The 55,180-nt window shown below is 64.1% G+C and carries 54 protein-coding genes and 1 tRNA gene (2 of these 55 cut by a window edge); 30 read left to right on the forward strand and 25 right to left on the reverse strand.

Translation table 11 applies throughout. From position 1 onward, the window contains the following. Positions 1-511, forward strand: partial view of a 4-hydroxy-tetrahydrodipicolinate synthase gene (dapA, locus tag CEW83_RS00845; RefSeq protein ID WP_108947654.1) — the 3' portion only. 368 nt of this gene lie to the left of the window's left edge; 511 of the gene's 879 nt are visible here — the last part of the coding sequence; its start codon lies off the left edge, out of view; it ends in the stop codon at positions 509-511. A gap of 25 nt (positions 512-536) precedes the next feature. Beyond that, positions 537-1,679, forward strand: coding sequence for an outer membrane protein assembly factor BamC (bamC, locus tag CEW83_RS00850; protein ID WP_108947655.1), 1,143 nt, complete (start codon positions 537-539; stop codon positions 1,677-1,679). 126 nt (positions 1,680-1,805) lie between these two features. On the opposite strand, the gene CEW83_RS00855 is transcribed toward bamC, so the two are convergent. The 3 genes from CEW83_RS00855 to CEW83_RS00865 form a co-directional block, all read right to left on the reverse strand. Continuing rightward, positions 1,806-2,153, reverse strand: coding sequence for a hypothetical protein (locus CEW83_RS00855; RefSeq protein WP_108947656.1), 348 nt, complete (start codon positions 2,151-2,153; stop codon positions 1,806-1,808). A 148-nt stretch (positions 2,154-2,301) separates the two neighbouring features. Next, a complete protein-coding gene (locus CEW83_RS00860) occupies positions 2,302-2,790 on the reverse strand; it encodes a hypothetical protein (RefSeq protein WP_108947657.1) in 489 nt (162 codons plus the stop codon). Then, a complete protein-coding gene (locus CEW83_RS00865; protein WP_108951109.1) occupies positions 2,783-3,922 on the reverse strand; it encodes a cupin domain-containing protein in 1,140 nt (379 codons plus the stop codon). Before CEW83_RS00865 ends, CEW83_RS00860 begins: the two co-directional genes overlap by 8 nt. A gap of 138 nt (positions 3,923-4,060) precedes the next feature. Here CEW83_RS00865 and rlmD point away from each other — a divergent pair, with 138 nt between their 5' ends. Both rlmD and CEW83_RS00875 read left to right on the forward strand, forming a co-directional pair. Beyond that, on the forward strand, positions 4,061-5,362 hold the full coding sequence (gene rlmD, locus CEW83_RS00870; protein WP_108947658.1) for a 23S rRNA (uracil(1939)-C(5))-methyltransferase RlmD: 1,302 nt from the start codon (positions 4,061-4,063) through the stop codon (positions 5,360-5,362). A gap of 44 nt (positions 5,363-5,406) precedes the next feature. Beyond that, a tRNA-Ser gene (locus tag CEW83_RS00875) sits at positions 5,407-5,494 on the forward strand. A 101-nt stretch (positions 5,495-5,595) separates the two neighbouring features. On the opposite strand, the gene CEW83_RS00880 is transcribed toward CEW83_RS00875, so the two are convergent. After that, positions 5,596-6,612, reverse strand: a complete 1,017-nt coding sequence (locus CEW83_RS00880) for a class I SAM-dependent rRNA methyltransferase (RefSeq protein ID WP_108947659.1) — start codon at positions 6,610-6,612, stop codon at positions 5,596-5,598. Between the two features lie 215 nt (positions 6,613-6,827). On the opposite strand from CEW83_RS00880, the gene CEW83_RS00885 reads away from it, so the two are divergent. From CEW83_RS00885 to CEW83_RS00895, 3 genes are read left to right on the forward strand one after another with little or no spacing between them, the layout of a single operon-like run. Next, positions 6,828-8,135, forward strand: coding sequence for an aspartate aminotransferase family protein (locus CEW83_RS00885; protein ID WP_108951110.1), 1,308 nt, complete (start codon positions 6,828-6,830; stop codon positions 8,133-8,135). A gap of 27 nt (positions 8,136-8,162) precedes the next feature. Further along, a complete protein-coding gene (locus CEW83_RS00890) occupies positions 8,163-9,656 on the forward strand; it encodes a CoA-acylating methylmalonate-semialdehyde dehydrogenase (protein ID WP_108947660.1) in 1,494 nt (497 codons plus the stop codon). A 14-nt stretch (positions 9,657-9,670) separates the two neighbouring features. Further along, positions 9,671-10,954: a Zn-dependent hydrolase gene (locus CEW83_RS00895; RefSeq protein ID WP_108947661.1), complete on the forward strand. Its 1,284-nt coding sequence runs from the start codon at positions 9,671-9,673 to the stop codon at positions 10,952-10,954. 96 nt (positions 10,955-11,050) lie between these two features. Here CEW83_RS00895 and CEW83_RS00900 read toward each other — a convergent pair whose 3' ends face one another. The 6 genes from CEW83_RS00900 to CEW83_RS00925 form a co-directional block, all read right to left on the reverse strand. Then, a complete protein-coding gene (locus tag CEW83_RS00900; RefSeq protein ID WP_199915184.1) occupies positions 11,051-12,238 on the reverse strand; it encodes an amidase in 1,188 nt (395 codons plus the stop codon). Between the two features lie 48 nt (positions 12,239-12,286). Next, positions 12,287-13,339, reverse strand: a complete 1,053-nt coding sequence (locus CEW83_RS00905; RefSeq protein WP_108951112.1) for an ABC transporter ATP-binding protein — start codon at positions 13,337-13,339, stop codon at positions 12,287-12,289. A gap of 11 nt (positions 13,340-13,350) precedes the next feature. Continuing rightward, positions 13,351-14,427 carry an ABC transporter ATP-binding protein gene (locus tag CEW83_RS00910; RefSeq protein WP_108947662.1) on the reverse strand — a complete coding sequence of 359 codons (1,077 nt, stop codon included), beginning with the start codon at positions 14,425-14,427 and terminating at the stop codon, positions 13,351-13,353. 15 nt (positions 14,428-14,442) lie between these two features. Next, complete coding sequence (locus tag CEW83_RS00915; RefSeq protein ID WP_267896491.1) at positions 14,443-15,348, reverse strand: ABC transporter permease; 906 nt, start codon at positions 15,346-15,348, stop codon at positions 14,443-14,445. Further along, a complete protein-coding gene (locus CEW83_RS00920) occupies positions 15,345-16,298 on the reverse strand; it encodes an ABC transporter permease (RefSeq protein WP_108947663.1) in 954 nt (317 codons plus the stop codon). The genes CEW83_RS00915 and CEW83_RS00920 overlap by 4 nt, the downstream gene beginning before the upstream one ends. A 97-nt stretch (positions 16,299-16,395) precedes the next feature. After that, positions 16,396-18,063, reverse strand: a complete 1,668-nt coding sequence (locus tag CEW83_RS00925; protein WP_108947664.1) for an ABC transporter substrate-binding protein — start codon at positions 18,061-18,063, stop codon at positions 16,396-16,398. Positions 18,064-18,420: 357 nt separating this feature from the next. Between CEW83_RS00925 and CEW83_RS00930 the strand changes: the two genes are divergently transcribed. From CEW83_RS00930 to motD, 10 genes are all read left to right on the forward strand, one after another. After that, a complete protein-coding gene (locus CEW83_RS00930; protein ID WP_108947665.1) occupies positions 18,421-19,353 on the forward strand; it encodes a LysR family transcriptional regulator in 933 nt (310 codons plus the stop codon). Positions 19,354-19,435: 82 nt separating this feature from the next. After that, positions 19,436-20,056, forward strand: coding sequence for a pseudouridine synthase (locus CEW83_RS00935; protein WP_108951114.1), 621 nt, complete (start codon positions 19,436-19,438; stop codon positions 20,054-20,056). Positions 20,057-20,141: 85 nt separating this feature from the next. Beyond that, on the forward strand, positions 20,142-20,552 hold the full coding sequence (locus tag CEW83_RS00940; protein ID WP_234419107.1) for a DUF192 domain-containing protein: 411 nt from the start codon (positions 20,142-20,144) through the stop codon (positions 20,550-20,552). 173 nt (positions 20,553-20,725) lie between these two features. Then, positions 20,726-21,868 (forward strand): flagellar biosynthesis protein FlhB, encoded by a 1,143-nt coding sequence (gene flhB, locus CEW83_RS00945; protein ID WP_108947667.1) that lies wholly within the window; start codon positions 20,726-20,728, stop codon positions 21,866-21,868. Positions 21,869-21,879: 11 nt separating this feature from the next. Beyond that, positions 21,880-23,985, forward strand: coding sequence for a flagellar biosynthesis protein FlhA (flhA, locus tag CEW83_RS00950; RefSeq protein ID WP_108947668.1), 2,106 nt, complete (start codon positions 21,880-21,882; stop codon positions 23,983-23,985). A gap of 185 nt (positions 23,986-24,170) precedes the next feature. Then, positions 24,171-25,625: a flagellar biosynthesis protein FlhF gene (gene flhF / locus CEW83_RS00955; protein WP_108947669.1), complete on the forward strand. Its 1,455-nt coding sequence runs from the start codon at positions 24,171-24,173 to the stop codon at positions 25,623-25,625. Position 25,626: 1 nt separating this feature from the next. Continuing rightward, on the forward strand, positions 25,627-26,427 hold the full coding sequence (locus CEW83_RS00960; protein WP_108947670.1) for a MinD/ParA family ATP-binding protein: 801 nt from the start codon (positions 25,627-25,629) through the stop codon (positions 26,425-26,427). A gap of 125 nt (positions 26,428-26,552) precedes the next feature. Next, positions 26,553-27,329: an RNA polymerase sigma factor FliA gene (locus CEW83_RS00965; RefSeq protein ID WP_108947671.1), complete on the forward strand. Its 777-nt coding sequence runs from the start codon at positions 26,553-26,555 to the stop codon at positions 27,327-27,329. 20 nt (positions 27,330-27,349) lie between these two features. Then, complete coding sequence (locus CEW83_RS00970; protein ID WP_108947672.1) at positions 27,350-28,090, forward strand: flagellar motor protein; 741 nt, start codon at positions 27,350-27,352, stop codon at positions 28,088-28,090. Between the two features lie 21 nt (positions 28,091-28,111). Next, positions 28,112-28,975, forward strand: a complete 864-nt coding sequence (gene motD / locus CEW83_RS00975; RefSeq protein ID WP_108947673.1) for a flagellar motor protein MotD — start codon at positions 28,112-28,114, stop codon at positions 28,973-28,975. Between the two features lie 10 nt (positions 28,976-28,985). On the opposite strand, the gene parC is transcribed toward motD, so the two are convergent. Together parC and CEW83_RS20935 are read right to left on the reverse strand one after the other, a co-directional pair. Next, the gene (gene parC, locus CEW83_RS00980) at positions 28,986-31,313 is read right to left on the reverse strand and encodes a DNA topoisomerase IV subunit A (protein ID WP_108947674.1); all 2,328 of its coding nucleotides are present in this window, start codon (positions 31,311-31,313) and stop codon (positions 28,986-28,988) included. Between the two features lie 147 nt (positions 31,314-31,460). Continuing rightward, entirely contained in the window at positions 31,461-31,724 is a 264-nt protein-coding gene (locus tag CEW83_RS20935; protein ID WP_159099351.1) for a hypothetical protein, read from the reverse strand. Between the two features lie 75 nt (positions 31,725-31,799). Between CEW83_RS20935 and CEW83_RS00990 the strand changes: the two genes are divergently transcribed. After that, entirely contained in the window at positions 31,800-32,183 is a 384-nt protein-coding gene (locus CEW83_RS00990) for a NifB/NifX family molybdenum-iron cluster-binding protein (RefSeq protein WP_108947676.1), read from the forward strand. A gap of 83 nt (positions 32,184-32,266) precedes the next feature. Here the strand turns inward: CEW83_RS00990 and CEW83_RS00995 are convergent, their stop codons facing one another. The 5 genes from CEW83_RS00995 to flgA form a co-directional block, all read right to left on the reverse strand. After that, entirely contained in the window at positions 32,267-34,003 is a 1,737-nt protein-coding gene (locus CEW83_RS00995) for a sensor domain-containing diguanylate cyclase (RefSeq protein ID WP_108947677.1), read from the reverse strand. A 169-nt stretch (positions 34,004-34,172) separates the two neighbouring features. Further along, a complete protein-coding gene (locus CEW83_RS01000; RefSeq protein ID WP_108947678.1) occupies positions 34,173-36,146 on the reverse strand; it encodes a DNA topoisomerase IV subunit B in 1,974 nt (657 codons plus the stop codon). Positions 36,147-36,303: 157 nt separating this feature from the next. Further along, the gene (locus CEW83_RS01005) at positions 36,304-36,783 is read right to left on the reverse strand and encodes a flagella synthesis protein FlgN (RefSeq protein WP_108947679.1); all 480 of its coding nucleotides are present in this window, start codon (positions 36,781-36,783) and stop codon (positions 36,304-36,306) included. A 24-nt stretch (positions 36,784-36,807) separates the two neighbouring features. Further along, a complete protein-coding gene (gene flgM / locus CEW83_RS01010; protein ID WP_108947680.1) occupies positions 36,808-37,107 on the reverse strand; it encodes a flagellar biosynthesis anti-sigma factor FlgM in 300 nt (99 codons plus the stop codon). 124 nt (positions 37,108-37,231) lie between these two features. Then, entirely contained in the window at positions 37,232-37,951 is a 720-nt protein-coding gene (gene flgA / locus CEW83_RS01015; protein ID WP_108947681.1) for a flagellar basal body P-ring formation chaperone FlgA, read from the reverse strand. A 235-nt stretch (positions 37,952-38,186) separates the two neighbouring features. Here flgA and flgB point away from each other — a divergent pair, with 235 nt between their 5' ends. From flgB to CEW83_RS01075, 12 genes are all read left to right on the forward strand, one after another. Further along, on the forward strand, positions 38,187-38,591 hold the full coding sequence (gene flgB / locus CEW83_RS01020) for a flagellar basal body rod protein FlgB (RefSeq protein WP_108947682.1): 405 nt from the start codon (positions 38,187-38,189) through the stop codon (positions 38,589-38,591). Between the two features lie 23 nt (positions 38,592-38,614). Next, positions 38,615-39,019, forward strand: coding sequence for a flagellar basal body rod protein FlgC (flgC, locus tag CEW83_RS01025; protein WP_108947683.1), 405 nt, complete (start codon positions 38,615-38,617; stop codon positions 39,017-39,019). Positions 39,020-39,061: 42 nt separating this feature from the next. Continuing rightward, on the forward strand, positions 39,062-39,736 hold the full coding sequence (locus CEW83_RS01030; protein ID WP_108947684.1) for a flagellar hook assembly protein FlgD: 675 nt from the start codon (positions 39,062-39,064) through the stop codon (positions 39,734-39,736). 15 nt (positions 39,737-39,751) lie between these two features. Next, positions 39,752-41,086, forward strand: coding sequence for a flagellar hook protein FlgE (flgE, locus tag CEW83_RS01035; protein WP_108947685.1), 1,335 nt, complete (start codon positions 39,752-39,754; stop codon positions 41,084-41,086). A gap of 28 nt (positions 41,087-41,114) precedes the next feature. Beyond that, on the forward strand, positions 41,115-41,849 hold the full coding sequence (flgF, locus tag CEW83_RS01040) for a flagellar basal-body rod protein FlgF (RefSeq protein ID WP_108947686.1): 735 nt from the start codon (positions 41,115-41,117) through the stop codon (positions 41,847-41,849). A gap of 159 nt (positions 41,850-42,008) precedes the next feature. Next, positions 42,009-42,791: a flagellar basal-body rod protein FlgG gene (flgG, locus tag CEW83_RS01045; protein ID WP_108947687.1), complete on the forward strand. Its 783-nt coding sequence runs from the start codon at positions 42,009-42,011 to the stop codon at positions 42,789-42,791. A 10-nt stretch (positions 42,792-42,801) separates the two neighbouring features. Next, complete coding sequence (locus tag CEW83_RS01050) at positions 42,802-43,479, forward strand: flagellar basal body L-ring protein FlgH (protein WP_108947688.1); 678 nt, start codon at positions 42,802-42,804, stop codon at positions 43,477-43,479. 46 nt (positions 43,480-43,525) lie between these two features. After that, entirely contained in the window at positions 43,526-44,608 is a 1,083-nt protein-coding gene (locus CEW83_RS01055; RefSeq protein WP_108947689.1) for a flagellar basal body P-ring protein FlgI, read from the forward strand. Positions 44,609-44,621: 13 nt separating this feature from the next. Further along, positions 44,622-45,647 carry a flagellar assembly peptidoglycan hydrolase FlgJ gene (gene flgJ / locus CEW83_RS01060; RefSeq protein ID WP_108947690.1) on the forward strand — a complete coding sequence of 342 codons (1,026 nt, stop codon included), beginning with the start codon at positions 44,622-44,624 and terminating at the stop codon, positions 45,645-45,647. Positions 45,648-45,734: 87 nt separating this feature from the next. Next, a complete protein-coding gene (gene flgK / locus CEW83_RS01065) occupies positions 45,735-47,723 on the forward strand; it encodes a flagellar hook-associated protein FlgK (RefSeq protein WP_108947691.1) in 1,989 nt (662 codons plus the stop codon). A gap of 10 nt (positions 47,724-47,733) precedes the next feature. Continuing rightward, a complete protein-coding gene (gene flgL / locus CEW83_RS01070) occupies positions 47,734-48,969 on the forward strand; it encodes a flagellar hook-associated protein FlgL (protein WP_108947692.1) in 1,236 nt (411 codons plus the stop codon). Positions 48,970-48,976: 7 nt separating this feature from the next. After that, on the forward strand, positions 48,977-49,429 hold the full coding sequence (locus CEW83_RS01075; RefSeq protein WP_108947693.1) for a hypothetical protein: 453 nt from the start codon (positions 48,977-48,979) through the stop codon (positions 49,427-49,429). A 97-nt stretch (positions 49,430-49,526) separates the two neighbouring features. Here CEW83_RS01075 and fliR read toward each other — a convergent pair whose 3' ends face one another. From fliR to CEW83_RS01115, 8 genes are all read right to left on the reverse strand, one after another. Next, on the reverse strand, positions 49,527-50,318 hold the full coding sequence (gene fliR, locus CEW83_RS01080; RefSeq protein WP_108951115.1) for a flagellar biosynthetic protein FliR: 792 nt from the start codon (positions 50,316-50,318) through the stop codon (positions 49,527-49,529). A 13-nt stretch (positions 50,319-50,331) separates the two neighbouring features. After that, positions 50,332-50,601 carry a flagellar biosynthesis protein FliQ gene (gene fliQ, locus CEW83_RS01085; protein ID WP_108947694.1) on the reverse strand — a complete coding sequence of 90 codons (270 nt, stop codon included), beginning with the start codon at positions 50,599-50,601 and terminating at the stop codon, positions 50,332-50,334. A gap of 24 nt (positions 50,602-50,625) precedes the next feature. Further along, complete coding sequence (gene fliP, locus CEW83_RS01090; protein WP_108947695.1) at positions 50,626-51,375, reverse strand: flagellar type III secretion system pore protein FliP; 750 nt, start codon at positions 51,373-51,375, stop codon at positions 50,626-50,628. Next, on the reverse strand, positions 51,365-51,802 hold the full coding sequence (gene fliO / locus CEW83_RS01095) for a flagellar biosynthetic protein FliO (RefSeq protein WP_332871097.1): 438 nt from the start codon (positions 51,800-51,802) through the stop codon (positions 51,365-51,367). Before fliO ends, fliP begins: the two co-directional genes overlap by 11 nt. 49 nt (positions 51,803-51,851) lie before the next feature. Then, entirely contained in the window at positions 51,852-52,274 is a 423-nt protein-coding gene (fliN, locus tag CEW83_RS01100; RefSeq protein WP_420094110.1) for a flagellar motor switch protein FliN, read from the reverse strand. Between the two features lie 43 nt (positions 52,275-52,317). After that, the gene (gene fliM, locus CEW83_RS01105) at positions 52,318-53,328 is read right to left on the reverse strand and encodes a flagellar motor switch protein FliM (protein WP_108947698.1); all 1,011 of its coding nucleotides are present in this window, start codon (positions 53,326-53,328) and stop codon (positions 52,318-52,320) included. A 10-nt stretch (positions 53,329-53,338) separates the two neighbouring features. After that, entirely contained in the window at positions 53,339-53,902 is a 564-nt protein-coding gene (locus CEW83_RS01110) for a flagellar basal body-associated FliL family protein (RefSeq protein WP_108947699.1), read from the reverse strand. 93 nt (positions 53,903-53,995) lie between these two features. Continuing rightward, positions 53,996-55,180, reverse strand: partial view of a flagellar hook-length control protein FliK gene (locus tag CEW83_RS01115; protein WP_108947700.1) — the 3' portion only. Its footprint extends 45 nt past the window's final position; the window shows 1,185 of its 1,230 coding nt (coding positions 46-1,230); its start codon lies off the right edge, out of view; its stop codon occupies positions 53,996-53,998.

Raw genomic sequence — 55,180 nt, forward strand, 5'->3', positions numbered from 1 at the left:
CGAGGCGGTCGAGCTGCCGCTGATCCTGTACAACGTGCCCGGCCGCACCGTCGCCGACCTGGCCAATGACACCACGATCCGGCTGGCCGAAATCCCGAACATCATCGGTGTCAAGGATGCGACCGGCAGCATCGATCGCAACTGCGACCTGATCGCGCGTGCGCCTGAAGGCTTTGCCCTTTACAGCGGCGACGACATGACTGTTGCCGCCTTCATGCTGCTGGGTGGCCATGGAACCATCTCGGTGACGGCAAACGTCGCCCCCCGTGCGATGCACGAGATGTGTGCGGCGGCACTTGCCGGCGATGCACTCAAGACGCGCGAAATCAACGCGCGCCTGCTCGGACTGCATCGCCACCTGTTCTGCGAAGCCAACCCGATTCCGGTCAAGTGGGCGGTTGCCCGCATGGGTCTGATGGGCGACGGCATCCGCTTGCCGCTGACGCAGTTGAGCGACACCTGTCACGAACGTGTGCGGCAGGCCATGCGCCAGGCCGGCATCAATTTCTGATCTGCAATCTTCCACCAGGAACCTCATGAATCGCTCCTTGCGCACTAATGCTTCCCTGCTTGCGCTTTCGTTGCTGCTCGCAGGCTGCTCCAGTTCCCTGCTCGAATCCAAACGTATCGATTACAAGAGCGCCAAGAACAACCAGATCGCTCCGCTTGAGATTCCGCCCGATCTGACCGCGCCCACGCGCGACGACCGTTTCGCCGTGCCGGACGTGGCACCGCGTGGCGTGGCAACCTTCTCGGCCTACAACGCTGACCGCGCCGGACAGTCGGGCGTCCGCGCCTCCAATGACGTCATGCCCGTGCCCGATCGCATGCGTATCGAGCGTGCAGGCAGCCAGCGCTGGCTGGTCCTGCCCGGCAATGCAGCCGACCTGTGGCCGCAGATCAGGAACTTCTGGCTAGAACTCGGGTTCATCCTGAATGTCGACAGCCCCGAAATCGGTGTGCTGGAGACGGACTGGGCGGAAGACCGCGCCAAGATCCCGCAGGATTTCCTGCGTTCCACGCTGGGTAAGGTCATCGATGGCCTGTACTCCACCCCCGAACGCGACAAGTTCCGTACGCGCCTGGAAGAGGGCAAGGAGCCGGGCACGGTCGAGATCTACATCAGCCACCGCGGCATGATGGAAATCTATCCGACCGAGGCAAAGGATTCGACCATCTGGCAACCGCGTCCGGCCGATCCCGAACTCGAAGCCGAGATGCTGCGCCGGCTGATGATCAGTCTGGGTGCAGACGAGGCCCGTGCGCAGGCAGCACTTGCCGTGGCGCCGGTGGCAGAGCGCGCCAAGATGGCAACCGTCGATGGTCAGATGAACCTGCAGGTGCAGGAGCCGTTCGATCGTGCCTGGCGTCGCGTGGGTCTGGCACTCGACCGCATCGGTTTCACGGTTGAAGACCGTGATCGTGCGCAGGGGCTTTATTTCGTGCGCTATGTCGATCCCGATGCGGACAGCCGTAGCGGAAAGGATGAGGGTTTCTTCTCCAAGCTGGCGTTCTGGCGCAGCAGCGACAAGCCTGCCGTCGGTGGCAGCGAGTACAAGCTCAGGGTGCAGGGGCAGGCCGAAGGGTCCACCGTCACCGTGCTGACCAAGGAAGGCGCGGTGGACAAGTCGGCCACGGCCAAGCGCATGCTTGGATTGCTGCAGCAGGAATTGCGTTAAGCCGATTGATGCCGGCCCGTCCGTCCCTCGCGGCGGCGGCCGGCATCCAGTTTGATGAATGCCCGATCGTCGGGCAAAAAAAAGCCGGTCTGCAAAGACCGGCTTTTTTGCATCCGTGCTGAAGAATTACTTCGGCATGGCGTCCTTCACGGCGTCGGAAGTGGCAGCAGCGCCTTCCTTGGCAGCTTCCACAGCGTTGGCAGCGCCTTCCTTGGCAGCTTCCACAGCGTCGGCAGCGCCTTCCTTGGCAGCTTCAACGGCAGCAGCAGCGCTTTCCTTGGCGGCGTCAACGGCGTCAGCAGCGTCTTCCTTGGCTTCTTCAGCTGCGGCGGCAGCTTCTTCCTTCGCTTCTTCAACAGCAGCGGGCTGCTCGGTCGGTGCGACCTGCTCAACCGGAGCCGGTGCCGGCTCTTCCTTGCTGCAGGCGGAAAGGGCGAAGGCCATCATGGCGGCGACGAGGAGAGAAAGCTTCATTCTGTTTTCCTTTTTTGACTTGGGTGAAGACAGCAGTTGCCCGGCGTTTCGACGATGAATATCGGATACCGGAAGCACATCAATGCTAGCACGTTACGATTGCGAGCATCCACCCGAATGGTGCATTGCGAAATGCATTGAAATCGGCCTAGAGCCCAAGCTGCACGCCATTCGGACCCGTTTCGCCGCTTGCCCAAAGTGTTTCAAATTGTGCGATATGCACTGAAGTGGACTGTGGATCGTCGGTGCAGTGTTTCCCGCGCGCACGTTCGTGGTGAAAGCGGGTGACGAGATGCTTTCCATCCGCAATCGCAAAAGGGGCGTCGGGTACCGCCCGCACGTCGCTCGCCACCCTCACCATCATGCGCTGGCTGAATCGTGACAGCAGGCCGAGCAGGCGGGGGCAGCGCTGTTCGAGATAGGCCGCATCCTTGAGCAGGATGCGAATGGCCAGCGGCTGGGCCGAACGTTGCAGGAAGGCGGTGAGCGCTTCGATGCCGGCGCTGCTCTCGAAGCCGGTCTCGCCGAGATCGGGGTCCGAGAGCAGCAGGGTGGACTGCGCCCGGCCGACCAATTCGAGCAGCGCGCCCCGGAAGTCAGACCAGGTGTCGAAGTTGTAAGTGACGGGTTCAGTCATGATCGGACGAGGGATGGGCGAATCCGTCCTCGTGCCACTGATGCAGCAGATCGAGGAAGCTGGCCGAAAGCGTCTGGCCCCGCTCCAGCTTGCGGCGGTGGGCGAGATCCGCGAGTGCAGGGTGGTCGGCCGGGTCGAACTCGACCGGCTCGCCGTTGAGGTAGAAGCCGGTTTCGGACCAAAGCAGCAGGGTGCGGGCATCGAGGGCATACCCGTGCTTGTTGACTGCGGTCTCGAAACGCTTGCGGCTCAGGGGTTTTTCCGGTGGATCGAAAAAGATGTGCGCTTTCGGTTCGGTGAGGTACTCGCCGATGAACTCGGTGACGTCTTTTCGCGACCAGCGGATTGCGGAAAGCATGTTCTCGATCTGGTCGATCATCTTCGGTCCGATCTCGGCCGAATTCTCCTGCAGCGTCAGGTCGGGGTCGGCATACAGTCCGTCGAGGCAGATGCGCTCCTGCATCCAGCCGAGGAATTCGGCGCCCAGTTCCTGCGCCGTGGGCGAACGAAAGCCGATCGAATAGGTGGTGCATTCGCCGATTGCGGTGCCGTTGTGGGCCCAGTGAGGCGGCAGGTAGAGCATGTCGCCGGGCTCAAGCACCCAGTCGTGCGCAGGCTGAAAGTTTTTCAGGATACGCAGCGGCGCATCCTCCACCAGGCTGCGATCCTCCTGATCGGCGATCTGCCAGCGCCGCTTGCCGATGCCCTGCAGCAGGAACACGTCGTAATTGTCGAAGTGCGGACCGACACCGCCGCCATCGACTGCGTAGCTCACCATCAGGTCATCGAGGCGTGCTTGCGGAATGAAGTCGAACTGGTGCAGCAGTGCGTCGCCCGCGGGCGACCACAGGTTCAGGCCCTGGACCAGAACCGTCCACGGCTGGCGCTTGCCGCGCAGACGGCCGCGCGTTTGCGGTCCGCGTTCAAGCACCCACTCGCTGCCTGGCGTGTCGGGCAGGTAACGCACATAGCGGGATTCGACATCGGCGTCACAGGCGAGGTCGAACAGTTCGTCGCGCGATACGACGCCGGTGAAGCCGGGCACGGCCTGGCGCACGAGGAGGGGTTTCTTTTGCCAGTATTCCTCGAGAAACTGGCGGGGCGACATGCCCCCGAGCAGGGTTTTCATCATGGGCTGCATTATAGGCTTCGGGTATCTTCGGCGCAGCCACCCTCAGCAGTGCCGAATGCAGGTGCACGTCCGGCAATGCTCGCCGGCAGATCGTGCGCATGCGTTAAAATCGCGGGCTTTTCTCCATCGGGAAGCATCATGCCGATTGCAGTCATCGAGTCACTCGACCATGAAGGCCGTGGCGTCACCCATGTCGATGGGAAGGCGGTCTTCGTCGAGGGGGCATTGCCGGGCGAAACCGTCGAGTACGCGGTTCACCGCAGCAAACCCACCTACGAGCAGGCCGAGGCGGTGCGCATCATCAAACAGAGCGCGCAACGTGTAACGCCGCGATGCTCGCTGTACGGTGTCTGCGGCGGCTGTTCGATGCAGCATCTCGACCCGGTGGCGCAGGCGGCGGTCAAGCAGCGCGTCATGGAGAATGCCTTCAGGCATATCGGAAAGATCAAGCCCGAGACCATCCACGCCGCCATTCACGGCCCGTCCTGGGCCTACCGCTACCGGGCACGGATCAGCGTGAAGATGCTGCCGGGCAAGGGCGGTCTGCGCATCGGCTTTCACGAGCGGCGCTCGAGCCATATTGCCGACATGCGCGCTTGCGATGTCCTGCCGAAGCAGATTTCGGCGCTGTTGCCGCGTCTGCGCGAACTCATCGCCGGGCTGTTGAGGCCGGAGCGCGTGGCGCAGATCGAACTGGCGGTCAGCGACACCGGCACCGCGTTCGTCTTTCGCAACCTGTCGCCCATGTCGGCCGCCGACGAGTCCCGTCTGCGGGCGTTTGCCGACGAGGCAGAGGTGCAGGTGTGGTTGCAGCCGGGTGAGCCTGACACCGCGTATCGTTTCCACCCCAAGGATGCACCCAGCCTCGCCTACACCCTGCCCGAGTTCGATGTGAGCATGGACTTCAGGCCGACGGATTTCACCCAGGTGAATGTGCATATCAATCGCCTGCTGATCCGGCGCGCCATGCAGTTGCTCGATCCGCAACCGGGCGAGCGGATTGCCGATCTGTTCTGTGGCCTGGGCAACTTCAGCCTGCCGATCGCGCGCTCGGGCGCAATCGTGGTCGGGGTCGAGGGCAGTGAGTCGCTGGTGCAACGTGCGCTGGAAAACGCCCGCAGCAACGGGCTGGCCGAGCGCACCGAGTTTCATGCCGCCAACCTTTTTGACACCACCGAAGACAGCCTCGCCGCGCTGGGTCGCCTGGACAAGCTGCTGATCGACCCGCCGCGCGAAGGCGCGATTGCCGTGGTCCGGGCGCTCGGCCCGCAGCAACGCCCCGCCCGCATCGTGTACGTGTCCTGCAATCCGGCAACCCTGGCGCGGGATGCAGCCGTGCTCGTGCACGAAAAGGGCTACGCCCTGCGCGAAGCCGGCATTGCCAACATGTTTCCGCAGACCTCGCATGTGGAGTCGGTTGCGCTCTTCGAACGCTGCTGAAGCGGCTCCATTTTTCGCGTCGAGTGATATACTGCGCGCCTTCCGGAAGCTTGGCAGAGTGGTCGATTGCACCGGTCTTGAAAACCGGCATACCGAAAGGTATCCAGGGTTCGAATCCCTGAGCTTCCGCCAGACCAAAGAAAAAGCCCCTTGCTCAAGGGGCTTTTTCATTTTCTGCGCGCGGTGTTGCTTCATTCTGTTCCACCACCGGAACGACAGCCGCCGCGCCTCGCTTACACCCGCAGCAGCGCCATCTTCAGTGGCGGGTTGCCGTCCGGGCTGGGGAAGTCGCTTTCGGGTTCGATCCATTCCATTTCGCGGATCGGGCGGCCGGCCTTTGTTGCGCTGCGCTGGAGCTGGTCCAGCCATTCGTCGCGCTTCACCTGCGCCACGTTGTTGCAGCAGATCAGCGTGCCGCCTTCGGCCGTCGACAGCAGGGCGGGCTTGAACAGGGCGGGGTAGTCCTTGACCAGATCAACCACGCCGAAGGGGCTGCGGGCGTAGCGCGGGGGGTCGAGAAAGACGAGGTCGAACTGGTGCGCCTCGAGTTCGGGGAAGGGAGGCATGCGCTTGCCGCGCACCATCTTCGGCTGACCGATGCCGGAGTACTGGCGCAGCGCGGCGAAGGCATCGCTCTTGATGAAGCGCACGCGGATCGGCAGATCGTTGAGGCGGGCGTTCTCCTTGCCCACTGCGAGGCTCGATTCGGAGAAGTCCACGTTGATCACGTGGCGCGCACCCGCGTGGGCAGCAGCGACGCCGACGCCGCAGGTGTAGGCAAAGACGTTGAGCAGCGACTTGCCGGCCGCTTCCTGCATCACGCGCCGGCGTCCGGCGCGCATGTCCAGAAAGAGCCACGGGTCCTGACCGGCGTGGCGGGCCTGGAAGCGGTACTTGACGCCGAGCTCGCGAAACTCGCGCGGCTGCTGTGCGATCTCGATCTGCTCGGGCGTGAGTTCATTCACGATGCGCGAATTCGCCGGGCTGCGGTCGTTCAGGATCAGCGGCAGGCCGGGGTACGCTTCGGCGTAGAAGGCTTCGAGTTCGGCGCGCTCTTCTGCACTGAGCGAGCGGTGAAAGGTCTGCGCGAGCAGGGCGTCGCCGTAGCGGTCTACCGTGAGCCCGGAGAGGCCTTCGACGCTGCCGTGAAAGAGCCGGTAGGCATCGGTCTGTTCGGCGGTGAGCTGGGCGATGAGGGGCGTGCGGGCGGTGAGCGCGCGGTCGAGGCTGGAAGTCAGGGCAGAGGACATGAGTGGCGGGTGTGCGGCGCGCGGGATGCGGGCGGCCGGATGTGATTAGAGTCGCTGGCCCGAGAGTATGCATCACTCTGCCGTTCTTCCGTGCCTGAATCGGGCTTGGCGTGGTTCATAAGTTTCGACTGAGTGAAACTTCAGTGACGCAGACAGTCGTTTTCTGCACGTTTGTTCATGACTAGGATGAAGACATGTCATCAACGGTGCCCACCATGAATCACGATCAAGCTTTCTGGCTGCCCTACACGGCCAACCGCGCCTTCTGGAAATCCCCCCGCGTCATCAAGGCGGCACGCGGTCACTACTACACGGCCGATGATGGCCAGCAGTTGCTGGATGCCTTCTCCGGCCTGTGGACTTCGGGTCTGGGTCACTGCCATCCGGCAATCGTCTCGGCGGTGCAGGAGCAGGTGGCCACGCTCGACTACAGCATGGGCTTTCAGGTAACGAACGACCGCGCGATTGCACTGGCGCGTGAAGTGGCGGATCTGGCGCCTGCCGGGCTCGACCGGGTGTTCTTCACCAACTCCGGCTCGGAGTCGGCCGATACCGCACTCAAGATCGCGCTGGCCTATCACCGTGCGCGTGGCGAGGGCCAGCGTACGCGGCTGATCGGGCGCGAGCGGGGTTATCACGGCGTGAACTTCGGTGGCATGTCGGTGGGCGGCATTCCTGGCAACCGCAAGGTGTTCAGCGCTGTCATGCTGCCGGGCGTGGACCACATCCGGCACACCTACAGTCATGCGGACATGGCCTTCAGCCGCGGTCAGCCGACCTGGGGCTGCGATCTGGCAGAGGATCTCGAGCGCGTGGTTGCCCTGCATGATGCGTCGAACATTGCGGCGCTGATCGTGGAGCCGGTGTCGGGCTCGACCGGAATCCTGGTGCCGCCGATCGGCTACCTGCAGCGCCTGCGCGAGATCTGCGACAAGCACGGCATCCTGCTGATCTTCGACGAAGTGATCACCGCTTTCGGCCGCGTCGGCGCACCCTTTGCCGCGGCACGGTTCGGCGTGACGCCCGACATCATCACCACCGCCAAGGGGCTGACCAACGGCGTGGTGCCGATGGGTGCGGTCATCGTGCGCGAGGAGATCTATCAGGCGCTGATGCAGGGCCCAGACAACGCGGTCGAGCTCTTCCATGGCTACACGTATTCGGGCCATCCGCTGGCTGCAGCGGCGGGTCTGGCGGCGATGAAGGTCTATCGTGAAGAAGACAGCTTTGCCCGCGCGCTTGCGCTCGAGCCGGTGTTCGAAGAGGCCATCCACGCGCTGAAGGGCGAACCGCATGTGATCGATATCCGAAACTTCGGCCTCATGGGCGGCATCGAACTGGCACCGCGCCCGGGTGCGCCCGGTGCGCGCGGTTACGAGGTCTTCCTCAAGTGCTTCGAAGCGGGCGTGGTGATCCGCAATGGTGGCGACATCCTGCAGTTCTCGCCCTTCCTCGACTCGACGCCGGACGAACTCACCCGTATCTTCGAAACCGTACGCGATGCGCTGCGCGCGGTCGCATGAACCCAGAATAATTCAGAGAGACAGCAGATGAACACGATTGGTCACTACATCAATGGTCAGACGCTCGCCGACAGCGGACGTCTGCAACCGGTCTTCAATCCCGCGCTGGGCGAACCCGTGCGTCAGGTGGCGATGGCCAGCCGCGCCACGGTGGAGCAGGCGATTGCCTCGGCCGAGGCGGCTTTCCCTGCCTGGCGCAAGACGCCGCCGCTCAAGCGCGCCCGCATTCTCTTCGCCTACAAGGCGCTGCTCGACAAGCACGCCGACCGCATCGTCGCGGCCATCGTGGAAGAGCACGGCAAGGTGTGGGAGGACGCGCATGGCGAACTGCAGCGCGGCATCGAGGTGGTGGAATACGCCTGCGGTGCGCCGGAGTTCCTCAAGGGCGAGCACAGCCGCGACGTCGGCCCCGAGATCGATTCGTGGTCGGAGTTTCCGCCGCTGGGCGTGGTGGCCGGCATCACGCCGTTCAACTTCCCGTCCATGGTGCCGATGTGGATGTTCCCGATGGCGATTGCCTGCGGCAACTGCTTCATCCTCAAGCCCTCGGAGAAAGACCCGTCGGCGGCGATGATCCTGGCCGAACTGCTGACCGAAGCCGGTCTGCCGCCGGGCGTGTTCAACGTCGTCAATGGTGACAAGGAAGCGGTCGACACCCTGCTGACCGATGCACGGGTGAAGGCGGTGAGCTTTGTCGGCTCGACCCCGATCGCCGAATACATCTATGCCACCGGCACCGCACACGGCAAGCGTGTGCAGGCGCTGGGCGGCGCCAAGAACCATGCGGTGCTGATGCCCGACGCCGACCTCGAAAACGCGGTCAACGCCATCATGGGCGCGGCCTACGGCTCCTGCGGCGAACGCTGCATGGCGATCTCGGTGGTGGTTGCAGTAGGCGATCAGGTCGCCGACGAGCTGGTAAAGCGCCTCAAACCCAAGGTCGAGGCGCTGGCCATCGGCAACGGCCAGACGCGCGGGCTGGACATGGGCCCGCTGATCACCGGCGTGCATCGCGACAAGGTGAAGAGCTACATCGACCTCGGCGCGGAAGAGGGCGCCGAACTCGTGGTCGACGGCCGCACGCTCAAGGTGCCAGGCTGCGAGAACGGCTTCTTCCTCGGCGGCACGCTGTTCGATCACGTCAAGCCCGGGATGCGCGTCTACAAGGAAGAGATCTTTGGCCCGGTGCTGGCCATCGTGCGTGTCGCGAGCCTGGACGAGGCGATTGCGCTGATCGACGCTCACGAATTCGGCAACGGTACCTGCGTGTTCACCCGCGACGGCGCGGTTGCGCGTCACTTCACCGACAGCGTTCAGGTCGGCATGGTCGGGGTGAACGTGCCGCTGCCGGTGCCGGTTGCGTGCCAGAGCTTCGGCGGCTGGAAGCGTTCGCTGTTCGGCGATCTGTACGCCTACGGCCCGGATGCGGTGCGTTTCTACACGCGGCGCAAGACCCTCACCCAGCGCTGGCCCAGCGCCAGTATCGAGAAGGCGCAGTTCGCCTTTCCCAGCAACGGCTGATCGGAGCCTATTGAATGAATGATCGTCTTCCCGCTGCCGGCGCTTCGGCGTCCGGCCTCGCCATCGACGGCTCGCGCCTGTGGCAGTCACTGATGGATCTGGCGCAGCTTGGCGCCACCGCAAAGGGCGGCGTATGCCGTCTGGCGCTCACCGAACTCGACGGCAAGGCGCGCGACCTCTTCGCCGCCTGGTGTCGTGCCGAAGGCTGCAGCATCCGCATCGACCAGATCGGCAACATCTTTGCCCGCCGCGCGGGCACCCGCGACGACCTGCCGGCGATCGCCACCGGCAGCCATATCGACACCCAGCCCACCGGCGGCAAGTTCGACGGCAATTACGGGGTGATGGCCGGGCTCGAGGTGATTCGCACGCTCAACCAGCACAACATCCGCACCGAGGCGCCGATCGAGGTCTGCGTGTGGACCAATGAGGAAGGCTCGCGCTTCGTGCCGGTGATGATGGGCTCGGGTGTGTATGTCGATGCCTTCACGCTCGACCATGCGCTGAGCCGCGCCGATCACGACGGCATTACCGTGGCGAGGGCGCTGGCTGACATCGGTTATGCCGGTGATGCGCCGGCGTCGGTCAGTGCCGGCGCACCGCGCTTCGGTGCCTACTTCGAGGCGCATATCGAGCAGGGCCCGGTGCTTGAGGATGCCGACACCACGATCGGCGTCGTGACTGGCGCACTCGGCCAGCGCTGGTACGACGTCACCGTCACCGGCATGGAGTCGCACGCCGGCCCCACGCCGATGCGCTTGCGCAAGGATGCGCTGTTTGCCGCGACCCACCTCATGCAGAAGGTGGTGGAGATCGCGCTCGCGCATCAGCCTGACGGGCGCGGCACGGTCGGTTGCGTGCATGTGTACCCGAACTCGCGCAACGTGATTCCGGGCAAGGTCAGCTTCACCGTGGATTTCCGTCACGGCAACGACGACGGCCTGCTGGCGATGGATGCGGCATTGCGCGCAGCCGCCGAGCTGCTGCAGAAGGACTTTCCGGTCAGCGTTGCAGTGGAGCAGGTGGTGTACTTCGAGCCGGTGGCCTTTGCCCCCGAGCTGGTCGATGCTATCCGCGGCGGCGCCGAGCGGGCGGGTTGCAGCCATCTCGACATCGTCAGCGGTGCGGGTCACGACGCGGTCTATGTCGCCGGTACGGCGCCCACGGCAATGATCTTCGTACCGTGCAAGGACGGCATCTCGCACAACGAGATCGAGGACGCGGACCCCGAGCACCTGGCTGCAGGTGCCAATGTGCTGCTTCATGCGATGCTGGCGCGGGCGGGCACGGTGAGCTGAGTTCCGTCTCCAGTCGAGCGGTGCAAAGCACGACAGGGCGCCCGGCGAGTGATTCGCCGGGCGCCCTGTTTTCTGTCGTTTGCAGCGGTCTGAGGATCAGCCCTCGGCGGCAATCCTCTGCGCCATCGCGATCAGGCTGCGGTCGCTGCCGGCGGGGCCGAGCAGGGACAGGCCGAGCGGGGCGCCGTTGCGCTTGACCAGCGGCATCGACAGTTGCGGGAAACCGCTCAGTCCGGCCAGGCACAGGAGCTTGATCGCATTGTTGCGATAGTCCTCGAGCCCGGCCTCGTCGGTGGTGAGCAGGGGGGCGATGTCGGGCATGGTCGGCAGCACCATGACGCCATCGCTGCCGAGGATCTCAGCCAGTGCGGCGCGGACCTCGTCGCGGATCGCCACGCTTTCTTCGACCTGGGCATCGGTCACCAGCTTGGACCACGCAAAGCGGTCGCGCACGCCGGGGCCGAGGGCGAGGCCGTGGCGTTCGATCATGTCGCCGTCGGTCTGCCACGCCTCACGTCCCTGGATGTAGCGGAAGGCCCAGTAGTTGCGATCGAAACCCTTGGGCGCCATGCGCATGAACACGGCTTTGCCGAACAGCGCCTCGACGCGGTCGAGTGCCGGCTGCAGTGCATCGGACACGGCGCCGTCGAGCAGGCTCCAGCCGTCTTCCGGATAGAGCAGGCGGGGTTGTGCGGGCAGTGGTGAAGCGTCGGTGCCGAGCAGCACATCCGCCACCCGGCCAAAGGTCTCCGCATCGCGGGTGAAGAAGCCGCAGCTGTCGAAGCCCGGCGCGAGGTCCAGGCAGTTTTCCAGGCTGATGCGGCCGTGGGTCGGGCGCAGACCGAAGAGTCCGCAGTGGCTGGCCGGGCAGCGGACGGAGCCGCCGGTGTCGGTGCCGAGGGCGAAATCCACCAGTCCGTTGGAGACCGCCGCCGCCGAACCCGAGGACGAGCCACCGGGGATGCGGTCGGGTGCGCCGCCATTGACCGGTGCGCCGAAGTGGGCGTTGATGCCGTTCATCGAGAACGCGAGTTCGTCGGTATAGGTCTTGCCGACGAAGCGGGCACCGCTGTCGAGCAGGCGCTGCACGGTGGGCGCGGTGCGGGTCTTGATGCCCGACAGCGCCAGTACGTGCGGGTTGCCGCCGCCGGTCGGATAGCCTGCAACGTCGAAGAGATCCTTTACCGCAAAGCTGAGGCCGTCGAGCGGGCCGCCCGGCGTATGGGGCAGCGCGACTGCGGGGTAGGGAACGAAGGCGTGGGCGGGGTCGTGTTCGATCAGCATGAGGGGTCCGTTGTGGCTGTGGCGTGAGGGCTGTGCGGGCTTGCCCGCTCAGGCGATTTCGGTGACGGGAGGGGGTACGTGCGCTGCGGCTCGTGTCATGACCTGGGCCGTGGCGTCGGTGCGCAGGCAGCGCGCACGGTGGCTGCCCCCAAGCTCGACGGCGTCGGGCTGGGTCTGCAGGCAGGCGGGCTGGACGAAGGTACAGCGCTCGGCAAAGGCGCAGCCGGCGGGCAGGTTTGCGAGGTCGGGCGGTGCGCCGGGAATGCTCGCCAGGCGAGCGCCCTTTTCCATCGCGCCGTCGGCACGGGCCTTCATCAGGGCCAGGGTGTAGGGGTGGCGGGGGTTGCGAATCACTTCGCGGGTGGGGCCTTCCTCGACGATGCGGCCGGCGTACATGACCGCGAAACGGTCGGCAACCTCCACCGCGGCACCCATGTCATGGGTGACGAAGATGATCCCCAGACCCAGTTCGCGCTGCAGTTCGCGCAACAGCAGCAGGATCTGGATCTGCACCGTGGCATCGAGCGCGGTGGTGGGCTCGTCGGCGAGCAGCACCTGGGGCCGGCAGGCCAGCGCGAGCGCAATCATTGCACGCTGGCGCATGCCGCCCGACATCTCGTGCGGGTAGGCGTCGAGGCGGCGCTCGGGGCTGGGAATGCGCACGCGCTCGAACAGCTCCAGCGCACGCTTGCGTGCGTCTGCCGGGCTGATGCGTTCGTGACGGCGGATGGACTCCACGATCTGCTGGCCGACGGTGTAGACCGGGTCGAGGGCGAGCAGCGGCTCCTGAAAGATCATCGACGCGATGCGACCGCGATAGTCGGCGAGCGCGCGGCTGCCCATGGCGAGCACGTCGGCGCCGGCAACGTCGACCTTGCCTTCGATGCGGGTGCGGCGCTCGGGGTGCAGGCGCAGCAGCGAGCGCAGGGTGACGCTCTTCCCCGAGCCGGATTCGCCGATCAGGGCCACGGTTTCACCGCGGGCAACGCTGAGGTCGACGCCATTGACGGCTTTGACCGGTTTCTTGCCGCCGGTGAAGGTGACGCGCAGGTCGCGCACCGACACGATCGGCGTGCGATCGGTTTGAGTGTCTGTGTTCATGTCGGCTCCGCTCATGATGCGTGGATGACTGCGCCGGCTTGCGAGTGGCCGCTGTCGGGTTCATGGATCAGGCAGGCGGTTTCGCGCTGGTCGCGGTCCTCGAGGGTGGGCACACGCTGCGAACACACGGACTCGGCGAGCGGGCACCGGGTGTGAAAGCGGCAGCCCGGCGGCGGGTCGATGGGGTTGGGCGGATCGCCCGCAAGTGCGGCCTCTTCGGTGCGGCGGTCGGGGTCCATCGACGGCATGGACGAAAGCAGCGCCCGGGTGTAGGGGTGATGCGGCTGCTGAAACAGCGCTTCGGCGGGGCCGGTTTCGGCCACCTTGCCCAGATACATCACCATGACCCGGTCGGAGATGTAGCGCACCACGTGAAGGTCGTGGCTGATGAAGAGGTAGGTCAGGCCGAACTCTTCCTTCAGGTCCATCAGCAGGTTCAGCACCTGTGCTTCGACCGATTTGTCGAGCGCCGACACCGCTTCGTCGAGGATCACCAGGCGCGGCTCGCAGGCCAGCGCACGGGCGATATTGACGCGCTGGCGCTGGCCGCCGGACAGTTCGTGCGGATAGCGCCCGGCAAAGCGCCGCGGCTCGAGGCCGACGCGTGCGAGGAGGTCGCGGGCGCGGGTGATGGCGACCTGTTTCGGTACGCCATGCACCTGGGGGCCAAAGGCGATCGAGTCCTGAATGGTGAGGCGGGGGTTCAGGGACGAGTAGCTGTCCTGGAACACCATCTGCACCTGACGGCGGTATTCGCGCAGGGGCAGGGCCGCGGAGCCGACGGTTTCGCCGTTGAAGACGATCTCGCCCGCAGAAGGTTCGATCAGGTGCATCAGCAGGCGTGCGGTGGTCGACTTGCCGCAACCGGACTCGCCCACCACGCCAAGCGTCTCACCCTTCATGATCTTGAAGTCGACACCATCGACCGCGCGCACGACCTTGCCGCCGCCGATCAGGGTTTCCACAAAACTCTTCTTGAGGTCGAAGTGCTTGACCAGTTTGCTGACGGTCAGCAGGGGCTGCGCGGGGCCGCCGCGGTCGCTGCCCGCTGGTGCGCCGATATGTTCGATGCTGATTCCGGTACTCATGACGGACTCCCTGGATTAGCTCTTGACGTCCATCGCCGAGCGCAGGCTGTCGGACAGCAGGTTGAAGGAGATCGAGGTGATGAAGATCATCACGCCGGGCAGGGCCGCCACCCAGGGCTGGGTGTAGATTGCGGTGCGCAGGGTGTTGAGCATCAGGCCCCATTCGGGTTCGGGCGGGCGTACGCCGAGGCCAAGGAAGGACAGGCCGGAGGCGAGAATCATCGATACCGCGATCAGGCTGGTTGCAAAGACGAAGATCGGCCCCAGCACGTTGCCCAGCACATGGACCCGCACGATGGTGAAGGGGCTGGCACCTGATGCGCGTGCCGCTTCGACGTAGTCTCGCCCCCTGACCTGGGTGGTGACGCTTTCTGCCACCCGCGCGATCTGCGGAATGAACACGATGGTCAGCGACAGCAGCGCGTTGCCGATGCCGGCGCCGAGCGCGCCCGACAGGGCGATGGCGAGCAGCACCGACGGGAAGGCGTAGAGAATGTCGATGGTGCGCATGATCAGCGTGTTCACCAGGCCGCCCGCGTAGCCGGCGAGGATGCCGATGCCGCTGCCGATGACGAAGGCGATCAGCACCGGGGTGATGCCCATGAACAGCGACAGGCGCGTGCCCAGCATCAGGCGCGACAGCATGTCGCGGCCGAGTTCGTCGGAGCCCAGCGGAAAGCCTTCGAAGCCGATCGGTTTCAGGCGCTTGAACATCGAGGTCGCGTAGGGGTCGGACGGCACCAGCATGGGGGCGAAGATCGCCATCACGATCAGGATCAGCAGCACGGCGCCGGCGCCCAGTGCAACCGGGTCGCGCATGAGTTTGCGCCCGACGCCGGACCAGAAGCCAGGCGAGCGCTCGACGGGTTCGGCGGCAGCGGGCACGGGGGCGAGGCTTGCGGCAGTCGCAGTCATGTTCATGATCTCTGGATCCTCGGGTCGAGGGTGGTCTGAAGCACATCCACCAGCAGGTTGAGCACGACGAAGAAGGTGGCCAGCACCAGGATCGTGCCCTGCAGCAGTGGCATGTCGCGCTGGAAGATGGCGGAGTTGAGCAGGAAGCCGGTACCCGGCCACGAGAACACGGTTTCGATCAGGATCGAGCCGCCGAGCAGGTAGCCGAGTTGCAGACCCATCACTGCGAGTGCGGTGGGGGCGGCGTTCTTGACCACGTGCAGGAAGATGCCGAAGTCGGTCAGGCCCTTGGCGCGCAGGCCGACCACGAATTCCTGCGCCAGGATGTCGGCCACCAGGGCGCGGACGGTACGGGCAATGATGCCCATCGGGATGACTGACATCGTGATCGCGGGCAGCACCATGAACTGGACGTGAGCCCAGTCCCAGGCCCATTCGCCTGATCCGCCGGGGCCGGCGCCGGTTGCAGGCAGCCACATCAGCTGCGACGAGAAGATGATGACCAGCACCATGCCCAGCCAGTAGTGCGGCACGCTCACGCCGAGCACCGACAGTGCGGAGGCCACACGGTCCACCCAGGAGTCGCGAAAGTAGCCGGCAACAAAGCCGAACAGGCTGCCGAACAGGAAGCCGATCAGGGTGGCCATGCACGACAGCATCAGGGTGTTGCCGACTGCACGCATGACTTCGATCGAAACCGAGCGGCCGGAGGCGATCGAGGTGCCGAGGTCGCCGTGCAGCGCACGCCAGAACCAGTTGGCAAATTGTTCGTACCAGGGACGGTCGAAACCGTAGAGTTTCATCAGCTGCTGTTGCAGTTCGATCGAGGCATCGGGCGGCAGGATGGAAACCAGCGGGTCGCCCGGCGAAATATGCACCAGCAGAAAGCAGAAGAAGGCGACGCCGATCATGATCGGAATCGTGTAGATGATGCGGCGCAGGAGATAGAAGATCATCGTTCGGCCCTGTGGGTCGTTGTACAAAAAACCGCCGGCGCGCCGGCCGGCGGCAAACCCGGTTCGCGCCGCGATGCCGCGGCGCGATTCGGGACAATCAGTCCATCTTCATCGTGGCGATGTCGATGAACCAGCTCTTCGGTTGCACCACGTTCTTGATCTTGGCCGACATTGCGCGCGGGCCGACGTCGTGGGCGACGAAGATGAACGGTGCCTCTTCCACGATGCGTGCGTGCAGCTTCGCAAGGGCGGCATCGCGCGTCTTGTCGTCGAAGCTGGTGCGGGCGGTCGCGATCAGGGCGTCGAACTCGTCATTGCCGAAGTAGCCCCAGTTGTTGGAAACCGGGGGGAAGGTCTTGGTGCTGACGAAGCGCACCATGGCGAAGAAGGGGTCCATCGCGGCGGCCGACACGTTGATGCCGTTGGCGCCGTTGGCCGACGGGTCCTTCGCGCCCTTGCGCCAGTTGGTGAACAGCGTGTTCCACTCAAGCACGTCGAGCTGAACGTCGAAGTTGCACTGCTTCAGGCTTTCCTGGATGTACTCGTTCATCGGCAGCGGCTGCATCTGGCCCGAACCCGAGGCCGAAACCTGGATCTTCACCTTCAGCGGCTTGTCGGCGGTGTGGCCGGCTTCGGCCATCATCTTGGTCGCGGTTGCGGGGTCGAACTTGATGTCGAACTTCGGATTGCCCCACCACGGATGGTCGGGCGACACGATGCCCTTGGCTTCACCCATCATGCCGCCGAGGAAGGCCTTCAGTTCGGCACGGTTGATACACAGGTTGGCGGCCTGACGCACGCGCTTGTCCAGCCACGGCGAGCCCTCGGCAAAGGACAGCTGCCACGGCCAGATGTGCGGTTGCGGGTTGGAGTAGATCTTGAAGCCACGGCTCTTGATCTGGTCCATGGCGTCCGGTGCCGGTGCCTCGATCCAGTCCACCTGGCCCGAGAGCAGGGCGGCGGTACGGGCGTTGGCTTCGGGCAGCGGCAGCATCACGACCTTGTCGATTGTCGGTGTGCGCTTCGGATCCCAGTAGCCGGTGTTCTTGGCGACTTCAAGACGCTCGCGCGGCGCGAAGGAAACCATCTTGAACGGGCCGGTGCCGGAGGCATCTGCAGCAAAGGCAATCCATGCCTGCTTGCTGCGCTCTGCAACGTCGGTGACGCTGGCCGGTACGGCCTTGAACTTGGCTTCCCACTGTGCGGGCGAGGCCATGAACAGGTTGGTCAGGTTGATCGGCAGGAAGGCATCCGGCTCGGAAGAGGTGAGTTCGACGGTCAGATCGTCGATCTTCTTCGCGCTGCGCAGGGTGGGCATGCGCGAGGCGGTGACGCCGACCTGGCTGGCGTCGAAATGCTTTGCCGTCTTGTCCAGCACCTTCTGCACGTTCCACACCACGGCGTCGGCGTTGAAGGCGGAGCCGTCATGGAACTTCACGCCGGGCCGCAGCTTGAAGATCCACTTGGTCTTGTCAGCAGCGTCGACAGCCCATGACGTTGCCAGGCCGGGAATCAGCACGCTCGGAGCATCGGCCTTGGACAGATCCCACTGCGTCAGCGAGTCGTACATGGGGATGCCGGTGAAGCGGTTGCCCTCGAAGCCCTGGTCGGGCTGACCCAGGGTGCGCGGAATGTCGGCCGCGGTCATGCCGATGCGGAGCACCTTTTCCTGTGCCATCACGGCGCTGGAAGCGAACGACAGCGCAAGAAGCGTGCTGCCGATCAGGGCGGTTAGCCGACGGGTGGGCCGATTGCATGTGCTCATGGGGTGAATCCTCGCTAGGGTTGAGATGAAGATGAAAGCGTTTCTGGCTGGGGCTTCAGGCCTCGCATTTCGCAAGCGTCATGCCAGGCCTGAAGTGTTTCTACTAAATATGTCGTATGTCGCTGATTCCGCTTGGTTCGGGCTGCGATGGAGGTTCAGTTCCGTTATGTGACAGCCCTTGCCGTTATACGAAACGCTCTTGCGCATGCACCAATTTGGGGAATTGACATCAGTTTGGTGACCGCAGCACTTCGAACAAGATTCGTTCCGCGTTTGTGACTACCTTAGAGACAGCGTTTGGTGCAGAAAACTACAAATAGCGAAATTAACGTTTCATGTTTATGAAACAATCACGCCATGAAATCCCGCGCACTCCTGACCAACCTCGCCGAAGCCGACCTTCGTCTGCTCCGGATATTCATTGCGATTGCCGAGTCCGGTGGACTGGCTGCAGCCGAGCTGAGGCTCAACATCAGTCGCTCGGTGATCAGCCGTCACCTCAAGGACCTCGAAACCCGGCTCGGTGTGCGCTTGTGCGAGCGTGGCCGCTCGGGTTTTGCGCTCACCGAGGAAGGCGGAACGGTGCTCGATGCTGCACGCAGGCTGCTGTCGCAGATCGAGGGCTTCAGGCGCGAGGTGGCGGGGCTGCATGGAGGCATGCGTGGCGAACTGAACCTGGCGGTGTTCGACAAATTCGTGACCAATCCCGAGTGCAAGCTGGCGGAAACCATCGCCACCTTTGGTGCCGAGGCGCCCGGGGTGAATCTGAATCTGCATGTGGCCGGGACGATTCCGATCGAGAAGGGCTTGCTCGAAGGTCGGTTTCAGGTCGCCATCCACCCCTTTCATCGCGCCAGTGAGAGCCTGCTGAGCTGGCCGCTGTTCTCCGAGCAGATGTGGCTGTACGGCGCACCCGACCACCCGCTGCTGCGCGGTGGTGCCACGCCCGATGACGCGGTTCTGCGCACTGCGGCCTTCGTCGGCCTGGGCTATCACTCGCCCAATATGGAGCATTTCTGGCGTCTCGGGCTGCAGCCGGCGGCGCGCGCGCATGAGCAGGAGGGCAGCGTGGTGCTGATCCGCTCGGGACGCTATCTCGGTTTTCTGCCCGAGCACTATGCGCAGTCCTTCGAGCAGGCGGGCGTACTGCGGCGGATTCCCTCGGATACCCTGCAGTATCGCTGCGACTGGAACGTGTCGATCGCGCGCAGCCCGGCGCCGGGGCGCATTGCCCGTCACTTCACCAGTCGGCTGCGCGAGCTGCATGGCGCCGAGGTCGAGCCACGGTGAGCTGGCGTGTCTTCAACATGGTTGGCGCCGGCGCTCGCGCGCGCTGCGGTTCAACCAGTGATCAAGCAAACGGGTGGGCAAGGTGTCGCGACTGATTCTGCTGAACAAGCCCTACGGGGTGCTGTGCCAATTTTCCGACGAGACCGGGCGCGCCACGCTCAAGGATCATGTCGCCGTGCCCGGCGTGTATGCGGCCGGACGACTCGACACCGACAGCGAGGGTTTGCTGCTGCTCACTGACGACGGCGCGCTGCAGCACCGGATTGCCGATCCGCGCCACAAGCTGCCCAAGACCTATCTGGTGCAGATCGAAGGTGAACCGGACGATGCCGCGCTTGCGCAGTTGCGTGTCGGGGTGGATCTGGGCGACTTCGTCACCCGGCCGTGCGAGGCGCGCAGCGTGGCGGAGCCCGACTGGCTGTGGCCGCGCGATCCGCCGGTGCGGTTTCGCAAGACGGTGCCGACCGCGTGGCTGGAGATCGTGTTGCGCGAGGGCAAGAACCGGCAGGTGCGGCGGATGACGGCGAAGGTGGGCCTGCCGACCCTGCGCCTGGTGCGCGTGGCGATCGGGGACTGGTCGCTGGATGGCCTGCTGCCGGGACAGTCGCGCGAGGTGCCGGTGCCCGCCGGTCTGGTGCAGACCACCGCTGCAGCGCCACCGCGCAAGCAAGGTGGGCGGCGGAACGTGCCCCGCAGGCGGTAGAATCGGCGCAAACGCATTTAGCCGACGGAAACGAGCGATGAGCATGATGGGCGTGGTTGGGCAGGTGTTGCGGATTGGCGGGCTGATGGCGGCACTCGTGCCGGCGATCGTGGGCGCGCAGATGCAGGTCGCGGAACTCGGCGCCGGCATGTTCCGCATCGAGACCGAAGTGGCCTACACCGGCCCGGATCGTCAGCTCGGGCTGATGAATCGCAAGAGCATGCCTGCGCATCGCGGCATGGTTTTCGTCTTTCCGCAGAATGCGCAGCACTGCATGTGGATGAAGAACACCCTGTTGCCGCTTTCGGTGGCCTTTCTGGACGACGGCGGGCGCATCCTCAACATCGAAGACATGCAGCCGCAGACCGAAGACAACCACTGCGCGGCCGCGCCAGCGCGCTTTGCGCTGGAAATGAATCTGGGCTGGTTTCGCGAGCGCGGGATCAAGGCGGGTGACCTGATCCGCGGTACCGAACGTCTGCCGGCGCCGCGCTGAGCGCGCGCGCAGTCCCGGCACACAGACTGACAGCACTTTTCGCAGCGCAGGAATTACGCGGTTTTCTCCGCGCTTATCCGGCTTCGGGTCTTGTTCGCTGCCGGCGATAATTGCCCCACGTCGTCCTGCGTCCATGCTGATCCCTGCATGGCAGGGCGTTACCGGAGCCGATCGTGGCAGAAGAGAGCGATCTCGAGAAAACCGAACCAGCGTCACCACGACGAATAGAGCAGGCCCGCGAGGAAGGGCAGGTTCCGCAGTCGCGCGAACTGTCGACCTTCTTCATCACCATGACCGGGGTGGCGACGCTGTGGCTGCTCGGCGACTGGATGGCGGACCGTCTGTTCGGGCTGTTGCGACGCTCGTTTGCGTTCGAGCGCGAGATGGCCTTCGACCATGTGCTCATGCTCGACGGCTTCAATACGCTGCTCAGCGGCGCGCTGCTGACCATGATGCCCCTGTTCCTGACCCTGCTCGTGGCCGCGGTGGCGTCCCCCATTGCGCTCGGCGGTCTGGTGTTTTCCCCCAAGGCGCTGGGGCCCAATTTCGGCCGCATGAATCCCCTGCAGGGGCTGGCGCGGATGTTCTCGGTGCACGGCCTGGCCGAGATGGTGAAGGCCATCCTGAAATCCTTGCTGGTGGGCGGCGTGTCGGCCATCGTGCTGTGGGTCAACAAGGATCACCTGTTCGATCTGATGGTCGAGCCGCTGGAAGTGGGCATGCCCGACTTTGCCGACACGGTGGCCTTTGCGGCGCTGATGATCACCACCAGTCTGGGTTTGCTGGCGCTGATGGATGTGCCCTTCCAGCTGTGGCAGTACCACAAGAAACTGCGCATGACCAAGGAAGAGGTCAAGCGCGAAGGCAAGGAGCAGGAGGGCGACCCGCAGGTCAAGGGCCGCATCCGTGCGATGCAGCGCGAGATGGCGCGCCGGCGGATGATGTCCGAGGTGCCCAAGGCCGACGTGGTGGTGACCAACCCGACGCACTTCTCGGTGGCGCTGAAGTACGATGCGAGCCGGATGGCTGCGCCCATCGTCGTGGCCAAGGGGCGCGGCGATTTGGCGCTGAAGATTCGCGAGATCGCGCGCGAGAACAAGGTGGCCATGCTCGAAGCGCCGCCGCTGGCACGCGCACTGTATGCGCACTGCGAACTGGAGCAGGCGGTGCCCGCAACCCTGTTTACTGCCGTGGCCGAGGTGATGGCCTACGTCTATCAGCTCAATAACTGGGTGGCCGAAGGCGGATTGCCGCCGCAGCCACCTGCCGAATTGCCGGTGCCCGAGGGGCTTGACCCCGGCGCCCCCGAAGAGTGAATGCCTGACCCATGGCCTCGAACGATACCCTGAACCTGCGCGCGCTGATCACGCCAGAGAACCTGCGCACGCTGGCGGCACCGATCCTCATCATCATGATTCTGTCGATGATGGTGCTGCCCTTGCCGGTGTTCCTGCTCGACGTCTTCTTCACCTTCAACATCGCGATCTCGGTGATGGTGATGCTGGTGGCGATGTACTCGAAGAAACCGCTCGATTTCTCGGTGTTCCCGACCGTGCTGCTGGTCACCACCTTGCTGCGGCTGTCGCTCAACGTGGCCTCGACCCGGATCGTGCTGCTCGAAGGCCATGGCGGCGGCGATGCGGCAGGCAAGGTGATCGAGGCCTTCGGCAGCTTCCTGGTCGGCGGTAATACGGCGGTTGGTCTGGTGGTGTTCGTCATCCTCACCCTGATCAACTTCGTCGTCATCACCAAGGGTGCCGGCCGTATCGCCGAAGTGAGCGCGCGCTTCACCCTGGATGCGATGCCGGGCAAGCAGATGGCGATCGACGCCGACCTCAACGCCGGTCTGATCGACGAGAAGACAGCCAAGAGCCGACGCAAGGAGATCGGGCAGGAGTCAGACTTCTACGGCGCGATGGACGGTGCGTCCAAGTTCGTCCGTGGCGATGCGGTCGCTGGCATCCTGATCCTGGTCATCAACATCATCGGCGGTCTGTTCGTCGGCGTGATGCAGCACGACATGGCGATTGGCGAGGCGGGTCGCACCTATACGCTGCTCACCATTGGTGACGGCCTGGTGGCACAGATTCCGGCGCTGATCATCTCGGTTGCGGCCGGTCTGGTCGTGTCCCGCGTCGGCGACGAGGGCGATATTGGCGGGCAGGTCATCAACCAGGTGTTTTCCAACCCTCAGGTGCTGGGACTGACCGCCATCATCATCGGCGTGCTCGGCCTGATCCCGGGGATGCCCAACGTGGTGTTCATCCTGCTTGCGGCCATGTTCGCCGCGCTGGCGTGGATGCGGCACAAGCGCATCGGCGAGGAGTTGCAGGCGGCAGAGGCGCCCGCGGCGGCGCAGGCGGCTGCGGCGCAGCAGCCGGCCGAATCGCAGGAGGCAAGCTGGAACGATGTGGCGCCGGTCGATGTGCTCGGGCTGGAGGTGGGTTACCGCCTGATTCCGATGGTGGACAAGGGGCAGGATGGTGAACTGCTCAAGCGCATTCGCGGCCTGCGCCGCAAGTTTGCGCAGGAGGTGGGGTTCCTGTCCTCGCCGGTGCATATTCGCGACAACCTCGAGCTCAAGCCCAATGCTTACCGGATTGCGCTCAAGGGGGTCGAGATCGGCACTGGCGAAGCGTATCCGGGGCAGTTCCTGGCGATCAATCCGGGTCGTGTGTCGGGGCCGCTGAGCGGTCGCGAGACCAAGGATCCGGCCTTCGGCCTGCCTGCATTCTGGATCGAAGGCGGCGGTCGGGAGCAGGCGCATGCGCTCGGATACACGGTGGTCGACGCGAGCACGGTGGTGGCGACCCACCTCAATCACGTCATCCTCAACCATGCCGCCGAGCTGCTCGGGCGGCAGGAAACCCAGTCGCTGCTCGACCATATCGGCAAGGACGCGCCCAAGCTCATCGAGGATCTGGTGCCCAAACTGCTGTCGGTTTCCACCGTGCAGCGGGTGTTGCAGAACCTGCTCGACGAGGGCGTCAATATCCGCGACATGCGCAGCATCATCGAGGTGCTGGCCGAACATGCGCCGCGCATTCAGGATCCGGTCGAGCTCACCGCGAAGGTACGCGAGGCGCTGGGGCGCGCGATTGTCCAGAGCCTGTTCCCGGGCAATGCCGAAGTGCAGGTGATGTCGCTCGAGCCCGGTCTCGAGCGCATCCTGCTGCAGGCCATGAGTGCGAGCGGCGAGGGCGGGGCGATCGAGCCGGGTCTGGCCGACACCCTGCTGCGTCAGACGGCGCAGCTTGCCCAGCGCCAGGAAGACATCGGCCTGCCGCCGGTGCTGCTGGTTCCGGCGCAGCTGCGCATGCTGCTGTCGCGCTTCCTGCGCCGTGCCGTGCCTTCGCTGAAAGTCATCTCCAATGGCGAAGTGCCGGAGTCGCGCACCATCCGCATCACCGGCATGGTCGGCACTCCGACCTGATCGAACGCCCGTCGCGCAGCCCCCCAGGGCTGCGTGCTGCGCCTGACAGCGGCAAGCGCCTTATGACTTTCCGGCAAGGGGAATAAGCGGGGGAAAACCGGTTTATTCCGCCCATGCCGCACAACCGGTCCGCCGCATAATCGTCTCCAGGATGCGCGCAAAGCGCTGTAGTCGGGAGATTCATCATGAACGTTAAGCGCTACTTTGCTCCAACTGCCCGTGAGGCACTGCGAGCCTTGAAGGAAGAGCTCGGTGCCGATGCCATCGTACTGTCCAACCGGGCAGTCGAGGGTGGGGTCGAGATTCTGGCGCTGCCTGCCGATGCCGTGGGTGCGCTGCAAAGCGTGCGCCCGGCGCCTGCTGCTCCGCGTGCGCCCGCTCCGGCGCCGACGCGCCAGATGGCGGCACCGATCGATGATGAAGACTTTCACCTCAGCCTGTCGGGGCTGGCCGCCGGCGTGGTGCCGCGCAGTGCTGCCCCGCAGCCGCCACGGCGCAACCCCGATCCGGTGATGCGCCCCTTCAATCCGCCGCGTATCGATACCAGCGCGCCCGCACCGCGCAGCAATGCAGCGCCGGCACCGGAGCGTGCAGCCGTGATGCGCTCGCGGGTGACGGTGGAAGACGGTGGTCGCCAGGCTGCGCCCGTCGTTGAGCGTCCGTCCGCTCGCGCCGCCGAAGACGCCCGTGTGCGGGAATTGCAGGAAGCCAATAACAAACTGATGGCCGAGCTGACGGGCATCCGCGGCATGATCGAACGCCAGCTCGCAGGCTTTGCCTGGGGTGAAACCCGCCGCCATGCACCCGCCCGCGCGGCCATGCTCGGAGAACTGCTCGAAGCCGGCTTCTCCGGTACGACCGCCCGCCAGCTGGCGGAAGCGATTCCGGAGGATGCGACGCCCGATCAGGCGCATGCCGTCGTGCGTGCCATGCTCGACCGCAAGCTCAATGCGCGCTCGACCGACGATGACCTCATCGATCGCGGCGGCGTCTATGCGCTGGTGGGCCCCACCGGTGTCGGCAAGACCACGACCACCGCCAAGCTCGCTGCACGCTGCGTGCTGCGTCATGGTGCAGGCAAGTTGGCGCTGATCACCACCGACGGCTACCGGATCGGGGCGCAGGAGCAGCTGCGGATCTATGGCCGGATTCTCGGCGTGCCGGTGTTCTCGGTGCGCGATGCAGCCGACCTGCGTCAGACCCTTGGCGAGCTGCGCAACAAGCACATCGTGCTTATCGACACCATGGGCATGAGCCAGCGCGACCGCATGGTGGCCGAGCAGGCGGCCATGCTCAGCGGCGCCGGCGACGTCCGCCGCCTGCTGCTGCTCAACGCAACCTGCCGCGGCGACACGCTGGACGATGTCGTGCGTGCCTACGCCGGTCCCGATCTGGCGGGCTGCATCTTTACCAAGGTGGACGAGGCCGCTTCGCTGGCACCGGCCATCGACGTCGCCGTGCGCCGCGCCCTGAATGTGTTCTACGTGACCAATGGCCAGCGCGTGCCGGAAGATCTGCACCTTCCAAACCGCGCCTACCTCCTTCATCGCGCTCTGCGCGAGCAGGGGGGCGAGTCACCCTGGCATCTCAACGGGGATGAGGCCGGCATGATGCTCGCAGCTGCGGGCCAGGGAGCCTGACATGATCGACGGACGCGAAGACCAGGCGGCGGGACTGCGGCGTTTGTTCCGTAACGCACCACCGGGCGTGGTGGCGCTGTATGCTACCGGTCGCTATCGCACGCACAATGCGGTGCGTGCTGCCCATCGCATTGCCGGCCATGCGCACCGCGTGCTGCTGCTCGACGAGGCGACCGGCGACGAGGCCCTGACCGCTGCACTGGACCTGCCGGCGGGCCCGGATCTGTTGCAAATGCTCGATGGTCGGCTGACGCTTGCCGGCCTGCTGCAGCCGGTGCCCGGTCTGCTCGGACGTGTGCCCGCTGCCGCCGCTGCACTGGCCTTGCCCCTGCTCGACGATGCGCGTCGCGCATGTCTGGTCGAAGCGCTGCGGGTCCTTCATCGTCATGCCGGGTTCGTGCTGATCCACGCCGGTCAGAGCTCGGCCAGCGACCCGTCGCCCTTTGTGCATGCGGCGCCGCGTCGGCTGCTGGTCGCAGAGGCGAGCGCGAGTGGCGCGACCGAAGCCTATCAAGTCATCAAGCAGCTCGCGGCGGCCGGTGCCGGGTCGCTGCACGTGGCCGTCTGCCGTGCCCGCAACCGGGCCGATGCAGAGCGCTTCTTCTCCAGCCTTCAAGGCCTGGTGCGCCGCCATGTCGGCGTGCCGCTGGCATGGCTGGGCGAAATCGAGCGCGACGACATCGCAGAAGGCCTGTCGCAGCCGCAGTCGATGTCCTCGCCGCGCGAGCCGGAGGCCGCGTTCCTGCGTCGTCTCTCGGTGATGGCACGTAGCCGGCCGGACGGGCAGGTGCGCAGGGAGTGAGTATTGTGATGCCGCTGACCTATCCTGCTAGCAATGCGAACGCCAGTGCGGGAAAATGGACCTCCTTGAACGCGCCAGCGGCCGCGCCCGATCGGTCGCGCCGCAAAAAGATACAGGTCCAATGGATGTACGACGCTGACGGACAACTTGATACCGATCACCTGGTGGTGTCCTACGCGCCGCTGGTCAAGCGCATTGCCTATCAGCTCATGGCCAAGCTGCCTGCGAGCGTTGACGTCGAGGATCTGATCCAGAACGGCATGATGGGCTTGCTCGATGCGATCGGTCGTTTCGAGGAAGGCATGGGGGCGCAGTTCGAGACCTACGCGGTCCAGCGCATCCGCGGCTCGATGCTCGATGGTCTGCGCGAGAACGACTGGGTGCCGCGCAGCCTGCGCCGCGACATGCGCCGCATCGAATCCGCCATCAACGATCTCGAGCAGCAGAATGGTCGCGCACCGAGCGAGACCGAGCTCGCCGAGTCCCTCGGCGTGTCGCTGTCCGAGTATCAGCACATGCTGCAGGAGGCGCGCGGTCACCAGCTCGTCTATTTCGACGACTTTGCCCGTGACGAAGGCGAGGATTTCCTCGAGCGTCATTTCGGCGAGCATGAAACCAACCCGCTGGAACTGCTCGAGAGCGCGGATAACCGTGCCAGCCTGGTGCGCGCCATCGAGGCGCTGCCCGAGCGCGAGAAGATGATCATGGCGCTCTACTACGACGAAGAGCTGAACCTGCGCGAGATCGGCGAGGTGCTGGGTGTGACCGAGTCGCGCGTGTGTCAGCTCCACAGCCAGGCCATTGCGCGCCTGCGTGTGCAGGTGGTCGGGGCTCGCCCGGCGGGCAGCACGCCCGGTGCGCGGCGCGGTCGCCCGCCCAAGAACCCGCCCGCAGGGGCCTGACGGCCACAGGATGGAATCCAATGGATAGCATCAGCCTCGTTGGCATCGCGCTCGGACTTGCCGCCATCCTCATCGGGCAGGTTCTCGAGGGTGGGCACCTGTCTTCGCTGATGCAGCCCACCGCATTCCTGATCGTGGTCGGTGGCACTGCCGGTGCGGTCATGCTGCAAAGCCCGCTGCGCGTTTTCGTCGACGGCCTCAAGATGGCCAAGTGGGTGTTCGTGCCGCCGATGAGCAGCCATGAGGCCATCATCGAGAAAGTGTCGGCGTGGAGCACGGTTGCGCGCAAGGAAGGCCTGCTCGTACTCGAAGGGCAGATTGACGGTCTGAATGATCCCTTCATGCAGCGCGGCCTGCAGATGCTGGTCGACGGTGTCGAGCCGGGGCGCCTGCGCGAAGTGCTCGAGGTCGAGATCGATACCTGGGAAGGGCAGCTCAAGCAGAAGGCCAAGATCTGGGAAGGCGCCGGCGGTTACGCGCCGACGATCGGGATTCTGGGTGCGGTGCTGGGCCTGATCCACGTCATGGAAAACCTCTCCGATCCATCCAAGCTCGGCGCCGGCATTGCGGTCGCCTTTGTTGCGACCATCTACGGTGTCGGGCTTGCCAACCTGATTTTTCTGCCGATCGCCAAGAAGCTGCAGGCCCATATCGGGACCATGGTGTCCCAGCGCGAGATGTTCGTTGATGGTCTGGTGGGCATCGCGAGCGGTGACAATCCGCGGATCGTCGAGAGCCGCATGCAGGGCTACGTGGTCTGACGGGCCACAGCGGAACCCGCCATGGCACGCAGACGCAAGGCTCCTGAAGAACACGAAAACCACGAACGCTGGCTGGTGTCCTACGCCGACTTCATCACCCTGCTGTTTGCGTTCTTTGTCGTGATGTACTCGCTGAGTTCGATCAACGAGGGCAACTACCGGGTGTTGTCCGATTCACTGGTGCAGGCTTTCCGCAGCATCAACGTGAACGAGAGCGGACAGCAGATCATCATGCCGCCGATCGCCGTGGTGACGGGCCCCATTTCGCCGGCCCTGCAGAAACCCAAGGTGCAGGCCCCGACCGCCGAAGAGAAGAAAGCCGAGGAAGAACGCCAGCAGAACGCCGCGCGCATGCGCAACATGGCCGAGGAAATCCGGCGTGTGCTCGGGCCGCTGACGCGTGACGGACAGGTCAGTGTGTCCGAAGGAGCGTTTGGCATTACCGTCGAGATCAACGCCAGTCTGTTGTTCGCGCCCGGAGAGGCCGTGCTCGGTGACGAGGCGGTTGCGGCGCTGCGTGCAGTGGCAGGCGTGATTGCGCTGGCGTCGTTCCCTGTGACGATCGAGGGGCACACCGACAACATCCCGATCAGCACCTTCCGCTTCCCCTCAAACTGGGAGCTCTCTGCGGTGCGGGCGTCGTCGGTGGTGCGCCTGTTCGTGGAGTCGGGGGTGTCGCCCGAACGCCTGACCGCCGCCGGTTATGCCGACCAGCGCCCGGTGGCGGACAACACGACCGAAGAGGGGCGTACGCGCAACCGGCGGGTCGCGATCCTGATCGAATCTCGCGTGGGCGACCCCCCGCCTGAAGCCCCCGGTACGATCCCGGACAACGACCCGATCCGCTCCATCCTGCCGCCGATCGAGCCCGTCGCGCCGGGCTGATTCGCTTTCCTCAGTACATGTTTTCCGGCTTGAGCCGGATTGCCAGCTGCATGCCCTTGCGCGCACGGCGGTGGCGCATGGTTTCGCGCTGTGCCGGCTTGAGCGTGACCGAAGTCTGCTTGCTTCCCCGGCCGATGCCTTCGACGGTGAGAATCGCGTCGTCCGCTGGTACGGCCACCGCGACCAGGGTCTCGTCTTCGTCCATGCCCATCACGATCACGCCGCGTCCGCCCGACTGCACCTTCATCTCGGCACGCGGGAACACCAGCACACGGCCGCCGGCCGATGCGGCGGCAATCCAGTCGCCCTGTACCCGCGCCGGACGCAGCACGGTTTCGCCCTTTTCCATGGCCATGAAGGCCTTGCCCGCACGCTGGCGGCTGGTGGCGTCGCCCACGCTGCAGATGAAGCCGTAGCTGCCGCTGTTGGCGAAGAAGTAGTTTGCATCCGGCGCGTCGGCCACGACCTGGGCCAGTTTGCCGCCGTCCTGAAACTCCACCAGGGTGGTGATCGGCACCCCGTCACCACGTCCGCCCGGCAACTCCGCTGCCTTGACGGTATAGGCTCGGCCGCGCGTGTCGATGACGACAAGCGGCCAGGTCGTGCGTGTCTCGAGTACCGCGAAGCCGAAGTCGCCCGCCTTGTAGCTGATGGATGCGGGGTCGATACCGTGGCCCTGGCGCGAACGGATCCAGCCGTTTCGGGACAGGATCACCGTAATCGGCTCGTCGGGCACGCTGATCTCGGCCGGCGCAACGGCGGCCACGGTTTCGATCAGGGTGCGGCGGTCGTCGCCGTATTTCTTCGCGTCGTCCTGGATTTCCTTCAGGATGAGCTTGGTCATTGCCGAGCGGTTGTCGAGGATGTGCTGCAGGCCGGCGCGCTCGTCCCGCAGCTCGCCGAGTTCCTTCTCGATCTTGAAGCCTTCCAGGCGTGCGAGCTGACGCAGGCGGATTTCGAGGATGTCCTCGGCCTGGATGTCGGTGAGGCCGAAGGCGGCGATCAGCGCGGGCTTCGGTTCGTCCGATTCGCGGATGACGCGGATCACTTCCTCGATGTGGATGAAGGCGATCATGCGGCCCTCGAGGATGTGGATGCGACGATCCACTTCGTCCAGCCGGTGCCGGGTGCGGCGCTCGACGGTGACATAGCGGAAGTCGATCCACTCTCGCAACACCTGCACCAGATTCTTCTGCTGCGGCCGGCCGTCGCGACCGATCATGGTCATGTTGACCGAAACCGAGGTCTCGAGGCTGGTGTGGGCCAGCAGTACCGCCATGAATTCATCGCGGCTCTGGCGGCTGGAGCGTGGCTCCAGCACGATGCGGATCGGCGACTTGTCGCTCGACTCGTCGCGCACGGTTTCCACCGCGCCCAGCACCAGCTGCTTGAGGTTTTTCTGTTCCTGGCTGACTTCCTTCTTGCCCGAGCGCGGCTGCGGGTTGGTCAGGGTTTCGATCTCGGCCAGTACCTGCGAGGCTGAAACACCGTGCGGCAGCTCTTCGACGATCACCCGCCACTGGCCGCGGGCGAGTTCCTCGATGCGCCAGCGTGCGCGCATGCGCAGGCTGCCTCTGCCGCCGGTGTAGGCATCGCGGATCGCCTCGGGCGAGGAGATGAGTTGGCCGCCGCCGGGGAAATCCGGTCCCGGCATGCGTTCGAGCACGTCTTCCAGCCCGGCTTCCGGGTGGCGGATCAGGTGGCAGGTGGCCTCGGCGACTTCACGCAGGTTGTGCGGCGGAATCTCGGTGGCCATGCCGACCGCGATGCCCGAGGCACCGTTGAGCAGCACGAAAGGCAGGCGCGCGGGCAGCAGTTGCGGTTCTTCGAAGGCGCCGTCGTAGTTGGGGATGAAATCCACCGTGCCGCGATCGATCTCGGACAGCAGCAGTTCGGCAATCGGTGTCAGGCGGCATTCGGTGTAGCGCATTGCCGCGGCGGAGTCGCCGTCACGCGAGCCGAAGTTGCCCTGGCCGTCGACCAGCGGATAGCGCAGCGAAAAGTCCTGGGCCACCCGTACCATGGCGTCGTACACCGAGGTGTCGCCGTGCGGATGGTACTTACCGATCACATCGCCGACCACGCGCGCCGACTTCACATGCTTTGACGTCGACGACAGCCGCATCTCGCTCATGGCGTAAAGGATGCGGCGCTGCACCGGCTTCATGCCGTCCTCGACCTGAGGCAGGGCGCGCGACTTCACCACGCTCATCGCATAGGCGAGATAGGCGCGCTCGGCATAGTGGTCGAGGGCGAGGGTGCCGTCGTCAACAGGGGGCTGGTCTGCCGGGGGCAGGGCGGCGGAATCGCCGAACGGATTGGATATGTCGTTGCTCATCGGGAGTAGGCCAGGATCAGGCGGATATCCCGGCGACAGGCCGGAAAGGGGGCGATCTTAACCCGTCAGGGCCATTCGGCGCGAGCCGATCTTCCCCTGAGCTGGTGAGAGACACGACGTCAGGCGCTGCCTTGTCGCAATTCCGACTCAGTCGGCGGCCTCATCGGCAGCGTCGTCAATCAGGGCCGAGATCACCGAGTGGCCGACGCCGTCTTCCGGGTCAAGAACCTGCAGGCGGGCGACGATACGGCGACTGGCCTCGGGGTTGTCCCGGCGCAGTTCGATGAAGGACAGCGCCTTCCTGCAGGAGTGTATTGAGATGGGCGGGCAAGGGGCCGAAGGCGATGCGGTTTTCCTGCGGTTTCGAACGGGCCATGGCGGTCGGGTGAAGAGTCGGGGCAGCGTGCTCAAGCAAATAGCATTCCGAGCGGGGCGCGTGGTGGCACTGAACCTGCTTTCCGTGTGGAATCGAACCGGAGTCTCAACGTGAAAATTGCAATCGCTACCGATCAATTCACCACCGTCGCAGGCCATGCCGGCAAGTCGCATCACTGGTTCGTGTACGACTGCAGGCGCGACGCGCCAGTCCCGCAGCCGACCCGGGTCACGCTGGAGAAGGCGCAGCTGATGCATTACTGGAAGGACGACGGACCGCATCCGCTCGATGGGGTAGACATCGTCGTTGCGGCAAGCGCCGGCGACGGCTTCGTGCGCCACATGCAGGCGCGAAATGCGCAGGTGCTGCTGACCGGGGAGTCGGTTCCGGCGCTTGCGCTGGCAAGCATCATGAAAGGCGAGGCGCTGCCCGAGACGCGCTTCGACATTACGACGGCGCTGTGCAAGCTGAAGGATGTGTTTTCGCGCTACTAGCGCATGGGAAACGGCATGGACGCGTGGGCAGAGCATCCAACCGTCCTGCCATGCCTGCGGCGCGGTTCTGCTGATACTCGCACTCAGGGCGCGTCGGGGCTCTCCCGATGTGCGCTGGCTCCGGGCCTCGCGTCACCACTGGCCGATACGCGGTTCCGACCCGCTGCTTTCGCATGGTAAAGCGCGGCGTCCGCTCTGGAAACGATCTGCCATGGGTCCTCGTCAGTCGCACTGGAGGCCGCGAGGCCAATGCTGACGGTGATATTCCCCACAACAGGGAAGTCCGCAGCGGCAACGCTCGAACGGATCTTCTCCGCGACGGACAGGCTGACCTGGAGACCATCCGTGTCGGTCAGCAAAATCGCAAACTCCTCGCCGCCATAGCGGGCAACGAAGTCGGTGATCCGAACGCTGGCGGTCAGCAGGGTCGCCAGCGTCCTGAGCACTGCATCGCCAACCGGGTGGCCATGAGTGTCGTTGATGTTCTTGAAATGATCGAGGTCCAGAACGAGGAGGGTGAAGTTCCGTCCGCTGCGTCGCGACGCGAGAAACGCCTCAGTGATCCTTTCGTCGAATTTGCGCCGATTTGCGAGTCTGGTCAGTCCATCCTGTGCAGCAAGACGTTCGAGTTCGGCATTTGCCCGGGTCAAGGCCTGGGTCCGTTCATCGACGGTGGCTTCGAGTGAGCTGTTGATCGATTCGAGTTCGTGTTCTTTGCCGAGCAGGGACTGTGTCATCGACTGTATCGAGTGAATGAGCTGCGCGATTTCCCGCATCGGCCTGCCAGTGGGGTAGTCGGGGGTGCCGCTGCGCAATTCCACCTGACGCGCTGCTGCGGCAAGCTGCTCGATGGGCCGGCTTACGGTGGTAGCCAGTCGGTACGCGACGAAAGAGAACAGCACGGCGGTCATCAAGCCAATGATCGTGAGCTTCAACTGGATGTCCCTGACGGGCTGTGTTGCAAGCTCCAGGGGCTTGCGCACGACCAGGCGCCAGCCGAGGTCCGTCCGCGTGTTTGCATTCACTGCAACGTTGCTGCTCAGATAGTCTTTTCCGTCCGGCCAGCGGACGATTTCATGAGGTTTGCCAACTGTCGAGGCAAACGACGGTAGTGTTCCGCCTGCGAGATGCTGTGGGTAAAGGATGGCCCCGTTTCGGCCGACGATCAGAATCGTCGCACTGCGCAGTCCGTCCCGTCCAGAAACTGCTGCATCGACCGTATCGGTCACCCAGCGCCAATGAACATGGGCGCCCAGTACGCCCAGTGTCTGTCCAGCGCGGTTGATGATGGGCGAGGCGAAGTCGACGAAGCGCAGGGGATCGTCAGACGCTCCCTGCAGCAGTTTTGCGAGCAGAACCGCGTCATGGACATCCCCGATATAGGGGCCCTTCAGCGCGGCCTTGAACCAGGGGCGCGTTTCCATTGACTGCCCGACAAGCAGTCCGCCCGTTGCATGAAGTACGACGCCATTGGCATTGGTTACGCCCAGCCAGGCGTACTCCTCGTGCACGTAACGTCGGCGTTCCAGCGAGTGCAATACCTCGATGTCACGAAGATTCCCCTTGGTGAAATGCGGGGCCTGGCTTAGCAGGTAGATCTCATCTTCGCGTTCGCGCAAGCCGGTGGCGAGCGCATTTGCCGCCGTCGTGGCAGAGGCATGCAGTGCAGCGCCTTCCGCCTCTGTCATGGTCGCGATTGCGATCCGGGCGACATAGATGCCCGAGCAGAGCAGGGTGAGTACCGCCAGGCCGGCGAACCATAGCGTCAGCCGCCCCCTGAGACTTCCGATGCTAGATAGCGTTTGGGCGTGTAGCCGCATAGGTTCGCTTCCGTCTGCGCAAACGCAGAAGATCCACTTCCCGGCGGGAGGCCGGTAGATTCCCGAGGCTGGCCGACAGTCAGCGCGAATGCGTCATCAGCCGCCGCAGACTGCGTGTGCAGCCTGCGACCATTGTTCCACGGTTAGCGCAGAGGCGCTATGCCGAAAGTCAGATATCCGCTTCAACCGAATCGCCCTTTTCTTCCATCCAGGCGCGGCGCCCGGAGGCTTCGCCCTTGCCCATCAGCAGGGTGAACATTTTCAGCGTGTCGTCGAAAGCGCCAACGCGCACGTGCACCGGCAGCACGCGGCGGGTGGCCGGGTCCATGGTGGTTTCGCGCAACTGATCGGGGTTCATCTCGCCAAGACCCTTGAAGCGGCCGATCTCGATGGCCTCGGGCTTGAAACCTTCGGCGGCGAGACGGTCGCGCATCGCGGTGAGTTCGCCTTCGTCCAGCGCATACAGACGGCGGGGCGGGCGCTTCTTGCCCTGGGCGGGTACATCCACCCGGTACAGCGGCGGCTGCGCGACATAGACGTGGCCATGTTCGATCAGCTTGGGGAAGTGGCGGAAGAACAGGGTCAGCAACAGGGTCTGGATGTGCGCGCCGTCGACGTCCGCGTCGGACATGATGACGATCTTGCCGTAGCGCAGGCCGCTGAGGTCAGGTGTGCTGTCGGGGCGGTGGGCATCCACGCCGAGGGCCACGGCAATGTCGTGAATCTCGGCATTGGCCAGGATGCGGTCGGGGTCGATCTCCCATGCGTTCTGCACCTTGCCGCGCAGTGGCAGGATGGCCTGGGTTTCCTTATTGCGCGCCATCTTGGCCGAGCCGCCGGCGGAGTCGCCCTCGACCAGGAAGAGTTCGTTGTGCGCGATATCCTCTGACTCGCAATCGGAGAGCTTGCCCGGCAGCACGGCCACGCCGGACGTCTTCCGTTTTTCGACTTTCTGCGCGCTCTTCTGCCGCGACAAGGCCTGTTTGATCGACAACTCGGCAATCGCCTTGCCGGCTTCGACGTGATTGTTGAGCCAGATCTCGAAGGGGTCGCGGATCTGGCTGGAGACGAGCTTCACCGCTTCGCGCGAGTTGAGCTTTTCCTTCACCTGGCCCTGGAACTGCGGGTCGAGCAGACGTGCCGAGAGTACGAAACTCATGCGCCCGCACACGTCTTCCTGCTGCAGCTTCACGCCGCGTGGCAGCAGGGTGTGATGGTCGATGAAGGATTTCATCGCATCGAAGACCCCGGCGCGCAGGCCGGATTCATGGGTGCCGCCATTGACGGTTGGAATCAGGTTGACGTAGGACTCGCTCGGTACCGTGGATTCGAACCAGGCCAGCGCCCAGCTCGCACCTTCGCCCGGCGCAAAGCTGGTGTCATCCTTGCCTGCGTACTTCTCGCCGGTGAAGATCGGTGCCACCGGCTCGATATCGCCCGATACCTCGTTGAGATAGCCTGCCAGACCTTCCGGGTAGGACCAGGTCTTGGTCAGCATCGGGCCGTTGGCCTGCTCGATGTCGAGGCGCACGGCCACGCCCGACAGCAGCACGGCCTTGGAGCGCAACAGACGTTCGAGCTCGTTCATCGGCACACGGGGCGACTCGAAATACTTCGGGTCAGGCCACACGCGCACGCGGGTGCCGGTCTGACGCCCGCAGTCGCCTTCGATGCGCACCGGGCTAATGGTTTCGCCGCCTTCGGAGAAGTCGATGCGGTGGATCTTGCCGTCGCGCTTTACTTCCACTTCGATGCGGGTGGACAGCGCATTGGTGACCGAGACGCCCACACCGTGCAGGCCGCCAGAGAACGCATAGGCGGAATTGCCCTCGCGCTTGTCGAACTTGCCACCTGCGTGCAGCCGGGTATAGGCCAGCACGACCACGGGCACGCCTTCGACGGGATGCAGGCCGACCGGGATGCCGCGACCGTCGTCGGCCACCATGACCGAGCCATCGAGGTGCAGGGTGACGTGAATCTTCTTGGCGAAACCAGCCAGCGCCTCGTCTGCGGCGTTGTCGATGACTTCCTGAATGATATGGGTGGGGCTGTCGGTCCGGGTGTACATGCCCGGGCGTTCGCGCACCGGCTCGAGTCCCTTGAGAACGCGAAAGGAGGATTCGTCGTATTGCGTGCCTGCCATGACGGCCCTGAAATTTCCGGAAAGGGCGCAAGGATAGCAGAGACGAACAGCGGTTCAATGATGGTTCAAAGGGGGCAAACGCTTTCAAAGGGGTCAGAGTCGTTTGATCGCGTTCGATCAAACGACTCTGACCCCTTTGAAATATTCCTTTGAGCCGTCAGGCGCTGCCGAGGATGCGGCCGCCGCCGGTGGGGCGAGACTGGCCGTCGGCGTCGTACAGTTGTGGATGATTTGCGGCGGAGAGCAGGACCGAGAGTGCGGCCTGATTGTGCTGCATGCGTTCGTTGATGAGCTTGCCGTTGAGCTCGTTGCGTGTGCGGGCCTGCCGGGCGAGCTCGATGACTTCGTCCCATCGCTTCAGCACGCGCGGAAGCTGAGCGCACACGTGGCGGATCGAGGCATCCTTGTTGGGGAGGCCGAGGCGGCCGAGCAGCAAGGCGCGGTCGTCGTGCAGGCGTTGGAGCTGCCGGTAGCGTTCGGTCTTGGCTGTGGTAAGCGCCAGCAGCCCTTCGGTATCGCCGCTCACGAGGAGGGTTTCTTCGCGCTGGAGATGGTCGACGAATTCCCTCAGCTGAATCGCTTCAGCTTCGATCAGGAGCGCGATGCGCTGTATTTCGGCGGGCGCAGGTGTCTGCATGGGCGGAGTCTAGCGCGAAACTGCTCAGCTGCGTGTCTGCCCGTCGAGGAGGCCGCGAACGCTGTCGATCAGGCCGTCGGCGATACGGTTGGCGTCGATCTTGAAGCGGCCTTCGCTGATGGCGAGTTTGATCTCATCTACGCGGCTCTTATCCGAAACCGGGGTGTTGGCCATCGCGGCTTCGGCTTTCTGCATGCTCGACGACAGCGATGAAAGTTCGACCTTGTCGCCCCCGGCTGGAGGCGGTGTGCCTGCTGCGGGTTTGGGTCTTGCGTCCGCTGGCTGTACCGACCCAAGCGGCTTGCCCGTGCCTTCGATCTTCATGGTGAAGCTCCAGATGAAACTTGTCTGACTGTTAGATCGGCAGCTTTGCCGAAAACTTTAGGGCATTTAACACATCGTCAGTGCGACGGATCCTCATCCGAGGCCGCCTTGCCGCGCTTCCGATTCAGAAACCGACTTCGACGTTGCCATCTGTCGTGGCCGTGCCGGTGATGACCTGATTGTTGGACATGCGCACGCGTACGCTCTCGCCCGGCGCGGCGGTGTTCATGGCGCGGCCTTCGCTGGAGACCTGAAAGCCTTCACCACGGCTGATGACTTTCACGTTCTGTCCCTGCTTGACCGCAGCGGGGATGCGCAGCATGTCGCCGCGAATCGGATTGCCGCTGGCGAGCGCATAGCGGGTGCGATGTCCGACCACCTGCGCCGGGTCGGTCAGCGTGTTGTCGGGCAGGGCGGTCAGGTCGCCGTTCCGTCGCGCGATATCTGCCGGGCCGACGATCTGGCCAGCGCGCAGCGGGCGGGCGGAGACCAAGTAGTCGTTGATCACCGCGACACGTGCCTGCAGGTATACCTGCCACGTTACCGGCGATTCGCAACGCACGCCGACGCTGATCGCCCCCCAGGGGCGTGTCCCGCCTGGGATGAAGGCTTCGAGTTGGGCGCAAGGCGGGAGTTGATTGCGTGAATCGAGCGCGCTGATCTGCAGCTCGACGCGACCGGGCAGGCCGCGTGTCTCGAGTTCGAGCAGCTGGTGCGCGACGGCAGTCACCGGTGCAGGCGGCTGTTGAGCGTGCAGCGGCGATGCGGCCAGCATGAGGCCGGATGCGGCCAGCGCGAGGATGAGTCTTCGGCTTGAGCGCAGGGCGGAAAGTGGAATCTTCATGTCGCGATTGCAGCACGTCGCTTGCACGCAGGCAACTGCAATCGCCGGCAAGTTCTGCCGTGTACCGGCAGCATGCGCCGGATAGCGGTGAAATTGGCCGGACTTTTCCGGTCTTATCTGCGCCAGGGGCTTGATTGCAGGGGGCTACCATGGGTGGCATGGAAGGTGCAATGCAGGCAGTGAACGCATTTTTCCGTTGCGCTTGCAGCGACAACCCAGTTTCCGAGGTGATGAGATGAGAACCCAGCTAGATCGGCAGATGCAGATTCACCAGTCCGCACTGAATCTTCAGGCCCAGCGTCAGCAACTGCTGGCATCCAACATCGCCAATGCGGATACCCCGAACTACAAGGCGCGTGACATCGATTTTCGCGAAGCGCTGAAGGGCGCAGTGGGGGAACGCATGGGGCCGCTCGCCTTGAGTGCAACGCGCCCGGGGCACCTGCAGGGCAGTGGTGGCAACCCGCTTGATGGCCTTGCCAAGTACCGCACCGAACTCCAGTCCAGTGTCGATGGCAATACGGTAAACATGGATGTCGAGCGCGCTGCGTTTGCCGAAAACGCCATTCACTACGAAGCGAGCATCACCTTTATAAATGGCTTGCTGAGCGGCATGCAAAGAGCGATCACTGGTCAGTAAGCACGTCATCACGGAGGTGGATCATGAGCATTTTCAACGTATTCTCGATTGCTGGATCTGCGCTAAGCGCTCAGTCCTTGCGGCTCAATACCACCGCCTCCAACCTTGCCAACGCCGACAGCGTAGTGGGCGAGGATGGTCAGCCCTACCGCGCCAAGCAGGTTGTTTTTGCCGCACGGCCCGTGGCCGGAGAGGGCTCGGTGGGCGTGCAGGTCACCGGTGTGGTCGAGAGTGCCGCGCCGATGCGCCTGGTGTACGAACCTGCGAATCCCGCAGCCAACGCGGAGGGTTATGTCGAGATGCCCAATGTGAATGTGGTCGAGGAGATGGTGAACATGATTTCGGCCTCACGTTCCTACCAGAACAACGCCGAAGTGATGAACACGGCACGAACCTTGCTGCAGCGTACCTTGCAGATTGGTCAGTAAGCGCTGACCGGCAATCTATGCCGTAACAGCCAGGAGAATGAAATGAGCACCGTCACTTCGAGCACACAGACCGCGCAGGACATCCTGAGCAATCTCGCGCGCACGGATACTTCTGCTGACAGCGTGGCGGCAGACAGCCGGCTCCAGTTCCTCACGCTGCTGACAACGCAGTTGAAGAACCAGGATCCCATGAATCCGATGGAGAACGCCGAGCTTACGTCGCAACTGGCGCAGTTGAGCACGGTGGAGGGCATCGAGAAGCTCAATACCCTGATGGGGCAGTTGCTGGATTCGCAGTCTTCCGGCGAAAGCCTGCAGGCTGCATCGCTGGTGGGGCGCGGCGTGCTGGTCGAGGGCAAGGGGCTGCAGCTGACCGAAGCGGGCGCTGTTGGTGGCTTCGAGCTCGACGGTCCGGCCGACAGCGTGGTGCTCTCCATCAAGGATTCGTCTGGTCTCGAGGTGGCGTCCGTTACTGTCACCGATGTGGCAGCAGGTAGCCAGAACTTCATCTGGGACGGTACGGCCACCGATGGCAGTCGTGCAGCGGATGGCAAATACACGGTGAGCGTCACCGCGACGCAGGGCGAAAATAACGTCGTTGCACGCACGCTCGAATTCGGCTCCGTCAGCAGCGTGATTCGTGGCCCCAGTAGCACGGACCTTCAGGTCGGGTCACTGGGCATCTTCAAAGTTGCCGACATCAAGCAAATTCTCTGATCCGGAGTAAAGATCATGGCATTCCAGCAAGGTTTGAGCGGGTTGAATGCGTCCTCCAAGGCGCTTGACGTCATTTCCAACAACATTGCCAACAGCAGCACGGTGGGTTTCAAGTCGAGCAGGACGATCTTTGCCGATGCTTATGCGTCGGCTATGGCGGGCGGGACATCGTCCCAGCAGATTGGCATCGGCACGTATGTGGGGGCGGTGTCGCAGTCCTTCACTCAGGGGGGGCTGACCGCCACCAGCAATCCGCTCGATATCGCCATCAGCGGCAACGGTTTCTTCCGCCTGGAAAGGACGGATGGCTCGATTGCGTATTCGCGTAACGGTCAGTTCGACGTCGACAAGAACGGCTATATCGTCAATGCCGGCGGGGACATGGTGACCGGGTATGCGGGCACGACCACGGGTGGAACGACAGTTTTCGCCGGCGTGCCGTCGGTGCTGCAGATCGATACGTCGAACGTCAGTCCGAACGAAACCACCACGGCGTCCGTCGGGCTCAACCTCGATTCCAAGGCCCATAACCCGCTGAATCAGACCCCGGTGGGCAGCGATATCAACAGTTTTCTCAATGCCACGACTATTCCGGTCGACAGCTACAACTACACGACCTCGATGACCGTGTACGACAGTCTGGGCAATGGCTCACTGATGAGCCTGTTCTTCGTCCGCGATCCGGATGTGGGCGGCGTGGCGCCGAATACCTGGAATGTCTATGGCCGCTTGAGCAACGATGTCGTTCCCGATACGACCAATCCGGCGCTCTCGACGGGCAAGCCGCTCGAGAATCTCGGGTCGATTGCCTTCACGGCTTTCGGCGTGCCGGACACAACAGTTGCCGGCAATGGCGTGTTCTCCTTGACCCGGACGGCGACAGAGCTTGCGACTGGCGCAGACAGTCTGACCTTCTCGCTCAGTCTCGCAAAGTCCACGCAGTGGAACACGAGTTCTGCGGTGACCACGTCGCCCAGGCAGGATGGTTACACGACGGGCAGCCTGACCGGCGTCTCGGTGAGCAGCACCGGCGTGCTGCAGGGCACGTATTCGAACGGTCAGATCAAGGATCTGGGCCTGTTTGCGCTGGCAAACTTTTCCAGTCCGCAGGGGCTGACCTCGCTGGGTGGAAACCTCTGGGCTGAGTCCTACGATTCGGGCCAGCCGACGGTGGGGGCGCCGGGTACCGGTGTGCTTGGTTCGCTGAGTGCAGGGCAGGTCGAGGAGTCGAACGTAGATCTCACCCAGGAGCTTGTTCAGCTGATCGTCCAGCAGCGTAACTACCAGGCCAACGCGCAGTCGATCCAGGCTCAGGACCAGATCCTGCAGACCTTGGTGAACCTGCGTTAATCAGACTTCTGACTAAGGGGGGCGCGACATGGACCGCCTGATCTATACCGCCATGACGGGTGCGAAGGGCACGCTCGACCAGCAGGCCGCAGTGTCGCACAACCTTGCGAATGCGACCTCGACCGGTTTTCGCACCGAGATGCACAAGCTGCGCGCGGTCGAGGTTCAGACCGAGGCGATGCATACGCGCGCATTCACGACCGATGCCAGCGTCGCAACCGATTTCAGCTCGGGACCCATGCAGGCCACCGGCCGGGCCTACGATGTCGCGATTCAGGGCAAGGGCTGGTTGACGGTGCAGATGCCCGACGGCTCCGAGGCCTACACCCGGGACGGCAGTCTGGAGGTGAGCCCCAACGGCATCCTGCAAACCCGGAGCGGCTTGCCGGTGATCGGCGGCGGCGGTCCGATCTCCTTGCCGCCCGATTCCGAGATCGTGATCGGCAGTGACGGCACGATTTCAGCCTTGCAGGCCGGGCAGGGGGTGGTGAACGCTGTAGACCAGCTGAAGCTGGTCAACCCGCCCGAGGCCACACTGGTTCGCGGCGACGACGGCCTGTTTCGCTCCAGCGACGGTTTGCCGCAACCGGCAGACGAGGCGGTAAAAACTGCCGGCGGCTATCTCGAGGGCAGCAATGTGAACGTGGTGGACCAGATGGTGACCATGATCTCGCTCGGCCGTCAGTTCGAGATGCAGACGCGCATGCTCAGTACGGCCGAGGAAAACGACCGCGCGGCGACCCAACTGCTCTCGAGCCGCTGATTTCGCGGCACAGGCCACGGATAAGGCAGGGATTAGCATGGTTTTTGCACTGTTAATCCCGAGATGGCCTGCAACGCTGCCGGCCTAAACTGAAACCTGGCCGATCCCCAGCCGAGGCGCGGCACCTGCCGACGCCGGCACCGTCAAGAGGAACCCATCATGATCCGCTCACTGTGGACCGCCCGTACCGGGCTGGATGCCCAGCAAACTTCGCTGGACGTGATCTCCAACAACCTTGCCAACGTCTCCACCAACGGCTTCAAGCGCCAGCGTGCGGTGTTCGAGGATCTGCTGTACCAGACTGTTCGCCAGCCGGGTGCGCAATCCACCCAGCAGACACAGATTGGCTCGGGTCTGCAGATCGGTACCGGTGTGAAGCCGGTCGCCACCGAGCGCATCTTCACCCAGGGCAACCTGCAGCAGACGGGCGGTTCGCTCGACATCGCGATCCAGGGCAACGGTTTCTTCCAGATCTCGCTGCCGGACGGCACCACGGCGTACACCCGTGACGGCGCCTTTCAGATCGACAGCCAGGGCAACATGGTCACCGCGAGCGGCTATCCGCTCGCAGACAACATCAACATCCCGTCGGATACGCTGACCGTGACGGTCGGTAAGGACGGCACCGTCAGCGCCCTGCAGTCCGGGCAGACGACGCCGACCCAGCTCGGTTCGATTCAGCTCGCGTCCTTCATTGCGCCGGGCGGACTGCAGAGCGCGGGCGAGAATCTATTCCTCGAAACCGCGTCGAGCGGGGTTGCGACGCCCAATCAGCCCGGACTCAACGGCACCGGCGTGCTCAACCAAGGCTATGTCGAGACCTCGAACGTGAACGTGGCCGAGGAACTGGTGAACATGATCGTCACCCAGCGCGCCTACGAGATGAACTCGCGCGCCATCCAGACTTCCGACTCGATGCTCGGCCGTCTGACCCAGCTCTAAGAGGTCTGTCATGAAAGCGATCGCGCTTGTTCTGGTCCTGCTCCTGAGCGGCTGTGCGTCGATCTATTCGACGCCGCCGACTTCGGTGCACCAGCCCATGAGTGCCCGCCCCGAGATGCGGCCGCAGGCAGTACCCGCGACCGGCGGCATCTATCAGCCCGGCGGCCTGCGACCCCTGTTCGAGGATCGGCGCGCGCGCAATGTCGGCGACATCATCACCATCAATCTGGTCGAACGAAACACCGCGCAGAAAAGCGCGAATGCGTCGGCGACCCGTGGCTCCAGCCTTGGCGGCGGTGTCAGCCTGACCGCGCCCAACCTGCTTGCACTGCAGAACGCGAAGCTGAACGGGCTCGACGCCAGCATTACGACCGATTCTGACTTCTCGGGAGAGGGCGAGGCGGCCGCTAACAACGTGTTCAGCGGCACGATCTCGGTCACGGTAATCGATGTCTTCCCCAACGGCAATTTGCTCGTCTCCGGCGAGAAGCAGGTCGCGATCAATCAGGGTAACGAATACATCCGTTTTTCCGGGGTGATCAACCCCACTACGGTAAGCTCGACCAATACCGTGCAATCGACTCAGGTCGCAGATGCGAGGATGGAATACCGCGGCAGCGGCTTCATCGATGAGTCGAACACCATGGGTTGGCTGCAGCGTTTCTTCGTTGCCATCCTGCCGTTCTGAGGAGGCCGCCATGCGAGCCCTGCGCTTTCGCTTCATTCCAATACTCATGAGCTGCGTGATGCTGTCAGGCATCTTCGCGGCCCCCGCGGCGGCCGAGCGCATCAAGGACCTGGCTTCGATCGCGGGTGTGCGTGACAACCAGTTGGTCGGCTACGGCATCGTCGTGGGCCTGGACGGGTCGGGCGACCAGACCACCCAGACGCCGTTCACCGTTCAGAGCATCATCAGCATGCTAGGCAACATGGGGGTGACGCTGCCTGCAGGTACGAGTCTCCAGCTGAAAAACGTGGCGGCGGTCATGGTCACGGCGACGCTGCCTCCCTTTGCGCGCCCGGGACAGGCGATCGACGTCACGGTGTCGTCGATGGGCAATGCCAAGAGCCTGCGTGGCGGCACGCTGGTGATGACGCCGCTCAAGGGGGCGGACGGACAAGTATACGCGCTGGCCCAGGGCAACATGGTCGTCGGCGGCGCGGGCGGGCAGGCTGGCGGTGCGGCTCAGACCATCAATCATCTTTCGGCCGGACGGATTCCCGGCGGCGCAACCGTGGAGCGCGCAGTGCCGGCCATGCTGGGGCAGGGCGAGTACGTTTTCTTTGAGCTCAACGACACCGATTTCGGTACCGCACGCCGGGTGGTCGATGCGATCAACATGGTCGCACCGGGTTCGGCCGAGGCAATCAACGGCCGCAGCATCCAGGTTCGGGCGCCGCTCGACGTCAACACCCGGGTCGCCTTCCTCGGCCGGATCGAGAATCTCGATGTGACACCGGTGCAGCAAGCGGCAAAGGTGATCGTGAACTCGCGTACCGGTTCGGTGGTGATGAATCAGACCGTGGCCTTGCTGAACTGCGCCGTGGCGCACGGCAATCTGACCGTCACCGTGAATGCGCAGCCGCAGGTGTCGCAGCCTGAACCCCTGTCGCGCGGGCGAACGGTGGTCACCCAGTCCGGACTGGTGAATATCGATCAGGAGGGCGGCGCGCTGATGAACGTCCGCGGCGGCACCAGTCTTGCCGACGTGGTGAAGGCGCTCAACGCGCTCGGTGCCAAGCCGATGGATCTGGTCAGCATCCTGCAGGCAATGAAGTCCGCCGGCGCCCTGCGCGCCGAGCTCGAGATCATCTGAGGGAGGGGCCGACATGACTTCCGGTATCCAGATGAACGCCTTTGACCCGGGCTCGCTGGGCGATCTGAAGCGCCTCGCCCGCACCAATCCCGATGACCCGGAAACCCTGCGCGCGGCCTCCAAGCAGTTCGAGGCGATGTTCCTGCAGATGGCGCTCAAGGCGATGCGCGCGGCCACGCCGACCAACAGCATGTTCGACAGCGAGCAGTCGCGCACCTATCAGTCGCTGCTCGACCAGCAGCTGGCGCTGAACATGGCGCAAAGCAAGAACAACGGCATGAGCGAGGCGCTCTTTCGGCAGCTCGGCGGCATTACGGGCAATACCTCGACGAGTGCAATCAGCGCGCTGACCATGCCCGGAACCATGGACAACAAAGGCTTCGACATCTCAAACGTGATTCGTCAGGCGGCAAATCCTGCCGCCATGATGCGCGAGGCACAGGCGATTGCCGCCGGCGCGACCGGTGTCGACAGCAGCGCCGACGCCGACCCGCTGGGCGACCTGATCTTCCGCCTCGACGCCGCGGCAAGAGCGGCACGCAGCACCGACGGTGACGGCTCGATCTCGTCCTCGGTACGCGATTTCGTCAATGAAGTATGGCCGCACGCCCAGACCGCCAGCCGTCAGACCGGCATTCCCGCACAGTTCATGGTTGCCCAGGCTGCGCTTGAGACCGGCTGGGGCGACAAGGTCATGCGCCATGCCGACGGTCGCTCGAGCTACAACCTGTTCAACATCAAGGCCGGCTCAAGCTGGACGGGCGAGACCGTGGCGCGCAACGTCACCGAGTATGCCGGCTCGAGCGCCTACACCGAAAAAGCGCGTTTCCGCAGCTACGGCTCGTATGCCGAGGCCTTCCAGGATTACGCCAGCCTGTTGTCGAACAGTTCGCGCTATTCGGAGGTGCTGGGCCAGACCAGTCCCGCGGGCTTTGCCGGCAGCCTGCAGAAGGCGGGCTATGCCACCGACCCGATGTACGCCGACAAGCTCACCCGCATTATCGCGGGCAACACCCTGCGTACCGCCCTTTCGGGCTGAAGACAGGCGGCGGCCGAATTTGCCGGTTCTGACCTGGCAAGCATCTTGCTGATGAGGATCAGGACTTAGCAATTCAGGGGAATCATCATGGCAGGCTTGCTCAATATCGGCTTGACCGGTTTGAATGCCGCGCAAGCGCAGTTGGTGACGACGAGTCACAACATCACCAACGCGGGTGTCGATGGCTATCATCGCCAGTCGGTGATTCAGAGCAATGCCGCCCCGCAGTTCTCCGGTGTGGGCTTCTTCGGGCAAGGCACGCAGATTGCGTCCGTCACCCGCTCGTACAACCAGTATCTTGAAAACCAGGTGCTCAACAGCAACGCGAGCCTGGCCTCCTTCAGCAGTTACAACAGCCAGATCAGCCAGATCAACAACCTGCTTGGCGATTCGACCTCCGGGCTGTCTCCTGCGCTGGAAACCTTCTTCGCCGGTGTTCAGGAAGTTGCGTCCAACCCCACCAGCCTGGCGTCGCGCCAATCCCTGATTTCCGGGGCAGAGGCAATGGTATCGCGCTTTCAGTCGATGGATGCCCGCCTGAGCGAGATCAGGTCGGGACTTGAGGGTGAGATCGCGTCAACCGTCACGCAGATCAACACCTATGCCGGCGCGATTGCCGAGATGAACCAGCGCATCGCAACGGCGCAGGTGGCCGGCCCGAGTGTGGCCGCGAACGATCTGCTCGACCAGCGCGAACAGTTGGTCAGCGAACTGAACAAGCTGGTCAAGGTGAGTGCAGTGACTGAGAGTAACGGCTCGGTCAGCGTGTTCATGGGCTCCGGGCAGTCGCTCGTCGTAGGCAGCACGGTGAACAAGCTGGCGACGGTGCAGGATCCGAGCGATCCGCAACGCAGCATGATCGCAATCACCTCGGATAGCGGTGCGTCGAATACCTTGCCGGAGAGCCTCATCAGCGGCGGCGCGCTGAGCGGCTTGCTCGCGTTCCGCCGGGAGTCGCTCGACCCCGCGCAGAATACGCTCGGCCTCGTCGCGCTCGGCATCGCCGAGACCTTCAATGCCCAGCATCAGCTGGGTACCGATCTCGATGGCGTGCTGGGCGGTGCCTTCTTCAATAGCCCCGCACCCACCGTGATGCCCGCGATCTCCTCTGCCAGGGTGGCGATCGAGGATGTCTCGCAACTCTCCTCCAGCGATTATCTGCTGACTTGGGACGGGACCAACTATTCGATGAAGACCGTGGGCGGGAGCGCCATTGCGCTGACACTGCAGGCCGATGGCAGCTATAGCGGCGGTGGAATCAACTTTTCAATCAGCAACCCGAGCCAGATTCCTCCGACCGGTCTTCTGATCCAGCCTACGCGCTATGCTGCAAGCAATCTGAGCGTGGCGATTTCTGATCCGCGCAAGGTTGCGGCAGGCGATCCTGTCAGCGTGGCGCCGGGCAACTACAGTGGCGCGGTGAGCGACCGGATCGAGGGCGTGAAGACACTGTCCGTGGGCGGCATCGATGCCAACAGCGACGGGCTCGCCGACTTTTCGCCGATTACACTGAGCTTCAGTGCAAACGCATTCACCGCATCGAGCGGAACGCTTGAGCGCTACGATGCGTCGGCCGGAAGCTGGGTTGCGAGCGGCGCGTATAATCCGGCAACCGACAGCTCGGGCGCGCGCTTCAGGGTGACGGACGCGCAGGGCGGCGTCGATTACTCCTTCGAATTTACCGCCGTAGGCGCATGGGCCAGCGGAGAGAGCCTGGTGTTCAGCCCGACCGCTGCCGGCGTGTCCGACAACCGGAACGCGGTGGCCCTTGGTGCGCTGCAGACCTCCAAGCTGATGTTTGCCGGCAGCAGTGGCACGGCAACGGCAACATTCCAGTCGGTGTATGCGCAGATGGTGACCCAGGTCGGCAACAAGACCCGTGAGGTTCAGGTCAACGAGAAGGCACAGGAGACACTGCTGACCCAGGCGACCGACGCACGGGACGGACTCTCCGGCGTGAATCTTGACGAAGAGGCTGCCAACCTCATGCGCTACCAGATGGCTTATCAGAGTGCCGCCAAGGTGATGTCGGTGGCACAGACGCTGTTTGACGAAGTTCTGGCGATCAGCCGTTAAGGAGATCGTGATGCGTATCTCGACCAGCATGATTTACGACAAAGGGATCAATTCGCTGCAGTCGCAGTGGAGTGATCTCCTGCACACGCAGCAGCAGCTATCCACCGGACGGCGGGTGCTGACCCCTGCGGACGACCCGATTGCCGCATCGCGTGCGCTTGAGCTGGGTCAGTCCAAGGGCGTGAACGCGCAGTTCATGACCAATACGGGCTACGCCGAGGATCGGCTTAACCTGCTCGAAAACAAGCTCACTGGCGCTGGCGACATCCTGCAGTACATTCGCGAGAAAACTGTTGCCGCCGGCAATGCGGCCTATTCGGACAAAGAGCTCGGCTATCTCGCCACCGATCTGCGCGCACAGTTTGATGGCTTGCTGGCCCTGGCCAACAGTCAGGATGGTACTGGCGATTACCTGTTCTCGGGCTACCGTTCCAATGACACGCCCTTCACGGGCAACCTGGCCGGTGTGAGCTACAACGGCGACCACGGCACACAGACGGTGCAGGTATCAGCATCGCGCTTCATGGCGGTCAGTCTGCCCGGCATGGACATTTTCGGTTCGACGCGCAAGATCGACGATTCGCTGGTGCAGGCCTCGACCGGCACCCATACCGATGGCTCGGCGAATACGGGTGGCACCACGCTCAGCGGTACGCTGAGTTCGACGGTGAGCACCAGCCAGCTCGGTCACCGTTACGAGATCATCTACGACGCGGCGACCCCGGGCTATGATGTTTATGAATACCAGCCGGGGAACCCGTCCAAGGTGACCGTTGCCACTGGCGCGGCCTCGCTGGCCTCGCTTGCTGCGACCCTGGGCATCGATCTGCAGATGACTGACAGCAGTGGGGCGGCGGCCACGCCTGGCGACGGCGACCGCTTCGAGCTCTTCGTCGGCTCTCCCGACATGTTCAAGAACCTGGGGCTGCTGATTGATTCGATGGAGCGGCCGGGGCCGTCCGGCATGGCAGGCGGCGCAGTGGCCTTCGGTCTGAACAGCATCGATGGTGCGATCGACAACGTGCTCAAGACCCGGGCGCAGGTTGGTTCGCAACTGGTGGAGACCGAGAGCCTGCAGACGATAGGGAGCGATCTCGATCTGCAGTACGCGACGGTGATCTCTGGACTGATGGATGTCGATTACGCCGAAGCCATCTCCAACCTGACCCAGCAGCAGACCTACCTGGAGGCGGCACAGCAGTCTTTTCTCAAGGTGTCCGGCCTGTCTCTGTTCAACTACATCTGAGCCTGCCATGCGTGCCCGTCGCTTCCTTCTCGCCCTGTGCATTCCCGCTCTCGTCGGCTGCAGTCACCTGGAAACCTATGGCGGCCCCGCGGCGGGCGTCGTCGGGACGCGCGCGCTGCTGAACAGTCTCGACCTGTGGTCGACGACCTATCTTTCCAACGGATTGATTGCCTATGCGATCTACGACCCGCTGCAGCCGACGTGGTCCATCGAGGCCAGCGTAACGGGCGAGGATCGCGTCCAGATGGATTTGCAGATGAAGCGCCTGGTGACAGGCGGCGAGGGCGAGGCGCGTCAGGTGTTCATGCGCACCGCGCGCAAACTGGTCGAAGAGGGTGGCTACGCCGGTTTCGATGTGCTGCGCTTCGAAGAGGGCGTGGAGGCTACCCGGCCGTTTGCCCGCCGCACCGCCAACGGTGAGATCCGCCTGGTGAAGTCCCGCCAGGTCCCGACGCTGTAGGGCCCGCAACGAAAAGCCTGCAACCCAGAGCAGGCCTCCGAGCCCTCCGCGCCTCCGCGAGAAATCTCGCCCCCAAGTGATGGCCACCCGCGGGTGCTCAAGGTCGCGGTGAAAGTGCTTCCAGCAGGATCGGCACTGTGTCGAAACTGCGCTCGAACAGGCTTTGCACCACTGGACCAAAGTTGGTCATGATCAGCATCAGTGCGAAGAAACCCATCGCCAGCGTGAGCGGGAAGCCGATCGCGAACAGGTTGAGCTGCGGCGCGGCGCGGGTGAGGATGCCGAGTGCGATGTTGGTGACCAGCAGCACTGCCACCACCGGCAGCGACAGCAACAGCCCGGTTGCGAACACCGTGGTGCCGGCGCGCGCGATATAGCCCCAGCCATCGGCGCTTAAACTCGCCGTGCCGACCGGCAGCCACTCGAAGCTTCGCACCAGCAGGTCGATCATGATCAGGTGGCCGTTGATGGCGAGAAAGAGCAGCGTGGCTACCAGCCCAGCAAAATCCGAGAGCACCGCGGTCTGTCCGCCGGCATCGGGGTCGAAGAAGATCGCGAAGGACAGGCCCATCTGCATGCCGATCAGGGAGCCGGCCATGTCGATGGCTGCGAACACCAGTCTCAGCATGAAGCCGATGGCCACGCCGATGAACATCTGTTGCACCATGATCATGAGCCCGATGCCCGAGCCCGGCGGCACGGCCGGCATGGCCGGCATCACTGGCAGCAGGGCGATGCCGATCCCGAGCGCGATGGCCAGCCGCGCGCGTGCCGACACGCCGCGGTTCGAAAAAATGGGGGCACTTGCGAACAGCCCGAACAGGCGAGCCAGTGGAAACATCAGGGCGGCGAGCCAGGCATCGAGCTGTGTCGCGGTCACGCTGAGCATCGTGCCTGCGCCTTCAGCCAATCATGATCGGGATGTTTTCGAACAGGCGGCGCATGAAGTCGGTCAGCACGGTGATCATCCACGGGCCGGCCAGCACCAGGGTGACGAAAATGGCGATCAGCTTGGGAACGAAAGACAGGGTCATTTCGTTGATCTGGGTCGCGGCCTGAAAGATGCTGATGACGAGGCCGGTCACCAGTGCGGCGAGAAACAGCGGCGCCGACACCATCAGGGTGACTTCGATCGCCTGGCGTCCGAGATCGATGACTGCGGTGGGGGTCATGGATGGGCTCTCATGCTTGCGCGCCTACACTGCGAAACTCTGAACCAGCGAGCCGATGAGCAGGGTCCAGCCGTCGACCAGGACGAAGAGCATGATCTTGAAGGGCAGGGAGACGATCACCGGGGACATCATCATCATACCCATCGACATCAGCACCGAAGCGACCACCATGTCGATGATGATGAAGGGAATGAAGACGATGAAGCCGATCTGAAAAGCCGTTTTCAGCTCCGAGGTGACGAAGGCCGGTATCACGACCCGCATCGGCAGGTCTTCTGCCTTCTCCACCGGGGGGACCTTGGCAAGGCCGGCAAACAGGGTCAGGTCGGGTTCGCGGACCTGCTTGAGCATGAAGGTCTTGACCGGCACCGAGGCGCGCTCCAGCGCCTGCTCGAAGCCGATCGTGCCTTCGGACATCGGCACGTAGGCGTCGGTATAGACGCGGTCGGCGACCGGCGCCATGATGAAGAAGGTCAGGAACAGCGCGAGGCCGAGCAGGACCTGGTTCGGCGGCGAGGTCTGCGTACCCATGGCCTGACGCAGGAGCGAAAACACGATGATGATGCGGGTGAAGCTCGTCATCATCAGCACCATCGCCGGCACGAAGCTGAGCATCGTCAGCAGCAGCAGGGTCTGGATCGTGAGGCTGTAGGTCGTGCCGCCATTGGCGGCCGGCACCGTGGTCAGGGCGGGCAGCGCCTGGGCCAGCGCAAGGACCGGCGCGCTGCCGAGGACAAGCCCGACCGTGGCCTGCAGCAGGTGCTTACGCGCCATGGCGGCGCTCCAGTGCTTTTCTGAACCAACCGGCGAAGTCGCCGCCGGCGACGGTGCCCGTGTCGTTGGTGGCAGCGTCGGTCGGAAAATCGGAGGCTTCCAGGATGTGCAGGGTGCGAACGCTGCCCGGCGCCACCCCGAGCACAAGCACCTTGGGGCCGGTCTCGACCAGCACGACACGCTCGCGCGGGCCCACTGCGGTCGCGCCCAAGACCTTGAGCACGCCTGCGGCGTTGCGCGGCTGTGACAGACGCTTGATGGCCCAGAGGCAGGCAACCAGCAGTGCGATCACCACCACCAGTCCGAACAGCATCTGGCCGAGGCTGCCCGCGAGATCGGTGGCAGGGCTCGGGACGGGGTCGGCTGCCCGCGCAAGCGCAGGCAGCAGGAGCATCAGGAATGGCGTCAGTATGAAGGCGGGTTTCACTGCATCTTGTCGAGGTTGGCTGCAGGGGCGATGTCCCCCCGCAAGCGAGTCAGCTGCGAATCTTCCGCATGCGTTCTGCGGGGGTGATGATGTCGGTGAGCCGGATGCCGAACTTGTCGTTGACGACCACGACTTCGCCCTGGGCGATGAGCGTACCGTTGACCAGTACGTCCATGGGCTCGCCGGCGAGTCCGTCGAGCTCGACGACCGAACCGTGCGCAAGCTGGAGCAGGTTACGGATCGACAGCTTGGTGCGGCCGAGCTCGACCGTGAGCTGGACCGGAATGTCCAGAATCATGTCGAAATCGTTGATCGCGCCCGGTTTGCTGCCGCTCGAGCCGAAATCCTCGAACAGCTGGCTGGCCGGCTTGGCCTGGTAGGGCGATTCGTCCATCGCGGCGGCAGCGAGGTCGGCCGCAACCTGTGCGGCCTCGCTGTCCACGCCGGACTCGGTCGCGGCCTGCTCCTGCATCGCAGCAGCCCAGTCGTCTTCGCTGATCTGATTGTCTGTGTCGTCAGCCATTCTGGCCTCCCGCTGGCTTGTTGATGTCCTGCTCCTCGCTGCCGATGAAGCGTTCGACCTTGATTGCGTACTGCCCGCTCTGTGTTCCGTGCCTGCACTCTATGATGGGCACACCGTCGACTTCGGCCTGGAGCAGATCGTTGACGTGCAGGGGAATGACGTCGCCGACCCGCATGTTGACGATGTCGCGCAGGCTCACCTTGGCCGTGCCGAGGTTGCAGGTCAGCTCGACCTCGGCCGTTTGCAGCTGCCGTGACAGCAGGTTCTCCCAGCGCCGATCCTGCGTCAGGTGGTCGCTCTGCATGGTGGAGTAGAGCAGATCGCGAATCGGCTCGACCATGGAGTAGGGGAAACAGAAGTGCATATCCGCCTGCGCACCGCCAAGTTCGAGCGAGAAGCTGGTCGCGAGCACGATCTCGGATGGCGTCGCGATGTTGGCAAACTGCGAATTCATTTCCGAGCGGACGTACTCCAGTTCGAGCTTGAAGACCGGTGCCCAGGCTTTGCCGTACTCGGCAAAGACCACGTTCAGCATGCCCTGTATGATGCGTTGCTCGGTGGGGGTGAAATCCCGCCCCTCGACCCGGGTGTGAAAGCGTCCGTCGCCGCCGAACATGTTGTCGACGACGAGAAAGACCAGATTGGGATCGAATACCACCAGCCCCGTGCCGCGCAGGGGTTTGGCAACAACCAGGTTCAGGTTGGTCGGTACCACCAGATTGCGCACGAATTCGGCGTACTTCTGCACCCTGATCGGACCGACCGAGACCTCGGCATTGCGATGCATGTAGTTGAACAGGCCGATCCGCAGGTAACGGGCAAAGCGCTCGTTGATGAGCTCCATGGTGGGCATGCGCCCACGCACGATGCGTTCCTGCGTGGCCATGTTGTAGGGGCGCACGCCCCCGTCGTCGACCGCTTCTTCGGCCGGCTCGTCGGACTCCCCGCTGACGCCGCGGAGCAGCGCATCAACTTCTTCCTGGGAGAGAAAGTCCGAAGACATGGCGGCCTCGTTACTGAATGATGAACGAGTTGAACAGAACCGACTGGACCGGCGTCGCCACCGTCATCCGCTGGCCGGGGGGCGGAGGGGGGACGCCCAGCGCACTGTTGACCTGGTCGAGAATTTCCAGCGCGAGTGCCTCGCGACCCTCGATGGTCTGAACCTCGGACGGAAGCTTGCTCGACAGCAGCAGGTTGATGCGATGCCGGATCTCGGGCATGAAGCCCTTGAGTGCATCGGCCGTCTTCTGGTCGGTCACACGCAGCGCGATGATGGCCTGCAGGTAGTGGTCGCCCTCTTCACGGCGCAGGTTCACGGTGAATGCGTCGAGTGCGGCAAAGACTGGCGGCCGGCTCAGATCCACAGCACTTGGCGGGGCCACGGCTGCCGGGGCTTCCGCATGATCGCCGTTCTCGCCGCCACCCTTCTTGAGCAGGATGAGCGCGCCGATTGCGCCGGCGACAACGATCAGCAGAACCAGCACCACGATGATGATGATCATCAGCATCTTGCCACCCTTCTTGGGTGGTGCATCACCTGCGGGTGCTTCCGGCTTGTTTGGGGCTTTCGCCATGAAACTCTCCTTTTCCTACGCCTGGATTATGGCTCATCGCCATCTTGGCCCAAGCGCGGAAAAGTGGGGCAGAGTGCCCCTTATTCATGCGCTTCAGGCGAAGGTGTCGACCAGCCCTTCAATTTGCCTGACCCAGCGAGTGGCCGGTGCGGCCCCACCTGCGTCCACGTCGCTCTGTCCGATGCCGCTGCGACCGCCACGTTGGCCGCGATCGTCACCCGAGGCCTGCTGCTCGCCCGAGGTGCTCACATTGGCCTGCCCAAGGCTGATGCCCGACTGCGCCAGAATCTCGCGCAGCTTGGGCATGGCCTGCTCCAGGGCGTCGCGTGCCGATTGGGTCGCAGCGACAAACTGGGCGGTGGTCTGATCGCCGTTCAGGTTGATCGAGACCTCGACCTTGCCCAGATGCGGCGGCGTGAGTACCAGTTCTGCCTTGCTCTCCGCACGGCCGATCATCCACATGACCCGACTGCCGACCTCGTCTGCCCAGGCGGCCTGGCCTGCGGGCGTGGCAACTGTCAGTTGCGGCGCCGACGTCGTGATCTGGCCTGGCTGGCGCAGCGAGTGCATGAACGAGGCCTGCGTGCCGTCGGGCATCTCTGCGCTGACCGTCTGCAAGGCCGTTGCAGCACGCTCCGCGAAGCCGGACAGTGCTTCTGGTCTGAGCTGCAGCGGGATCGCACTTTGCCCCTGCTGGCCGGCCTGAGCGAAGTTCAGGGCTGGCTTCGGGAGCGAATCGGCAGAATTCTGAAGTGATTTTCCCTGGGTGTCACCCGCCAGGGCGATATTTGCGGCAAGGCCGGCCTTGTTTGACCCGTCTGCAACGACCGCCGTTGTGCCCGCACGCTCCCTGGCGCCAGGCAGCAGGGCGGCAATCGCTGCCGGCAGACCGGCAATTGCCATTGCCGCCTCGGTGGGCTCGTTTGCCGCTTCGGCTGTCGCCGGGGCCTCCGTCGTCACTTCACCTTCGGTCTGTGTGTCGGCAGCTGCGGTGTCGCGCTGGGCGGGTTCGTTGTACGCCGCGTCGGCGCGGTCCGTCGCTCGCGACTCGCGCGGGCGCTCGGGTGCTCGCTCGGAGTCCGAGGCGGATTCGGACCGCGATTCGGATCTGGACTCGGGCCGGGATTGCGCGTCCTGACTGCGGTCCGCGCTCGAAGTCGCCTCTTGGCGGGTGCTGGTGTCCTTGCTCCGGAGTTGTCCGCGCAGCACGTCAGAGAAGCCTGACGAAGTGGCGTCTCGGGAATAGGCACTGCTGTTCGCCATGCTTCCTGCGGTCGG

Source organism: Parazoarcus communis (assembly GCF_003111645.1).
In the GTDB taxonomy this organism is placed as follows: Bacteria; Pseudomonadota; Gammaproteobacteria; order Burkholderiales; family Rhodocyclaceae; genus Parazoarcus; species Parazoarcus communis_A.

What these genes read in the sequence shown, in the direction of transcription:
- bamC (WP_108947655.1), top strand. Translation starts at nt 537, where the DNA reads ATGAATCGCTCCTTGCGCACTAATGCTTCCCTGCTTGCGCTTTCGTTG.
- CEW83_RS00855 (WP_108947656.1), bottom strand. Translation starts at nt 2,153, where the DNA reads ATGAAGCTTTCTCTCCTCGTCGCCGCCATGATGGCCTTCGCCCTTTCC.
- CEW83_RS00860 (WP_108947657.1), bottom strand. Translation starts at nt 2,790, where the DNA reads ATGACTGAACCCGTCACTTACAACTTCGACACCTGGTCTGACTTCCGG.
- CEW83_RS00865 (WP_108951109.1), bottom strand. Translation starts at nt 3,922, where the DNA reads ATGATGAAAACCCTGCTCGGGGGCATGTCGCCCCGCCAGTTTCTCGAG.
- rlmD (WP_108947658.1), top strand. Translation starts at nt 4,061, where the DNA reads ATGCCGATTGCAGTCATCGAGTCACTCGACCATGAAGGCCGTGGCGTC.
- CEW83_RS00880 (WP_108947659.1), bottom strand. Translation starts at nt 6,612, where the DNA reads ATGTCCTCTGCCCTGACTTCCAGCCTCGACCGCGCGCTCACCGCCCGC.
- CEW83_RS00885 (WP_108951110.1), top strand. Translation starts at nt 6,828, where the DNA reads ATGAATCACGATCAAGCTTTCTGGCTGCCCTACACGGCCAACCGCGCC.
- CEW83_RS00890 (WP_108947660.1), top strand. Translation starts at nt 8,163, where the DNA reads ATGAACACGATTGGTCACTACATCAATGGTCAGACGCTCGCCGACAGC.
- CEW83_RS00895 (WP_108947661.1), top strand. Translation starts at nt 9,671, where the DNA reads ATGAATGATCGTCTTCCCGCTGCCGGCGCTTCGGCGTCCGGCCTCGCC.
- CEW83_RS00900 (WP_199915184.1), bottom strand. Translation starts at nt 12,238, where the DNA reads ATGCTGATCGAACACGACCCCGCCCACGCCTTCGTTCCCTACCCCGCA.
- CEW83_RS00905 (WP_108951112.1), bottom strand. Translation starts at nt 13,339, where the DNA reads ATGAACACAGACACTCAAACCGATCGCACGCCGATCGTGTCGGTGCGC.
- CEW83_RS00910 (WP_108947662.1), bottom strand. Translation starts at nt 14,427, where the DNA reads ATGAGTACCGGAATCAGCATCGAACATATCGGCGCACCAGCGGGCAGC.
- CEW83_RS00915 (WP_267896491.1), bottom strand. Translation starts at nt 15,348, where the DNA reads ATGAACATGACTGCGACTGCCGCAAGCCTCGCCCCCGTGCCCGCTGCC.
- CEW83_RS00920 (WP_108947663.1), bottom strand. Translation starts at nt 16,298, where the DNA reads ATGATCTTCTATCTCCTGCGCCGCATCATCTACACGATTCCGATCATG.
- CEW83_RS00925 (WP_108947664.1), bottom strand. Translation starts at nt 18,063, where the DNA reads ATGAGCACATGCAATCGGCCCACCCGTCGGCTAACCGCCCTGATCGGC.
- CEW83_RS00930 (WP_108947665.1), top strand. Translation starts at nt 18,421, where the DNA reads ATGAAATCCCGCGCACTCCTGACCAACCTCGCCGAAGCCGACCTTCGT.
- CEW83_RS00940 (WP_234419107.1), top strand. Translation starts at nt 20,142, where the DNA reads ATGGCGGCACTCGTGCCGGCGATCGTGGGCGCGCAGATGCAGGTCGCG.
- flhA (WP_108947668.1), top strand. Translation starts at nt 21,880, where the DNA reads ATGGCCTCGAACGATACCCTGAACCTGCGCGCGCTGATCACGCCAGAG.
- flhF (WP_108947669.1), top strand. Translation starts at nt 24,171, where the DNA reads ATGAACGTTAAGCGCTACTTTGCTCCAACTGCCCGTGAGGCACTGCGA.
- CEW83_RS00960 (WP_108947670.1), top strand. Translation starts at nt 25,627, where the DNA reads ATGATCGACGGACGCGAAGACCAGGCGGCGGGACTGCGGCGTTTGTTC.
- CEW83_RS00965 (WP_108947671.1), top strand. Translation starts at nt 26,553, where the DNA reads ATGTACGACGCTGACGGACAACTTGATACCGATCACCTGGTGGTGTCC.
- CEW83_RS00970 (WP_108947672.1), top strand. Translation starts at nt 27,350, where the DNA reads ATGGATAGCATCAGCCTCGTTGGCATCGCGCTCGGACTTGCCGCCATC.
- motD (WP_108947673.1), top strand. Translation starts at nt 28,112, where the DNA reads ATGGCACGCAGACGCAAGGCTCCTGAAGAACACGAAAACCACGAACGC.
- parC (WP_108947674.1), bottom strand. Translation starts at nt 31,313, where the DNA reads ATGAGCAACGACATATCCAATCCGTTCGGCGATTCCGCCGCCCTGCCC.
- CEW83_RS00995 (WP_108947677.1), bottom strand. Translation starts at nt 34,003, where the DNA reads ATGCGGCTACACGCCCAAACGCTATCTAGCATCGGAAGTCTCAGGGGG.
- CEW83_RS01000 (WP_108947678.1), bottom strand. Translation starts at nt 36,146, where the DNA reads ATGGCAGGCACGCAATACGACGAATCCTCCTTTCGCGTTCTCAAGGGA.
- CEW83_RS01005 (WP_108947679.1), bottom strand. Translation starts at nt 36,783, where the DNA reads ATGCAGACACCTGCGCCCGCCGAAATACAGCGCATCGCGCTCCTGATC.
- flgM (WP_108947680.1), bottom strand. Translation starts at nt 37,107, where the DNA reads ATGAAGATCGAAGGCACGGGCAAGCCGCTTGGGTCGGTACAGCCAGCG.
- flgA (WP_108947681.1), bottom strand. Translation starts at nt 37,951, where the DNA reads ATGAAGATTCCACTTTCCGCCCTGCGCTCAAGCCGAAGACTCATCCTC.
- flgB (WP_108947682.1), top strand. Translation starts at nt 38,187, where the DNA reads ATGAGAACCCAGCTAGATCGGCAGATGCAGATTCACCAGTCCGCACTG.
- flgC (WP_108947683.1), top strand. Translation starts at nt 38,615, where the DNA reads ATGAGCATTTTCAACGTATTCTCGATTGCTGGATCTGCGCTAAGCGCT.
- CEW83_RS01030 (WP_108947684.1), top strand. Translation starts at nt 39,062, where the DNA reads ATGAGCACCGTCACTTCGAGCACACAGACCGCGCAGGACATCCTGAGC.
- flgE (WP_108947685.1), top strand. Translation starts at nt 39,752, where the DNA reads ATGGCATTCCAGCAAGGTTTGAGCGGGTTGAATGCGTCCTCCAAGGCG.
- flgF (WP_108947686.1), top strand. Translation starts at nt 41,115, where the DNA reads ATGGACCGCCTGATCTATACCGCCATGACGGGTGCGAAGGGCACGCTC.
- flgG (WP_108947687.1), top strand. Translation starts at nt 42,009, where the DNA reads ATGATCCGCTCACTGTGGACCGCCCGTACCGGGCTGGATGCCCAGCAA.
- CEW83_RS01050 (WP_108947688.1), top strand. Translation starts at nt 42,802, where the DNA reads ATGAAAGCGATCGCGCTTGTTCTGGTCCTGCTCCTGAGCGGCTGTGCG.
- CEW83_RS01055 (WP_108947689.1), top strand. Translation starts at nt 43,526, where the DNA reads ATGAGCTGCGTGATGCTGTCAGGCATCTTCGCGGCCCCCGCGGCGGCC.
- flgJ (WP_108947690.1), top strand. Translation starts at nt 44,622, where the DNA reads ATGACTTCCGGTATCCAGATGAACGCCTTTGACCCGGGCTCGCTGGGC.
- flgK (WP_108947691.1), top strand. Translation starts at nt 45,735, where the DNA reads ATGGCAGGCTTGCTCAATATCGGCTTGACCGGTTTGAATGCCGCGCAA.
- flgL (WP_108947692.1), top strand. Translation starts at nt 47,734, where the DNA reads ATGCGTATCTCGACCAGCATGATTTACGACAAAGGGATCAATTCGCTG.
- CEW83_RS01075 (WP_108947693.1), top strand. Translation starts at nt 48,977, where the DNA reads ATGCGTGCCCGTCGCTTCCTTCTCGCCCTGTGCATTCCCGCTCTCGTC.
- fliR (WP_108951115.1), bottom strand. Translation starts at nt 50,318, where the DNA reads ATGCTCAGCGTGACCGCGACACAGCTCGATGCCTGGCTCGCCGCCCTG.
- fliQ (WP_108947694.1), bottom strand. Translation starts at nt 50,601, where the DNA reads ATGACCCCCACCGCAGTCATCGATCTCGGACGCCAGGCGATCGAAGTC.
- fliP (WP_108947695.1), bottom strand. Translation starts at nt 51,375, where the DNA reads ATGGCGCGTAAGCACCTGCTGCAGGCCACGGTCGGGCTTGTCCTCGGC.
- fliN (WP_420094110.1), bottom strand. Translation starts at nt 52,274, where the DNA reads ATGCAGGAGCAGGCCGCGACCGAGTCCGGCGTGGACAGCGAGGCCGCA.
- fliM (WP_108947698.1), bottom strand. Translation starts at nt 53,328, where the DNA reads ATGTCTTCGGACTTTCTCTCCCAGGAAGAAGTTGATGCGCTGCTCCGC.
- CEW83_RS01110 (WP_108947699.1), bottom strand. Translation starts at nt 53,902, where the DNA reads ATGGCGAAAGCCCCAAACAAGCCGGAAGCACCCGCAGGTGATGCACCA.